Annotated in this window: 50 protein-coding genes and 1 pseudogene (1 of these 51 running past the window's edge); 32 read left to right on the top strand and 19 right to left on the bottom strand. The window is 72.0% G+C overall.

What is annotated here, in order from left to right:
* The 4 genes from nuoL to E0H26_RS23450 all read left to right on the top strand — a co-directional run.
* A protein-coding gene (nuoL, locus tag E0H26_RS23465) for an NADH-quinone oxidoreductase subunit L (protein ID WP_131307286.1) crosses the window boundary here: on the top strand, nt 1–629 show its end. 1,327 nt of this gene lie to the left of the window's left edge; the window shows 629 of its 1,956 coding nt (coding positions 1,328–1,956); its start codon lies off the left edge, out of view; the stop codon is at nt 627–629.
* A gap of 100 nt (nt 630–729) precedes the next feature.
* The gene (locus E0H26_RS23460; protein ID WP_131307284.1) at nt 730–2,262 is read left to right on the top strand and encodes an NADH-quinone oxidoreductase subunit M; all 1,533 of its coding nucleotides are present in this window, start codon (nt 730–732) and stop codon (nt 2,260–2,262) included.
* 109 nt (nt 2,263–2,371) lie between these two features.
* Complete coding sequence (gene nuoN, locus E0H26_RS23455) at nt 2,372–3,922, top strand: NADH-quinone oxidoreductase subunit NuoN (RefSeq protein WP_131307282.1); 1,551 nt, start codon at nt 2,372–2,374, stop codon at nt 3,920–3,922.
* A 107-nt stretch (nt 3,923–4,029) separates the two neighbouring features.
* Nucleotides 4,030–5,097: a polyprenyl synthetase family protein gene (locus tag E0H26_RS23450; RefSeq protein ID WP_131307386.1), complete on the top strand. Its 1,068-nt coding sequence runs from the start codon at nt 4,030–4,032 to the stop codon at nt 5,095–5,097.
* A gap of 28 nt (nt 5,098–5,125) precedes the next feature.
* Here E0H26_RS23450 and E0H26_RS23445 read toward each other — a convergent pair whose 3' ends face one another.
* A complete protein-coding gene (locus E0H26_RS23445; protein ID WP_131307280.1) occupies nt 5,126–6,328 on the bottom strand; it encodes an MFS transporter in 1,203 nt (400 codons plus the stop codon).
* A 154-nt stretch (nt 6,329–6,482) separates the two neighbouring features.
* On the opposite strand from E0H26_RS23445, the gene E0H26_RS23440 reads away from it, so the two are divergent.
* Nucleotides 6,483–7,265: an IclR family transcriptional regulator gene (locus E0H26_RS23440; RefSeq protein WP_131307278.1), complete on the top strand. Its 783-nt coding sequence runs from the start codon at nt 6,483–6,485 to the stop codon at nt 7,263–7,265.
* Between the two features lie 154 nt (nt 7,266–7,419).
* On the opposite strand, the gene E0H26_RS23435 is transcribed toward E0H26_RS23440, so the two are convergent.
* Nucleotides 7,420–9,537: a PhoX family protein gene (locus tag E0H26_RS23435; RefSeq protein ID WP_131307276.1), complete on the bottom strand. Its 2,118-nt coding sequence runs from the start codon at nt 9,535–9,537 to the stop codon at nt 7,420–7,422.
* Nucleotides 9,538–9,783: 246 nt separating this feature from the next.
* On the opposite strand from E0H26_RS23435, the gene E0H26_RS23430 reads away from it, so the two are divergent.
* Both E0H26_RS23430 and E0H26_RS23425 read left to right on the top strand, forming a co-directional pair.
* Nucleotides 9,784–10,278, top strand: a complete 495-nt coding sequence (locus tag E0H26_RS23430; RefSeq protein ID WP_232510732.1) for a sigma-70 family RNA polymerase sigma factor — start codon at nt 9,784–9,786, stop codon at nt 10,276–10,278.
* Nucleotides 10,275–10,967: an anti-sigma factor family protein gene (locus E0H26_RS23425; protein ID WP_131307275.1), complete on the top strand. Its 693-nt coding sequence runs from the start codon at nt 10,275–10,277 to the stop codon at nt 10,965–10,967. The genes E0H26_RS23430 and E0H26_RS23425 overlap by 4 nt, the downstream gene beginning before the upstream one ends.
* Before the next feature lie 20 nt (nt 10,968–10,987).
* Here the strand turns inward: E0H26_RS23425 and rarD are convergent, their stop codons facing one another.
* The 4 genes from rarD to eccE form a co-directional block, all read right to left on the bottom strand.
* Nucleotides 10,988–11,908 carry an EamA family transporter RarD gene (gene rarD / locus E0H26_RS23420; protein WP_131307273.1) on the bottom strand — a complete coding sequence of 307 codons (921 nt, stop codon included), beginning with the start codon at nt 11,906–11,908 and terminating at the stop codon, nt 10,988–10,990.
* Complete coding sequence (locus tag E0H26_RS23415; RefSeq protein ID WP_131307271.1) at nt 11,905–12,402, bottom strand: GNAT family N-acetyltransferase; 498 nt, start codon at nt 12,400–12,402, stop codon at nt 11,905–11,907. The genes rarD and E0H26_RS23415 overlap by 4 nt, the downstream gene beginning before the upstream one ends.
* 276 nt (nt 12,403–12,678) lie before the next feature.
* The gene (locus E0H26_RS23410) at nt 12,679–13,065 is read right to left on the bottom strand and encodes a phage holin family protein (protein WP_131307269.1); all 387 of its coding nucleotides are present in this window, start codon (nt 13,063–13,065) and stop codon (nt 12,679–12,681) included.
* Nucleotides 13,066–13,132: 67 nt separating this feature from the next.
* Complete coding sequence (gene eccE, locus E0H26_RS23405) at nt 13,133–14,953, bottom strand: type VII secretion protein EccE (RefSeq protein ID WP_131307267.1); 1,821 nt, start codon at nt 14,951–14,953, stop codon at nt 13,133–13,135.
* 243 nt (nt 14,954–15,196) lie between these two features.
* Here eccE and E0H26_RS23400 point away from each other — a divergent pair, with 243 nt between their 5' ends.
* Nucleotides 15,197–15,517 (top strand): WXG100 family type VII secretion target, encoded by a 321-nt coding sequence (locus tag E0H26_RS23400; RefSeq protein ID WP_131307265.1) that lies wholly within the window; start codon nt 15,197–15,199, stop codon nt 15,515–15,517.
* A 21-nt stretch (nt 15,518–15,538) separates the two neighbouring features.
* Entirely contained in the window at nt 15,539–15,832 is a 294-nt protein-coding gene (locus tag E0H26_RS23395; RefSeq protein ID WP_131307264.1) for a WXG100 family type VII secretion target, read from the top strand.
* 127 nt (nt 15,833–15,959) lie between these two features.
* Here E0H26_RS23395 and mycP read toward each other — a convergent pair whose 3' ends face one another.
* Entirely contained in the window at nt 15,960–17,210 is a 1,251-nt protein-coding gene (gene mycP, locus E0H26_RS23390) for a type VII secretion-associated serine protease mycosin (RefSeq protein ID WP_131307261.1), read from the bottom strand.
* 154 nt (nt 17,211–17,364) lie between these two features.
* On the opposite strand from mycP, the gene E0H26_RS23385 reads away from it, so the two are divergent.
* Both E0H26_RS23385 and E0H26_RS23380 read left to right on the top strand, forming a co-directional pair.
* The gene (locus tag E0H26_RS23385; RefSeq protein WP_240742331.1) at nt 17,365–20,286 is read left to right on the top strand and encodes an SseB family protein; all 2,922 of its coding nucleotides are present in this window, start codon (nt 17,365–17,367) and stop codon (nt 20,284–20,286) included.
* Nucleotides 20,283–20,648, top strand: coding sequence for a hypothetical protein (locus E0H26_RS23380; RefSeq protein WP_131307259.1), 366 nt, complete (start codon nt 20,283–20,285; stop codon nt 20,646–20,648). Before E0H26_RS23385 ends, E0H26_RS23380 begins: the two co-directional genes overlap by 4 nt.
* Here E0H26_RS23380 and E0H26_RS23375 read toward each other — a convergent pair whose 3' ends face one another.
* The 4 genes and pseudogenes from E0H26_RS23375 to acs form a co-directional block, all read right to left on the bottom strand.
* Complete coding sequence (locus E0H26_RS23375) at nt 20,649–21,581, bottom strand: alpha/beta fold hydrolase (protein ID WP_131307257.1); 933 nt, start codon at nt 21,579–21,581, stop codon at nt 20,649–20,651.
* Nucleotides 21,582–21,637: 56 nt separating this feature from the next.
* Nucleotides 21,638–22,117, bottom strand: coding sequence for a hypothetical protein (locus E0H26_RS23370; RefSeq protein ID WP_131307255.1), 480 nt, complete (start codon nt 22,115–22,117; stop codon nt 21,638–21,640).
* Between the two features lie 147 nt (nt 22,118–22,264).
* Entirely contained in the window at nt 22,265–24,670 is a 2,406-nt protein-coding gene (locus E0H26_RS23365; protein WP_131307380.1) for an immune inhibitor A domain-containing protein, read from the bottom strand.
* Between the two features lie 263 nt (nt 24,671–24,933).
* Nucleotides 24,934–26,928, bottom strand: a pseudogene (gene acs / locus E0H26_RS23360) (acetate--CoA ligase).
* 272 nt (nt 26,929–27,200) lie between these two features.
* Here acs and E0H26_RS23355 point away from each other — a divergent pair.
* Nucleotides 27,201–27,947, top strand: a complete 747-nt coding sequence (locus E0H26_RS23355; protein ID WP_131307253.1) for a Fic family protein — start codon at nt 27,201–27,203, stop codon at nt 27,945–27,947.
* Between the two features lie 54 nt (nt 27,948–28,001).
* Here E0H26_RS23355 and E0H26_RS23350 read toward each other — a convergent pair whose 3' ends face one another.
* From E0H26_RS23350 to E0H26_RS30110, 3 genes are all read right to left on the bottom strand, one after another.
* Nucleotides 28,002–28,808 (bottom strand): HAD family hydrolase, encoded by an 807-nt coding sequence (locus E0H26_RS23350; protein WP_131307251.1) that lies wholly within the window; start codon nt 28,806–28,808, stop codon nt 28,002–28,004.
* A gap of 349 nt (nt 28,809–29,157) precedes the next feature.
* Complete coding sequence (locus E0H26_RS30115; protein ID WP_240742330.1) at nt 29,158–29,391, bottom strand: VHL beta domain-containing protein; 234 nt, start codon at nt 29,389–29,391, stop codon at nt 29,158–29,160.
* 142 nt (nt 29,392–29,533) lie between these two features.
* Nucleotides 29,534–29,725: a hypothetical protein gene (locus E0H26_RS30110; protein ID WP_240742329.1), complete on the bottom strand. Its 192-nt coding sequence runs from the start codon at nt 29,723–29,725 to the stop codon at nt 29,534–29,536.
* 623 nt (nt 29,726–30,348) lie between these two features.
* Between E0H26_RS30110 and ssd the strand changes: the two genes are divergently transcribed.
* From ssd to E0H26_RS23310, 7 genes are read left to right on the top strand one after another with little or no spacing between them, the layout of a single operon-like run.
* The gene (gene ssd, locus E0H26_RS23340; RefSeq protein ID WP_131307249.1) at nt 30,349–31,446 is read left to right on the top strand and encodes a septum site-determining protein Ssd; all 1,098 of its coding nucleotides are present in this window, start codon (nt 30,349–30,351) and stop codon (nt 31,444–31,446) included.
* Nucleotides 31,443–32,696: a TadA family conjugal transfer-associated ATPase gene (locus tag E0H26_RS23335; protein WP_131307247.1), complete on the top strand. Its 1,254-nt coding sequence runs from the start codon at nt 31,443–31,445 to the stop codon at nt 32,694–32,696. The genes ssd and E0H26_RS23335 overlap by 4 nt, the downstream gene beginning before the upstream one ends.
* Entirely contained in the window at nt 32,693–33,964 is a 1,272-nt protein-coding gene (locus E0H26_RS30490; protein ID WP_338106229.1) for a hypothetical protein, read from the top strand. The genes E0H26_RS23335 and E0H26_RS30490 overlap by 4 nt, the downstream gene beginning before the upstream one ends.
* Entirely contained in the window at nt 33,964–34,755 is a 792-nt protein-coding gene (locus E0H26_RS23325) for a type II secretion system F family protein (protein WP_131307245.1), read from the top strand. Before E0H26_RS30490 ends, E0H26_RS23325 begins: the two co-directional genes overlap by 1 nt.
* Nucleotides 34,756–34,787: 32 nt before the next feature.
* A complete protein-coding gene (locus E0H26_RS23320; protein ID WP_206025330.1) occupies nt 34,788–34,946 on the top strand; it encodes a DUF4244 domain-containing protein in 159 nt (52 codons plus the stop codon).
* Nucleotides 34,947–34,993: 47 nt separating this feature from the next.
* Entirely contained in the window at nt 34,994–35,311 is a 318-nt protein-coding gene (locus E0H26_RS23315; RefSeq protein ID WP_476703380.1) for a TadE family type IV pilus minor pilin, read from the top strand.
* Nucleotides 35,308–35,721 (top strand): Rv3654c family TadE-like protein, encoded by a 414-nt coding sequence (locus E0H26_RS23310; RefSeq protein WP_131307239.1) that lies wholly within the window; start codon nt 35,308–35,310, stop codon nt 35,719–35,721. The genes E0H26_RS23315 and E0H26_RS23310 overlap by 4 nt, the downstream gene beginning before the upstream one ends.
* A 192-nt stretch (nt 35,722–35,913) precedes the next feature.
* On the opposite strand, the gene E0H26_RS23305 is transcribed toward E0H26_RS23310, so the two are convergent.
* The 3 genes from E0H26_RS23305 to E0H26_RS23295 form a co-directional block, all read right to left on the bottom strand.
* Nucleotides 35,914–36,489: an LURP-one-related family protein gene (locus tag E0H26_RS23305; RefSeq protein WP_131307237.1), complete on the bottom strand. Its 576-nt coding sequence runs from the start codon at nt 36,487–36,489 to the stop codon at nt 35,914–35,916.
* An 84-nt stretch (nt 36,490–36,573) separates the two neighbouring features.
* Complete coding sequence (locus E0H26_RS23300; RefSeq protein WP_131307235.1) at nt 36,574–36,780, bottom strand: hypothetical protein; 207 nt, start codon at nt 36,778–36,780, stop codon at nt 36,574–36,576.
* A gap of 114 nt (nt 36,781–36,894) precedes the next feature.
* Entirely contained in the window at nt 36,895–39,393 is a 2,499-nt protein-coding gene (locus E0H26_RS23295) for a DEAD/DEAH box helicase (protein WP_420812866.1), read from the bottom strand.
* A gap of 133 nt (nt 39,394–39,526) precedes the next feature.
* Between E0H26_RS23295 and E0H26_RS23290 the strand changes: the two genes are divergently transcribed.
* From E0H26_RS23290 to topA, 6 genes are all read left to right on the top strand, one after another.
* Complete coding sequence (locus E0H26_RS23290; RefSeq protein WP_131307231.1) at nt 39,527–39,868, top strand: STAS domain-containing protein; 342 nt, start codon at nt 39,527–39,529, stop codon at nt 39,866–39,868.
* Complete coding sequence (locus E0H26_RS23285; RefSeq protein ID WP_131307229.1) at nt 39,868–40,302, top strand: ATP-binding protein; 435 nt, start codon at nt 39,868–39,870, stop codon at nt 40,300–40,302. Before E0H26_RS23290 ends, E0H26_RS23285 begins: the two co-directional genes overlap by 1 nt.
* A gap of 319 nt (nt 40,303–40,621) precedes the next feature.
* Nucleotides 40,622–43,006 (top strand): sodium-translocating pyrophosphatase, encoded by a 2,385-nt coding sequence (locus E0H26_RS23280; protein ID WP_131307227.1) that lies wholly within the window; start codon nt 40,622–40,624, stop codon nt 43,004–43,006.
* Nucleotides 43,007–43,125: 119 nt separating this feature from the next.
* On the top strand, nt 43,126–43,668 hold the full coding sequence (locus tag E0H26_RS23275; RefSeq protein WP_131307225.1) for a hypothetical protein: 543 nt from the start codon (nt 43,126–43,128) through the stop codon (nt 43,666–43,668).
* Nucleotides 43,659–44,405 carry a hypothetical protein gene (locus E0H26_RS23270; protein WP_131307223.1) on the top strand — a complete coding sequence of 249 codons (747 nt, stop codon included), beginning with the start codon at nt 43,659–43,661 and terminating at the stop codon, nt 44,403–44,405. Before E0H26_RS23275 ends, E0H26_RS23270 begins: the two co-directional genes overlap by 10 nt.
* 335 nt (nt 44,406–44,740) lie before the next feature.
* A complete protein-coding gene (gene topA / locus E0H26_RS23265; protein ID WP_131307221.1) occupies nt 44,741–47,581 on the top strand; it encodes a type I DNA topoisomerase in 2,841 nt (946 codons plus the stop codon).
* 68 nt (nt 47,582–47,649) lie between these two features.
* Here topA and E0H26_RS23260 read toward each other — a convergent pair whose 3' ends face one another.
* Complete coding sequence (locus E0H26_RS23260) at nt 47,650–48,966, bottom strand: D-arabinono-1,4-lactone oxidase (RefSeq protein WP_131307219.1); 1,317 nt, start codon at nt 48,964–48,966, stop codon at nt 47,650–47,652.
* A 222-nt stretch (nt 48,967–49,188) separates the two neighbouring features.
* Here E0H26_RS23260 and E0H26_RS23255 point away from each other — a divergent pair, with 222 nt between their 5' ends.
* Nucleotides 49,189–49,833 (top strand): TetR/AcrR family transcriptional regulator, encoded by a 645-nt coding sequence (locus tag E0H26_RS23255; RefSeq protein WP_131307377.1) that lies wholly within the window; start codon nt 49,189–49,191, stop codon nt 49,831–49,833.
* Nucleotides 49,834–49,941: 108 nt separating this feature from the next.
* Here E0H26_RS23255 and E0H26_RS23250 read toward each other — a convergent pair whose 3' ends face one another.
* Nucleotides 49,942–51,150, bottom strand: a complete 1,209-nt coding sequence (locus tag E0H26_RS23250) for an amino acid deaminase/aldolase (RefSeq protein ID WP_131307217.1) — start codon at nt 51,148–51,150, stop codon at nt 49,942–49,944.
* A 313-nt stretch (nt 51,151–51,463) separates the two neighbouring features.
* Here E0H26_RS23250 and tmk point away from each other — a divergent pair, with 313 nt between their 5' ends.
* From tmk to E0H26_RS23220, 6 genes are all read left to right on the top strand, one after another.
* Nucleotides 51,464–53,557: a dTMP kinase gene (gene tmk / locus E0H26_RS23245; protein WP_131307375.1), complete on the top strand. Its 2,094-nt coding sequence runs from the start codon at nt 51,464–51,466 to the stop codon at nt 53,555–53,557.
* A complete protein-coding gene (locus tag E0H26_RS23240; RefSeq protein ID WP_131307215.1) occupies nt 53,557–54,837 on the top strand; it encodes a DNA polymerase III subunit delta' in 1,281 nt (426 codons plus the stop codon). The genes tmk and E0H26_RS23240 overlap by 1 nt, the downstream gene beginning before the upstream one ends.
* A 152-nt stretch (nt 54,838–54,989) precedes the next feature.
* A complete protein-coding gene (locus tag E0H26_RS23235; RefSeq protein WP_131307213.1) occupies nt 54,990–55,319 on the top strand; it encodes a YbaB/EbfC family nucleoid-associated protein in 330 nt (109 codons plus the stop codon).
* Nucleotide 55,320: 1 nt separating this feature from the next.
* Nucleotides 55,321–55,626 (top strand): hypothetical protein, encoded by a 306-nt coding sequence (locus E0H26_RS23230; protein WP_131307211.1) that lies wholly within the window; start codon nt 55,321–55,323, stop codon nt 55,624–55,626.
* Nucleotides 55,626–56,330, top strand: a complete 705-nt coding sequence (locus E0H26_RS23225; protein ID WP_131307209.1) for a hypothetical protein — start codon at nt 55,626–55,628, stop codon at nt 56,328–56,330. The genes E0H26_RS23230 and E0H26_RS23225 overlap by 1 nt, the downstream gene beginning before the upstream one ends.
* 186 nt (nt 56,331–56,516) lie before the next feature.
* Nucleotides 56,517–57,356: a PSP1 domain-containing protein gene (locus E0H26_RS23220; protein ID WP_131307373.1), complete on the top strand. Its 840-nt coding sequence runs from the start codon at nt 56,517–56,519 to the stop codon at nt 57,354–57,356.
* Nucleotides 57,357–57,671 lie beyond the last annotated feature (315 nt).

Raw genomic sequence — 57,671 nt, 5'->3', positions numbered from 1 at the left:
TACTCGGTGCCGGGCTCACCGCGTTCTACATGACCCGGCTCTTCGTGCTCACCTTCCACGGTCCGAAGCGCTGGACCACGGACATCGAGCACCCGCACGAGTCCCCGCCGCTGATGACCATCCCGCTGATCCTGCTGGCCGTCGGCTCGCTGGGTGGCGGTGCACTGCTGGCCACCTCCGTACCGGACTGGCTGACCGCCACCGCCGGCCTCGCCGCCACCGAGGAACACCACACGGTCCTGCCGCACCTGGCGATCTTCTTCCTGGCGCAGGGCGTCACCGTGCTCGGCGCGGTGCTCGGCTGGTACCTGTTCCGCAACGGCACCGCAATCGAGCCGCAGCCGGCCGGCGTGGTGGTCACCGCCGCCCGGAAGAACCTCTACAGCGACACGGTCAACGAGGCGGTGTTCGAGAAGCCGGGCATCTTCCTCACCCGGGCACTGGTCTACCTGGACAACCGGGGCATCGACGGGCTGGTCAACGGTCTGGCTGCCGGTGTCGGCGGCGGCTCCGGTCGACTTCGGCGGTTGCAGACCGGCTTCGTCCGGTCGTACGCCACCTCGATCCTGACCGGCGCGTTGCTGGTGGTGGCCGCTTTCCTGGCCGTACAGGCGGGGTGGTTGGCGTGATCGACCTTCCGGGGTCGGGGAACCGCGCGGCTTTCCCGACACTCTCCCAGGCGGCCGTCGCCGGCGGACCGCGCATCGACCACGGAGGTAAGGCCGCATAATGTCCGACTTCCCGTTCCTCTCGGTGCTCACCGTGGCGCCGCTGGTCGGCGCAGTGGTGGTCGCCCTCCTGCCGCGCAGTCGGCCGACGCTGGCCAAGCAGGTCGCGTTCGGCTGGTCACTGCTGGTGCTTGCCCTGTCGGTGGTCATGTGGGTGACCTGGCAGGTCGACGGCCAGCGCTTCCAGTTCCACGAGTCCTACCCGTGGATTCCCAACTGGGGCGTCAACTTCACCTTCGCCGCCGACGGCATCGCGCTGGTCATGCTGATGCTGATCGCGGTGCTGGTGCCGCTGGTGATCCTGGCCTCCTGGCACGACGCGGAGTCCTCGAAGCGCTCGGTGCCGGCCTACTTCGCGCTGCTGCTCGTCCTCGAATGCACGATGATCGGCGTCTTCGCCGCCGCCGACATCTTCCTGTTCTACGTGTTCTTCGAGGTCATGCTGGTGCCGATGTACTTCCTGATCGGCAGCTACGGCGGCCACCAGCGGCAGTACGCGGCGGTCAAGTTCTTCCTCTACTCGCTGGTCGGCGGTCTGTTCATGCTGGCCGCGGTGATCGGCCTCTGGGTGGTCGGCGGCAAGACCTTCGACTGGGTGGCGCTGTCCGAGGTGGACATCTCCACCGGCGCGGAGCGCTGGCTGTTCCTCGGCTTCTTCATCGCCTTCGCGATCAAGGCGCCGTTCTTCCCCTTCCACACCTGGCTGCCGGATGCCGGTGGTGCGGCGCCCGCCGGTGCCGCCGCGCTGCTCGTCGGTGTGCTGGACAAGGTGGGTACCTTCGGCATCCTGCGTTACTGCCTGCCGCTGTTCCCGGAGGCGGCCCAGTGGTTCGCGCCGTGGGCGTTGGCCATCGCGGTGATCGGCATCATCTACGCCGCGCTGCTGGCGGTCGGCCAGAACGACCTCAAGCGGCTGGTGTCGTACACGTCGATCGCCCACTTCGGCTTCATCGGCGTGGGTATCTTCGCCTTCACCACCCAGGCCGGTACGGGTGCGGTGCTCTACATGGTCAACCACGGGCTGGCCACCGGCCTGCTCTTCCTGGTGGTGGGCATGCTGATCGCCCGCCGGGGCTCGGCGCTGGTCAGCGACTTCGGTGGTGCCGGCAAGCTGGTCCCGGTGCTGGCCGGGGTGCTCTTCTTCGCCGGTCTCGCCTCGCTGGCGCTGCCCGGTACCGCGCCGTTCGTCTCCGAGTTCCTGGTGCTGATCGGCACGTTCACGGTGAACAAGCCGGTCGCGGTGATCGCCACGCTGGGCATCATCCTGGCGGCGGCGTACGTGCTCTGGATGGTGCAGCGCACCACGCAGGGCACGCTCAACCCGGCGCTCACCGAGATCGACGGGATGAAGCGGGACCTCAACCTCCGCGAGAAGTTCGTGGTGGCGCCGCTGATCGCGCTGATCGTGCTGCTCGGCTTCTATCCCAAGCCGGTCACGGACGTGATCAACCCCGCCATCCAGGCGACCATGGAGGACGTCGGCCGGACCGACCCGGCTCCGTCGGTAGACACCGTGCAGGAGGCTGGCCGGTGAGCGCGAGGAGTGAGCTTGCGAGCCCCGCAGTCGCGAACGAAAGGCTGGTACCGGTGAGCGCGAGGAGTGAGCTTGCGAGCCCCGCAGTCGCGAACGGAAGGTTGGTCCGGTGAACGAGTTTGAACTGCCGCCGATCGACTACGCGGCACTCGCACCGATCCTGATCATGATGGGTGCGGCGGTGGTCGGGGTGCTGGTCGAGGCGTTCGTGCCTCGCCGCCTGCGGCACCCCATCCAGTTGCCGCTGGCGTTGCTGGCGGTGCTCGCGGCGCTGACCATGGTGGTGCTCAACCTCGACAAGCGGCTGATCACCATCGGGGTGATCGCCATCGACGGGCCGACGCTGTTCCTCCAGGGCGCGATCCTGGTCCTGTCGGCGGTGGCGTTGCTGCTGATCGGTGAGCGGGCGATCGAGCGGGGTGGTGCGTTCGTCGCCCAGGCCGCCATCACCGCCGACTCTCCGGACGACCGCCGGCAGGCGGAGCGCGCCGGCGGTGCCGGTGAGGTCTATCCGCTGGTCACCTTCGCGGTCGGCGGCATGCTGGTGTTCGTCTCGGCGAACGACCTGCTGACCATGTTCATCGCCCTTGAGGTCTTCTCACTGCCGCTCTACCTGCTCTGCGCGCTGGCCCGCCGCCGGCGGCTGCTGAGCCAGGAGGCGGCGATGAAGTACTTCCTGCTCGGCGCGTACGCCTCGGCCTTCTTCCTGTTCGGCCTGGCGCTGATCTACGGCTTCACCGGGGGCCTCGGCGACCGTCCGGCCGGCGTCGACTTCGCCACCATCCACTCGGCGGTGGCCAACTCGACGCAGAGCCCGGTGCTGCTCTTCGCCGGCATGGCGCTGGTGTCGATCGGTCTGCTGTTCAAGGCGGCTGCGGCGCCGTTCCACGTCTGGACGCCCGATGTCTACCAGGGTGCGCCGACGCCGGTGACCGGTTTCATGGCGGCCTGCACGAAGGTGGCCGCGTTCGGTGCCCTGCTGCGGGTGTTCCACGTCGCCTTCGAGGGTGCGCGCTGGGACTTCACCCCGGTGCTCGGTGTGGTGGCGGTGCTCACCATGCTGATCGGCGCGGTGTTCGCGGTGACCCAGACCGACATCAAGCGGCTGTTGGCGTACTCGTCCATCGCCAACGCCGGCTACCTGCTGGTCGGCGTGCTGGCACCGGGCCGCGACGGGCTCTCCGGCACCATGTTCTACCTCGTCGCGTACGGCTTCGCGGTGCTGGCCGCGTTCGCGGTGGTGACCCTGGTGCGGGACGCCGACGGCGAGGCCACCCACCTGTCCCGGTGGGCCGGGCTGGGCCGGCGTTCGCCGCTGTACGCCTCGGTGTTCACCTTCATCCTGCTGGCCTTCGCCGGTATCCCGCTGACCAGCGGCTTCACCAGCAAGTTCGCGGTCTTCGCGCCGGCCCTGGACGGCGGGCAGGCGTGGCTGGTGATCGCCGGCGTGCTGACCAGCATGGTGTTGGCCTTCCCGTACCTGCGGGTCGTGGTGATGATGTGGCTGTCCGAGCCGGGCGACGCGACTCCGACGGTCACCGTGCCCGGTGGGCTGACTTCGGCGGCCCTGGTGATCGGAGTGATCGCCACCCTGGTGCTCGGTGTCGCACCGGCACCACTGCTGGACCTGGCCAATGGTGCTGCCGACTTCGTGCGGTAGCAACAGCCTCTGCCTGCGAGGGCCGGCCCGCGACTGTGGGCCGGCCCTCGCCGCGTATCCCCGGTCCGGTGCAGGTAGAGGCCGTGTGGCATGGTGGAGTCGTGGTGATTAGGGGTGGCGAGCGTTCAGGTGTCACCGGCTCCGGTGGCCGCCGGGACCGGCTTGGCGCGGGTCAGTTCGGCGCGCTCGGCCTTCATCTCGCCGACTCCGGCACGGAGGAGTCCGTGCTGGGTGTGCTGGGGGCCGTCGAGGCTGAGCTGCGGGAGACCGTTGCCAGCGCCGATCCCTTCGTGACCGAGGCTGCCCGGCATCTGACGGAGGCCGGCGGCAAGCGCTTCCGGCCGCTGCTGGTGGCGCTGGGCGCCCAGTTCGGTGACCCGGGTCGGGCCGAGATCGTGTCGGCTGCGGTGGTGGTGGAGCTGACCCACCTGGCCACGCTGTACCACGACGACGTGATGGACGAGGCGCCGGTGCGCCGGGGTGCCCCGAGCGCCAACTCCCGCTGGACCAACTCGGTGGCCATCCTGGTCGGTGACTACCTCTTCGCGCGGGCCGCGGACGTCGCCGCCGAGCTGGGCCCCGAGGCGGTACGCCTTCAGGCGCGCACCTTCGCCCGGCTGGTGCACGGTCAGATCGCCGAGACCGTCGGGCCTCGGGCCGACGACGACCCGGTGGCCCACTACCTGCGGGTGATCGCGGAGAAGACCGGTTCGCTGATCGCCACCAGCGCCCACTTCGGTGCCCTGTTCAGTGGGGCCTCGCCGGAGCAGGTGGCGGCGTTGGCCGGTTACGGCGAGACCATCGGGGTGGCGTTCCAGCTCTCCGACGACCTGCTCGACATCGCCAGCGAGTCCGCCGAGTCGGGCAAGACGCCCGGCACCGACCTGCGCGAGGGCGTACCGACTCTGCCGGTCCTCTATGCCCGTGCGGCGGACGACACCGACGTCGCCTCGGTCCGGCTGCGGGAGATCCTGGCCACCGGGCCGCTGACCGACGACGCCCTGCACGCCGAGGCGCTCGGCCTGCTACGCGAGTCTCCGGCGCTCAAGCGCGCCCGTGAGACCGTGCGCAGCTACGCCGAGGACGCGCGCAGCCAACTCGCCCCGCTGCCGGACACTCCCTCCCGCCGGGCGCTCGAATCGCTCTGCGACCACATCGCCGACCGCACCAGCTGAGCGCGCTCCAGACGCCGGGCTGATCGGGTCAGCGCCCGCCCACCGGATGCGCAACGCGGTGGGCGGCGAGTAGCCGGGTGGCGGTGAGCATGAGGGCGGCGGCGGCGAGCATGGCGGCGGCTGCGGTGAGCCACATCGTGGGGTAGCCGGCCGCGGCGGCCAGTGGGCCGAGGGTGAGCGGGCCGAGGCAGCCGCCGGCGTACACCCCGGTCTGGGTGATCGAGGTGGCGGCGGCCGGTGCCTGCGGGTGTAGTTGGACCACCGCGAAGTTCATCAGGCCGGGCCACGACCAGCCCAGGCCGAAGCCGAGCAGTACGCCGACCATCAGCGGACCCGAGCCGGCCATCGCGAGCAGGCCCAGCCCGATCGCCCCCGCGGCCAGCATGCCGGCGATCACGGTGACGTGCCCGCCGGAGCGCCGGTCGGCCAGCCAGCCGAAGCCGATCCGGGCCGCGATGCAGGCCGCGCTGCCGAGGGTCAGGGTCAGCCCGGCCAGTGCCGGTGCGAGTCCCCGGTCGACGGAGGCGTCCACCACGAAGGTGCCCAGCGCGTTCGCGGCCCCGGCGGCGAGTGTCGCGGCGACGCCGACCACCACCAGCGCCAGCGTCCCGCTGCCGGCCCGGCCCGTCGGCCGGCGGGCCGGTTGGGGACCCTGCGCGGGTACGGCCAGCAGTGTGGCCAGTGCGGCACCGGCGGCGGCCACGAACGCCCAGCGCCAGCCGACGGTGAGGGCGAGGGTGGGCACCGCCGCGCCGGCCAGCAGCGTGGAGATCGGGATGGCGGCCTGCTTGATGCCGAACGACAGGCCCTGCCGCCGGACCGGCACATGCCGGGCGAGCAGCACGTTGCTGGACAGTTGGCCGAGCGCGTTCGCCGTGCCGGCCACCGCGAGCAGGCCGAGTAGCACCGGGTAGGACCGGGCCAGCACCGCCACGGCGAGCAGGCAGCCGGCGGAGATCAGGATGCCGATGCGGGCCACCACGGCGCCGCCCCACCGCTCGACCAGGGCCCCCGAGGGTACGGAGGCGAGCGCGCCGATCCCGAAGTAGACCGCCACGACCAGCCCGAGGCCGGCGGGTGAGAAGTCCAACTCCTCGCGCATCTGTACGGCGAGACCACCGACCAGGAAGACCGGTAGGACGCAGCTGATGGTGACGGCGACGGCCACGGCGCTGGCGCGGACCGGCCTGGTGCCGGCCACCGGGTCGAGGGGCGGGGCGGAGTTGGTCATGGTGAGATCAACCTATTCGAGCCACGGCATCGCGACTCAAAGTGCGGCCGAGATCACGTCACGTATGCCGTGTCCCCGGAGCATCCAGCCGAACAGGCATTTCGTCTCGGGCCGGTTTTTCATATGGTGTAAGTCCCTGGTGGCGGAGGTGGTTGTGCGTGACCCCCTGGCGGAGCCTTCGGATCTGATCCGGAGCGTCTCCCGCGCACTTCGAGTGCTCGAGTCGGTCGGTCGTGCCCCGCGTGGGCTGACGGTGAAACAGATCGCCCGACGTTGTGAGCTGACAGTGGCCACCACGTACCACCTGGTCCGCACTCTCGCGTACGAGGGCTACGTGATCCGCCGGGAGGATGGCACGTACATCGTCGGGCTGGAGGTGGCCGACCGCTATCGCGAGCTGGTCGCCGCGTTCCGGGGCTCCCCGGCGGTCGGCGAGACGCTGCGCCGGGTCGCGCTGGAGACCGGCTGGAGCCACTACCTCGGCCGGTTCGTGGGTGGACAGGTGGCCGTCACCGCCGTGGCGGAGGGACACCGTTCGCCCTATCTGGAGGATCTCGTGCCGGGGTTCGACGAGGGCGCGCACGCGACCGCTCTCGGCAAGGCCCTGCTCGCCACGCTCACCGCCGAACAACGCCACCGCTACCTGCGCGAGTACGGCATGCGCCCGTTCACCAGCGCCACCCTGGGTACCCCTGAGGCGTTCGAGGCCGATCTGGCTGCCGGTGAGCGCCGTGGCATGCAACTGGAGCTGGGCCAGTTCCGGCAGGGTGTGGCGTGTGCGGCGGTGCTGATCAGCCCGGACAAGGACATGGAACGACGGACGGTGCTGGCCTGCGCGTTGCCGGCCAGCGAGATGATGACCTCCGCCCGGGTGGTCCGGACGAAACTGCTCGCCGCCGCCCGCGCGATCGCCGACAGCCTCGCCACCGAGAGCTGACACCGCCGAGCGGCGTGGTGGCGCCGCTGAGGCCGCCGAGCGGCGTGGTGGCGACGTCGGCGGCGCCTGAGGTTCAGCGGCTCAGCGAGACGGCCCCCTTCCTGGTGGGAAGAGGGCCGTCGTGGGGCGCCCGGCGCGGGCGCCGGAGCTCCGGTCAGCTGCCGACCGGTCCGCCGTCCAGCCGCCAGGTGACCACCACGCCGGGCTTGGCGTAGTCGCCGTCCGGCCAGGTGGAGGCCGGGTTCTCGACCGTGGCACCGGTGATCTCGCCCGGGTGCTGCACGGCGACGAAAAGCGAGCGGTTGTCGCCGGTGATGAACGGGCCACAGGTCTCCGCGCCGTACGGGACGGTCAGGAACTGCTTGAGGTGACCGCGTTCCGGTCCCTCCGTCGCCGTGGCGAACAGCCCGTCGTTGCTGCCCAGCGCGTTGCCGTCGGTGGAGATCCAGAGGTTGCCGGTGGCGTCGAAGGCCACGTTGTCCGGGCAGGAGATCGGCGAGACCTTCGTCTTGTCGTACCCGGCGAAGTAGGTGGCCGGGTCCGCCGGATCGCCACAGACGATCGGCAGCGACCAGGCGAACGTCTCGGCGGTGTTGTCCCCCCGGTCCTCGACCAGCTCCAGGATCTGGCCGTGCCGGTTGGCGGTACGCGGGTTGGCCTCGTCCGGCTTCGGGTTGCTGCCGACCCCACGGTTGGAGTTGTTGGTCAGCGCCACGTACACCTTGCCGGTGTGCAGGCTCGGCTCCACGTCCTCCGGACGGTCCATCTTGGTCGCGCCGACCTTGTCCCCGGCGAACCGGGTGAAGGTGAGCACCTCGGCGGCGGTCATCCCGTCCACGTACGACCGGTTGCCGCTGACCAGCTTGATCCAGCGGCCCTTGCCGTCGAACGCACCGTCGCTGGGCAGCTTGCCGGAGCCGTCGATCTCGTCGGCGCTGGTCTGGCCGAGCTGGGCGACGTAGAGGGTGCCGGACTCCAGCAGGGTCAGGTTGTGCTTGCGGGCGACCCAGGAGTCACCCTTCATGAACTTCTTGTCGGAGACGAACTTGTAGAGGTAGTCGAAGCGCTCGTCGTCGCCCATGTAGGCGACCACGTGCCCGCTGCGGGCCACGATGACGTTGGCGCCCTCGTGCTTGAACCGGCCCAGCGCGGTGTGCTTGCGCGGGCGGCTGTCCGGGTCGTACGGGTCGATCTCCACGATCCAGCCGTGCCGGTTGGCCTCGTTGGGGTGCTTACCGAGGTCGAACCGGTCGGCGGCGCGGTCCCACTTGCGGCTGCCACTCGGGTAGCGGGCGGTGGTGCTGATGCCGTAGCGCGTCAGTCGGGGCTTGTCCGCCTCGGGCGCGGCGTCGCCGCCGACGAAGTACTGGTTGAAGTTCTCCTCGCCGGAGAGCACGGTGCCCCACGGCGTCACCCCACCGGCGCAGTTGTTCAGCGTACCGATGACCGTGCGGCCCTTCGGGTCTGCGGCGGTCTTCACGAAGGACGAGCCGGCGGCCGGACCGGTCAGCTCGAAGGTGCTGCTCAGCGCGTCGACCCGCCGGTTGTACGGGCGGCGACCCGAGCCGACCACCCGCCACTGCCCGGTGCCGGCCACCCGCTCGATCTCCACCACGGACATGCCGTGCGCGGCCATCGCCACCTTCACCTGCTCGACGCTGAGCGCGTCCTGGCTGGTGAACCCGGGGAACATCAGGTCCTCGTTGGTGTACTCGTGGTTGACCACGAGCAGCGCCCGCTTGCCGCCCTTGTCCAACGGCAGCACCCCGACGTAGTCGTTGTTGTAGCCGAACTGCTTGGCCTGCGCGGCGGCGGTCTGCTTACCCAGGTTGAAGGCGGGCGCACCCGGCACCACCGGGTCACCCCAGCGGATCACCACCGCGTGGTCGTAGCCGTTGGGCACCACGAAGGTGTCCAACGTGTTCGGCGGGATGGGCTTGAAGGTCAGCGCGCCGTTGCCGACGCCCTTGCCGCCAGCGGGGAACGTGGTGGCCTCGGGGAGCACCGGCGAGTTCGGCGCCGCCGAGGCGGCGGCGCCGGTGCCGGCCAGCGCGCCGCCGAAGCCGAGCACCATCGCGCCGACCGCACCGGCGCGGACCACACCGCGCCGGGAGACCTCGGCGTTCACCAGATCACCGAAGTAGGTGTTGTCGGAGGTGTTGGGAACCGGGTGGTCGCAGGCGTTACCGCAGCGGTACAGGCAGGTCATGGCGTCACGGCTGCCGTGGCGGGGAGTGCCCAGCAGCGGCAGCAGCCGGGGACGGTCGCTCATGGGGAGGAGCCTCCTGGGAGTCGGTGCACACCGGTGCAGCTCACCGGCGCGTACTCGCCGGACGCTAGGGGGACGCGGTGAGCGCGGGTCGGCCGCGATGTGAACCAGCGATGAACTCCGCTCTGGGAATCCCAGGTTTGAGCTGGGACTGAACCGTTTGGCGTGACCGCACGTATCACCGGTCGTAACGCCGAGCCCGCTCGCGCCGAGAGCGAGGAGAGGACCATCAGCGACCACGACGCCCACCTGCTGCGTGCTCTGCATGACGAGCATGCCGACGCGCTGTACGCGCACGCGTTGCGGCTGGTCAACGGCGACCGCCAGCGCGCCGAGGACCTGGTGCAGGAGACGTTGCTCCGGGCCTGGCGCCACCCGGAGTCGCTCGACCCCCGGCGCGGCTCGGTGCGGGCCTGGCTTTTCACCACCGCGCGGAATCTGGCCATCGACGCCTGGCGGCGCCGGTCGACCCGGGTCGGTGAGATCTACACCGACGAACTGCCCGAACCGCCGGAGGTGGTCGACGAGACCGAACGTGCCGTCGAGGCGTGGACGGTCGCCGAGGCCCTCAACCGGCTCAGCCCGTCCCACCGCGACGTGTTGGTCGAGTGCTTCTACCAGGGGCGATCGGTCTCCGAGGCGGCGTCCCGGCTCGGCGTTCCGCCGGGGACGGTGAAGTCCCGAACCCACTACGCTCTGCGGTCACTACGGTTGGTCCTTGCCGAGATGGGGGTGACTGGATGAGCCGGTGCGACTTCGCGTACGACGATGGCGCGTACGTGCTGGGTGCCCTCTCGCCCGCCGATCGGGTGGCGTACGAACGCCATCTCGTCGACTGCCCCGCCTGCCAACAGTCCGTCTCGGAGATCGCCGTGCTGCCCGGCCTGCTCGGCCGGTTGGATCCGGCCAGCCTGGAGCAGTTCCTGCCGCCGCCGGAGAACCCCCGGGTGCCCGAGCTGCTCAGCGCCGCGCGGGAGCGTCGGCGCCGCGAGCGGCAGGCGAACCGCCTTCGGTACGCGGTCATCGGTCTGGCCGCCGCCGCGTTCGCCCTCGTCGTCGGCTTCGGCACGGCCACGATGCTGCCCGTGCAGGACACGAACGTGCCGGTCGCCCAGGTGCGGATGGTGGAGATGCGCCCGGTGGCGGGGTCCGTGCCGCTGCACGCCGAAATCGGGCTCACCGGCACCAACTGGGGCACCGAGGTCACCATGAACTGTGGCTACGACGAGCGGACCGGCTACGGCAAGGCCATCGCGTTCCGGCTGGTGGCGCATGCGGCCGACGGGTCACAGGAGCAGCTCGCCTCGTGGCTGGCCGCCCCCGGTGACGACCTGAGCATCAGCGGCGCGACCCGGTTCACCAACGCCGAACTGGTCCGGCTGGAACTTCTCCGGGCCGACGGCACCGTCGTCCTCGCCTACGACGTGCCCTGAGCGGCGTCGACCAGCGGGGGTCAGCTGGCGGCGGCCGGCGACACCGCCGTCGGTGGCTGGCGGCGGGTGCGCCGGGCCTGGCGGAGCCCGTCGGCGGTGAAGACGATCAGGGCGAGCCAGACCAGGGCGAAGCCGGCCAGGCGGGCCGGCGGCATCGGCTCGTGGAAGATCAGCACCCCGCAGCCGAGTTGCAGGATCGGGGCCACGTACTGGAGCATGCCCAGCCCGGTCAGGGGCAGCCGGTTGGCGGCCCCGGCGAAGAGCAGCAGCGGGATGGCGGTCAGCGCGCCGGCCAGCACCAGCAGCCCGGTGTGCGCCGTCGAAACCTGCCCGAACGTGGCGTCACCGGTGACCGAGAGCCAGCCGAGGAAGGCCAACGCGGGCAACGCCAGCACGGCCGACTCGACGAACAGACCCTCCGCCGCTGGTAGGCCGAGCCGCTTCTTCACCAGGCTGTACCCGCCGAAGGTGAACGCCAGGGCCAGGGCGAGGTACGGCAGGCGTCCGTAGTCGATGGTGAGTACCGCCACGGCCAGCGCACCGACACCCAGCGCCAGCCACTGCGCCGGACGCAACCGCTCACCCAGCACCACCACCCCGAGCAGCACCACCACCAGCGGGTTGATGAAGTACCCGAGGGCGGTCTCCACCACCCGGTCGGAGTTGACACCGTAGATGTAGGTGAACCAGTTGACCGCGATCAGCGCGGCGGCCGTGGCGATTCCCGCCAGAGCGCGTGGTCGACGCGACAGTGCCCGCAGGAAACCGAGGTTGCGCATCGCGACGAGCAGGAGTGCGACGAACGCCACGGACCAGACCACGCGGTGGGCGAGGATCTCCAGCGGGCTGGCCGGGCGCAACAGCTTGAAGTAGAGCGGGAAGAAGCCCCACAGCAGGTAGGCGGCGAGCCCGTAGAGGTATCCGAGGCGGAGCGGCGTCACGGCTCCACGGTAAGGGCCGGATCGGCCAACTGATCCTTGCCGGTGAGCGGGCTCACTCCCAGGTCACGGCGGTCGAACTCCATCCACTGCTCGGCGGTCACCGGAGTGAAGCCGATCTTCTGGTAGACCCCGTGTGCGTCGAGGGTGGCGAGCAGGATCCGGCGTACGCCCAGCGTGGTGAGGTGGTCGCGGACCGCGCCGGCCAACCAGGTGCCCAACCCGCGCCCGCGCTCGGTCCGGTCGACGTACACGTCGCACAGGTAGCCGAAGGTGGCCTGGTCGGTGATCACCCGCCCGACGGCGACCTGCCGGCCGTCGACCGGCCGGTAGACGCCGAACCCGATCGAGCCGGCGAACGCCCGGGTCACCGTCTCGCGGTCCCGTCCCAGCGCCCAGTAGGCGTCCGTGCAGAGCCAGTGGTGCACCCGGTCCAGATCCAGCCGGTCAGGATCGGTGCTGATCGTGTAGCCGTCGTCGCGGGTCAGCGTGAACACCCCCGCGACGTTAGTCCGTGCACCGGCCGGGGTCGGTAGCCGGATCCGGCAATCTGGCCCCCGTCCGTGCTGGCCCTCGTCTGTGCTGGCCCCCGTCTGTGCTGGCCCCCGTCTGTGCTGGCCCCCGTCCGTGCTGGCCGTGGTGCCGGACGGATGGCGTGCCCGGACGGTGCGGCGCCCGGGTGATACCAAGCCGGCAGGTGCCGCTCGGCGACGAGCGACACCTGCCGGGGTCGTTTCCTGGTGGCTGGCCGCGCGGTGACGGCCGGCGTTTGGTCAGTCGCGGTCGAGAACGGCGCCGAGGATCCAGGTGACGATGCCGACGAAGAGCGCACCCAGTACGGCGGCCGGCCAGAAGCCGTCCACGTCGAAGGGCAGCCCGACCTGGTCGGCGATCCAGCCGGTCAGCAGGAAGAGCAGGCCGTTGACCACCAGTGCGATCAAACCGAGGGTGAGCAGGTAGAAGCCGCACCCCACGGTCTTGATGATCGGCTGGAGGACCCCGTTCACCACGCCGAAGATGACCGCCACGAGAATCAGCGTCAGCACCGTCTCGCTGACCGATTCGGTGTCGAGAGAGATGCCGGGGATGACCAGAGTCGCCAGCCAGAAGGCCACCGCCGTGGCGCCGACCCGGATCAGTAGACCTTTCAGAAAACCCATGGCGGGCATGGTGCCATGGTCGGCCCACCGGCGGAACCCGCGAGATCATCGGCGGGCCGCACCGAGCTCAGTCGCGGGACGGCCGACCGACGAGTTGCGCCTCCATCGGAGTGCCGGCGAGCACCGCCCAGCGTAGGGCGCGACGGTTCACCACGGCCACCATGTCGTGCCGGATCCGGGTCAGCCATCCGGCGGAGCCGCCGAGGCCCAGCGCGGCACCGGCGATCGCCGCTTCCGCGTCGCTCAACGGCTGGAGCACCGCAAGATCGGCCCGGCCGAGGGCGTCCGCGTCGGCCGAGGTCAACTCGTCGCGTACCAGCAGTGTGGTGTGCCAGGCGGCGCCCGGCCGTGGACCGCCGGTGGGCGGCGGCGCGTCCAGCACCACCAGCACCGGTGACAGCGGCGTGCCCGGCTCGGCCTCCATTGGTCGGCCGGGCGGCACCAGCGGGATCGTCTCGCCCGGCGGGCCGACGCCACGTACGAACGGCTGCCAGGCCAGTGGGCGGGTGGTCTGGACGACGACTCGACTGCCGAGCGCCATCGCCCGCATGGTCATCAGCTGCGCGGCGCGTACCCCGCCGACGATCATCACGCGGGTGCTCTCCGGCCGGAACAGCCGGACGGTGACCGGTTCGCCGTGCCGGTTCGCGCCCACCACCAGACCGGCGGAGCCGTACGGCAGCTCCAGCCCCGCCCCGTCGCCGGTGGCGGCCGGAACAGGTGGGGCCAGGGGCAGGGTCCCGGCGAGGCCGGACAGGTGGGCCCCGTCGAGCCGCTGCACCGTGCCACCGGCCGCCGTGACGAGCCCGCGCAGCGCCCTGGCGGCGGCGGACAGCTCCGCCGGAGTCGGCGCGCTGATCCGTACGGTCAGGCCGGCCGTCGCGGCCCGGCCCGACTCGGCGTGCAGCGACACCGTGGTCGCGGCCGCCGGCAGCGTCAACAGTCGCGGCACCAACTGGCGTCCGGCCTCCGACGGCGGCCACCGTCGAAGCCGGAAGGTGGTCTGGAGCAGCCCACCGGACCGGACGGCCTGCCACGACTCCCGCACCGGCCGCCCGTCGTGGTGAGCGAGCTCGGCGAGCACCCGCAGCGCAGCCTGCTCGCCCAGCGGGCGTACCGGCAGCGGTCCCAGCCGCCGGACGATCCGGCGTACGGCACTGGCGAGGGCGCGCCGTAACGCCTCCTCCGACCAGCCCTCCGCCCGGGTCACCCGTACTGCCAGCACCGCCCGCTCCCAGCCCACCAGCCGCCCCTCGGTGAGTTGGCGGTACGAGGTGGCCGCCAGCCCGCCGCCGGCACCGATCGCCGGAGCCGGCGCGGCGGAGAGCACGAGTTGGACGCGTACGGGCGGCGCCTGGCCGGGGTCGGCCGACAGCAGCGAGGCGGGCGACGGCAACTGCTGTCCGCCGTCGCCGAGCAGGTCGGCCCGGTCGCCGAGCTCCAGTAGCGCCACCACGCCACCCGGGTCGTCCAGCATCGCGGCTGGTGACCCGGCGAGCTCGACCGGGCAGAGCACGGTGTTCGGCGCCACCAGGTCCAGCAGTGCCGCCGGTCCGGCGTCCGGCGCGATCAGCCGTGGGCGGGTGAGGTAGCCCAGACCGGTACCCAGCCACTCGTACAGCCACCGTTGGCGCACCCGGCACCAGGAGAGGATCAGCAGCGCCGCCGCCAGCAGGGTGGCAGCCAACATCGCGGGCGTACCCCGGCCCAGCGCGGCGACGAGGGTGGCCAGGGCGACCTGGGCGGCTACGAACTGCCCGGCGGGTGGTCGGTGAACCCACCATCGGTCGCCGCGCCCGGAGGCCGCTGCCGCAGGTGGGATGCGCTGCTCAGGCGCGGCTGAGTCGCTGGCCGGCGGGCGCTGGAGCGCGGTCGAGACGCCGGTCATCGGCACCGCCCTTCCTCAGTCGATCACCCGCTGCGACCGCGCTGCCGCCCATCGTAGTGAGCCGCGTGGACTCGCGTTGTCCACAGGGGAGCCGGACGGGGTAGCACAACAGCGACGGTCCCGCTACCGTCAGCGACGAAACTTCAATGGTCCGATCCCACGTCACGTACGCCCTCCGGTGTCGTGGGTTTTGCGTTCCGTTCGCCGGGCCAGCCACGACCGAGCAGACGAGGAGACGTCGGGGTGTCCCAGACCCAGGCACAGGCCGCGGTGATGCAGCAGACCGCGGGGAAGTTCGAGCAGGCGGACCAGTCGTTGCAGTCGATGCTCAGCGGACTGTTGGCTCAGCTGGAGATCCTCCAGCAGGCCTGGCGTGGGGCCGGCGGCCGGTCGTTCGAGCAGGTGAAACAGCAGTGGGCGCAGGACCAGGCGAGTCTGCAACGGGCACTGCGCGAGACCGCAGGAGCGATCCGCACCGCTGGGGTGCACTACGACGCATCGGACGCCGAGGCGGCCGGCCGGGTGTCCGCGACCAACCGCGGCGGCATTCAGCTGCCGCTCTAGACCACCATTCAGGGGGAACAGATGGAACACGGCGTGCTGGTCGTCAACTTCGCCGCGCTGCAACAGGCCAGCGCGGACATCCAGCGGGCGCTGAACACGCTCGATTCACAGTTGGGCCAACTGGAGCAGGACGCCGCCCCGCTGGTGGCCAGTTGGTCCGGCGAGGCGCAGCAGGCGTACGAGCAGCGGCAGGCCCGGTGGCGCAACGCCTCGCAGGACCTCCAGGCCATGCTGCGCGACATCAAGCTGGCGGTGGACGAGTCCGCAGCCGACTACCTCGACACCGAGAAGAAGAACGTCGGCCTGTTCCGGTGACCGTGGGGCGACGTCGACCGCGCTGCGGGCGGCGTCGCCCCGCTCGGCGTGACCGCGCTGGCCTGCTTGCGACCGGTCCGGCCCGTCCTGGCCACGGCGGTCGGCGTCAGCCCGGGATCCCGGCCGGTCAGCCGGGGTCGGCGGGACGCCAGCGCCGCCGGGCGCCCCGGGGCACGATCAGGGCTGCCAGCGCCACACCGGCCACCACCAGCCCACCGACGGTGGCCAGCAGTACGGCGCGCTCGCGTGCGGCGGCCCGCCGGTCCTGCTGGGCCAAGAGTGCCGGATCGGGTCGGTCGTCGGCCAGGCTGACCATCGGGGCGGGGCGGGTGACCGGGCCGCTCGCGGTCTCGGTGACCGCCCGATACGGGTTCAACACCCCGGAGCCGTACCCGTGGCCAGGAGCCGGGTCGGCGGTGGCCAGCAGCCGGCCGACCACCTCCTCGGCGCTCAGTTCGGGGCGGTACTCGCGCACCAACGCCGCCGTGGCGGCCACGAACGGCGCGGCGTAACTGGTCCCCTCGGCCCGATGGTGGCCCTGCCCCGGGGCGGCGATCAGCACGTCCGTTCCGGGGGCGACCAGGTCTACATAGGAGCCCACCTGGGAGAAGTCGGCCCGGAGGCCGTCCGCGCCGATCGCGCCGACCCCGAGCACCCCCTCGTACGCCGCCGGGTACGGGCGCGGATCGCCGCTGCCGTGCAGGTTGCCGACGGCGGCGACCACGATCACGTTCCGCGCGAGCGCGTAGCCGACCGCACTACGTACCGCCGGATGGTCGGCGTAGAGGACGACGGAGAGGTTCACCACGTCGGCGTCGTTGTCCACCGCCCAGCGGATCGCCCGGGCGAAGTCCTCGGGGGCGACCGTGCGGCCCGTGCCCCGACCGTCCACGACCTGCTGCTCGCTCACCCGCACCGGCAGAATCCGGGCCTTCGGTGCCAGTCCGCGCAGGCCGAGATCGTCCCGGGCGGTGGCGGCGATGAGGCTTGCCACGCCGGTTCCGTGGCCCACACAGTCCCGGGTCCCGTCGCCGCCGGCATCGAGCAGGTCGGTGCCGGTGAGCACGCGGCCGGCGAGTTGGGGATGAGACCGGTCCACCCCCGAGTCGACCACCGCCACGGTCACCCCGGATCCGGTCGCCAACGACTGCAACCGCTCCGGGGCGTACCGCTGCTGTGGCCAGGGAACCGCGGACACCGGCCGGGCCGGTGCGGGTGGCGTGGCGCAGCCGGGCGCCCTGCTCGCCGTGACCGGCCCGACCGACGAGAGAAGCGCGCCCGAAATGCCCGCCGTAGTGGGGTTCGCGGCCGTCGTGGGACCGGTCAACAGGATGGCGGCGAGAGCCGCGAGAACCGGACGCGGACCGTACCGGGACATCGACCGCCTCCGTATCGTGTCGACACCGGAACGGGATGTTATCGCCCTGGGGCGAAACGGGGCGGATCCCGGCCAGCCTTGTCATTGTGATCTTGAACTGACCTTGTAGGTTGTAACCGACACCTATGGCCTGTGCCGGGAGGAGGGGGTGGCCGTGACCGACTGGGAGCCGGCCACCGAGGCCGAGGCGGCGATGCGGGACGCGCTGCGCGGCAGTGACCAGCAGCTTTACTTCCGCATCCTGTCCAGCGTCGAGCTGCTGTTGCCGATCTCCGTGCCGGCAGTGCCGGGGCAGGCGCCGGTGGGTTGGGGCACCTGGACCACGGGCGGTCGAACCCACGTCCTGGCCTTCACGTCCGTCGAGGCGATGCGGGTCTGTCTGGGCGAGCACGGCGGGTCCACCCGCCGCATCGGCTACGCCGAACTGGCCGCCGGCTGGCCGAACCACGAGTGGTGGCTGGCGGTGGACCCGGGCCTGCCCATCGAGGGTTACCTGCCCGCCTGGTATGTCGCCCAACTGTCCCGTGGTGACGTCCGGCTACCTGGCCGCACCGTGGGTGCCCGCGCCAGGCTGGAACGGGTCGAGGCACTGAACCGTCTCCGCGAGTCCAGCCAGGGCATGGCCCCTCCACCCGCAGCCACGGTGCCGACGGCCCCGGCCCAGCGGCCCGCCCCGCTTCGCCCGGACCGACCGGCGGCACCTCCGCCGGTGGTCCCCACGGCCTTCCAGCTTCCCGACGTGCCCGTGGCCGCACCCGGCACGGTCACCGGGGTACGCGGCCAACCGCCCGCGGGCCATCCGGAACCAGGCCGATTCACCCCGGCGGCCGTCGAACAACGACCCGCTCTCGACGACAGTCGGCCGCCCGGGCTGGGCGGCGCGCGGCCGGGTGCTGTCGGTGGCCCGCTGCCGGACAGCCAGAACGACATGCCACCCCGCCAGCCCAGGCCGGCCAGCGGGGAGCCGCCGGTCGGCCCGGTCCGCAGCCGGCCGGTCACCGTCGAGCGGCCCGGGACGCGGACCAACGGTCAGCCGGCCGACCCGGGCGCCGACCAGACGCGGCGGTCCTTCTTCGAACCGGCCTCCGGCCGGCCCGCACCCCGCAGCGACCGTCTGGCCGAGCGGGCCACCCCGCCGTCCCGATTCGCCCGGGGCGGGCAGCCCTTTCCCCGTCGAGGGCCCGCCGCCGACCCAGCCGCCGACGGCAACTCCCGGGCCTTCGTCTTCACCGACGACGCGCAGAACGGCGGTGCCGCCCGGCCCGACGTGAACGGCGAGGCGACTCAGCCGCCGGCTGTTGGCCCGTCGCAGGATCCGACCCGGCCGTTGCGGGTAACCACGCCGAACGGGCCGACCAACTTCGGACCGGCAGCCGCGCCCGCCGCGGTACCAGAGGTCCCGCCCACCGCGGACAGCGCGAACGTCACCCAGACGTTGCCCCCTCGGCAGTCCCCGGAGCGGGGCGAGGATCTCGCCCCGTCGGCAGCGGAGCCGGTATCCGGCCCGCCCGCGCCACGGCGCGGGTTCACGCCGATCGTCATCGAGGGCACCATCATCGAGGCCCGGGACCTGACTGCGGCACCGCCCACCCAGCAGCACCCGGGGCCCGAGCCGCGACAGCGCCCGGCGCCCGAAGCCGGCAGCGGACCAGCGCGGCCGGCAGCCGGATCCACGACGACCGACCTGCCGGGACGCCTGGCCGATCCGGAACCGACGGCGCCGATCTTCCTGACCGGGTCGGAGCCGACGAGCCCGATTTTCCCGGTCGGGTCGGAGCCGACGACCCCGATCTTCCCGGTGGAGGCGGAGCCGACGGCGCCGATCTTTGCTGCGGAGGCGGAGCCGACGGCGCGGATTGCCACCGTGGAGCCCGAGGCGACCGTAGCGATGCCCACGCCGGCCCCGGAGCCGACAATCCGTACCGATGCGGTGGGCCTGGTCCCCGGGGAGCCGGCTACGAGCGAGCCCTCGCTGTTCGCCCCGTCGCCGTCGGGCGGCGCCACCGACGGGCCGGCGCTCGTGGATCCCGCGACGCCGACGCCGGAGGCGTCGGATGCGCGGGCCGCGTCGATGCCAGGGGCGGAGCCCACCCCGGCGGCGACCCCGTTCGAGCCGGCCAACGAGGTGGAGGAGGACCTGCTCGCCGCCGTCGGCGCCGCGAACACCGACACGTTCCTGTCGACGCTGCTGCTGGCTCGGGTCCTCATGCCGGTCGCCGCCGACTCCGCGCCCGGCAGCCGACCCGGTGACCCCGGGTACGTCTGGCCGACGGTGGAACTGGACGGCCAGACCTTCGTGGTGGTCTACACCTCGCCGCAGCGCCTCGCCGACCACGCCGACCCGGCCGCCGAGACGATGAAGGTGCGCTTCGTCCAGCTGATCCGCTGCTGGCCCGACCTGTCCTGGTCGTTCGCGGTGAACCCCGGCACCCCGGTCGGCGCGAAGCTGCCCGGCGAACAGATCGTCGGGCTGGCCAACTGGGCGGCCGAGTTGGGGCTCGGTGACGATTCCGAGCAGGAGCCGGAACCGAGCGTCGACAAGCCCGCGTCGACCAGCAGCCCACAGCAGGCGGCAGCCGCGGCCGACCCGACCCGACCGATCGTGATGCAGAAGGCGATCGCACCCAGTCAACTGGGCTACTACCTGGAACGTGGCTACGACCGGGTCTCCGGATTCGTGCACCGGGCCACCGAACTGGCGCACCTCACCACCCCGGCGCAGCTGTACCACGCGCTCGGTCTCAGCCACCCGGAGTCGCCGTTCGCGGCGGACGCCGAGGAGATCTACGTGCTGCGGTGGCCGGCGTACCGGCCGAGCCTGTACCGCATCCCCTACGGCGGGCAGAACGAAGCCGCCATGCGGGCCATGGAGGGCTGGGTCATCGAACGTCCCCCGTTCCGCGGCAACGGCTTCGCGCCCGGTGAGAGCAGGGAGGTGCTGGCCGAGTTCAAGGTGGACAGCGTCCGGCTCCCGCACGGCGCGCAACTGCTGCGCCTCGGTGCGGACGGCACGCAGCGGCTGGTCGCCGTGCTCGACGCCGACACGCTCGCCTGGCGTGAGGTCGGAGAGCCGTGAGCCGGGACGGATACGTGGCCCGCTGGCGGGGGCGGGAATACCAGGCCAGCCCGGACGCTGGCGACATCCGGCTGTACCAGCCGGAGCCGGGCGAGGGCTTCGCCGAGGTACGACCAGGCCGACACGTCCGGGTGGTGCCAGCCGCCGAGATCGAAGAACTGGCCTACGTGCGTACGACGTGCACCTGGAAGGGGCAGCCGTTCATCGTGCTCGGGGAGCACGATGGCTGGCTCCGGGTCGAGTACACGGGTGGCCGCTGGCCGGTGGCTCAGGCGATGCGGCTGGAAGCCTTCGACTTCGGCGTCTATCAGGGATGGGCGCCCGTCGGGGAGGTCACCGACCTGCGCGAGCAGCGGGTCTGATCACGACTTCGCCCAGCGCAGGATCTCGCCCAGCACCAACTCCGACGCCTCCAGGTGCGGGAAGTGGCCGACCTGGTCGAGCAGCCGCCACTCGTACGGCCCGCTGACGTAGCGGCCCGAGCCCTGGGCGGTACGCGGCAACGAGGCGGTGTCCAACGCGCCGTGCAGGTGCAGGGTCGGTGCGACCAGCGGACGTTGCATCAACTTGACGAACCGGTAGCCGTGCAGCCGCAGCACCGACCGGAACGCCCAGCGGTAGCCCTCCAGCGCGCAGAACGCCGCCTGCGGGATCCGCATGGCCTCCCGGTAGCGCCGCGCGTACTCGGCGAAGTCCGGGCCGGTGACCCAGCGGGGGCCACCCCAGCGGCGCAGGATCTCCTCCACCGCCCGCCCGTCGTCCTTGGTGAGGACATGCTCGTAGCGGGGCATCTGGAACCGCAGCGCGGGTGTGGAGGCGGCGAACTGCCCACGCGGGTCGGCGAAGATGGCCGCCCGCAGCCGCAGCGGGTGCGGTGCACCGAGCACCACCAGCCGGCGCACCAGAGCGGGATGGAACGACGCCACCGTCCAGGCGATCATGCCGCCGGCCCCGGTGCCCACCACCGTCGCCGAGCGTTCACCCAGCGCCCGGATCATTCCGGCGACGTCGGCGGCGAGGGTGTACCCGTCGTACCCCCGGGGCGGTTTGTCGCTGGCGCCGTAGCCGCGCAGGTCGACGGCGACCGCGCGGAAGCCGGCGTCGGCGACCGCCGGAAGCATCCGGTGCCAGGCCCACCAGTGCTCGGGAAAGCCGTGCAGGAAGAGCACCATCGGCCCGGTGCCCGCCTCGACGACGTGGAACCGACTGCCGTTGGCGCCGACGAACCGGTGCGTCCACGGCCCTTCGGTGAGGACGCAGGACTCGTCGACGGCATCGCCACGCTGCTCGGTCATGACCGACAGCCTATGACCCCGGCACCGTTCGGTCGGCCGCACGGCGGTGGCGACGGTCAGTCGACCGCGCTGATCGTCAGGATGCTGGCCCGGATGCCGGGGCCGCAGTCGACACCCGTGGTCGCCGGGCCGGTGGTCACCCGTACCCAGGTGCCGGTGGCGAAGGTTCCCATGTCGACGCCGTGCAGCGCGTACTCCCGGCCGTCGTCGGTGACCAGCGTGTAGCACGGGCCGCTGCCGCCGTGGCTGAGCCGGCCGGCCAGCACGTTGGCTCTGCGCAACTCGGTGGGTTGGCTCGGGGGCGCGGTCGGCCGCCCGATCAGGGGCGGGTCGGTGGGGGAGAGCGGGGTGCGTCCGGCGGGCGGCTGCCCGCCGGGACCCGCGCCCGGGGTGTCCCCGGCGTCGGGGCCGGGGGTGGCGGCGGTGGGGTTCTGGTCGGTGGGCACGGTGCCTCCTGACCGATCGGCGCAGCCGGTCAACGCCAGCAGGGCGGCGAGGAACGCTGCCGGTACGCGGGTGCGAAGGGTGGTGGGCACCGGGGTACGACGCGGCCGCCGGAGCAGGGGTTCCCTGCGGACGAGGGCCGACGCTCAGGTGGCGGTCCGGCCGGCGACGGCGGCCCGAAAAGGACGATGCCCCGGGCAGGTGACCTGCCCGGGGCATCGGGTTACCACGTCAGCGGCTCAGGAGAAACGGACCGTGGTGTAGATGCCGTTCTGCTTCATCACCCTGATCTTGGTGCCGGTGGCCGGGAGCTTGACGCCGTGGTTCGGCAGCTCCGGGAACCAGTACTGCTTGGTGTCGTCGAACAGCGGCTGCGCCGCCTGACCGCGGATGTACTGCGGCTGGCTGTTGAGGTGCAGCGTGAACGAGTCCGCCTTCTTCAGGCTGAACGGCGCGTCGTAGACCTGGATCCGGGCCCGCCACGGCTGGCCGGTGAGGTTGTAGATCGGCCGTGGCCGGGAGTCGATGATCAGGTTCCGGCCCTCGCCCGGGTGCGCGAACGTGTCGTTGTCCGCCCACCGGGTGTTCCAGTACGAGATCAGCAGACCCTCCTGGTACGCGTAGTGGTCCACGAAGTCCGGCTTGGTGTTGGCGTACCCGAAGAAGTACGGGCCGGTCTTGAGGTACTTGTCGTACGAGATGTACTGCCGGGTCCCCGCGATGTAGTAGTTCGCGAAGCTGCGGGTGTAGCTCTCCTCGACCACCTCGAAGCCGCCGGCCAGCGTCCAGCCGGCCGCGCCGTCCTCGGCCCCGTCGGTGAAGACGGTCTGGCCGTCGGCGGTCAGCGTGACCGCGTCACCGAAGAAACCACCCTCGGAGACCGCACCGTCGGTCTGGTACCGCAGCCGGAAGCCGACCTGGTTGCCGGCGACCGCGTCCAGCGGGATCGTGATGTCCACCCACTCGTCGCCGGAGCTGCCGTCCAGCGCGAACCGGCCCGGCGAGATCTCCTTCAGCGGCTGGCCGTCGGCCGTACCGGGCTGCGGCGTCCAGGTCTGTCCACCGTCGACCGAGGTCTCGAAGAACAGGTAGTCGTACTCGGCCTCGATGCTGTAGCGGCCCTTCATGGACAGCGTCGCCGACGACTTACCGGTCAGGTCGAACGTCCGGGTCAGGGTGCTGTTCAGGTCGTCCGCGTTGCCGGAGAAGAACTGCTTGCTGCCCTCGAACGGCGCGCCGTTGTCGAAGGTGTACTCCCGCTCGGGGAGCACCACCACGGCGGCCTGGGCCTCCTTGGTGTTGTACTCCTGCGGGCCGAGCACCAGGGTCCGCTTGTCGCCGGCCCGGATCACCTCGTAGTCGAGCCAGCCGAGCTGGAGCTTGTTCCAGGCGCCCAGGTCGCCGCCGCGCTCACCGATGCCACCGTCGTTCTTGGCACCGAGCCGGCTCTGCGCCATCAACGTCCAGTGCTCGTTGTTGTTGTCGCCGCCGCTGATGACGTTGTAGTCGTCCGGCAGGCCGAGGTCGTGGGCGTATTCGTGGTAGAAGACGCTGCGACCGCCGTTCTCCGGCTGGATGGTGTAGTCGCCGATCCAGACGCCGGTGTCGCCGATCTGGGTGCCGCCGGCCGGGAAGTTCGGCGGGCCGGTGCGCCCCTGGTCAGAGGCGTACGCGTACCAGCGGTGGCTCCAGATGGCGTCCTCGCCGTAGATCGGGTCACCGTCGGCCATGTCGCCACCGGCGTGCACGATCTGGAAGTGGTCGATGTAGCCGTCCGGCTCGTTGAAGTCGCCGTCACCGTCGTGGTCGTAGCGGTCCCACCGGTCCATCGCCCGTACGTCGGCGGCGATCTCCTCGTCGCTGCGGCCGGCGGCCTTCTGGCCGGCCACCCACTGGTTCGCGGCGTCACGAACCAGCGCCCAGACGTTGGAGCAGACGATTCCGTCACACGGGTAGCCGTTGGAGCGGCCGTACCGGGCCTGGTTGTAGTTCACCTTGACCCAGTTGGTGACCACGCCGTCGACGCTGTAGCGGCCCGAGGACTGCGCCTCGTAGTACTGCTTCACCGACTCGTCGCCCGGACCGGTGCCGAAGTAGAGCTTGCGGAAGTGGTCGGCGTCGTAGTCCGGCTGCCACACGGTGGAGTTGTCGACCCGCCGGTCCGGCTCCGGGATCTCGTTGTGCAGCGGCCCGTCGAACCGGGCCGGGCCGGGGACGCTCGGATCGGTGTCCTGGTCGGGGTAGTTCGGGTGCCGCTCGTTGCCGAACTCGGCGAGGATGACGAAGATCTGGTCGGTCTTCTCCCGGGAGAGCTCGACGTACTGCTTCTCGGTGGGGCCCTTGCCGCCCTTGTTGGTCTTGGCGTTGCGGCCGGCCTTGCCACCACGGATGGCTCGGTCACCGACCTTGACCACCGTGCTGCCGTTGATCCGCTCCGCCTTGGCGCGGCCCGAGAGCACCTCGCTCAGGCCCTCCTGACGCAGGGCGCGACGCTTCTCCTCCAGCGGGTTCGGCAGGTCGTGTTCGGCATGGGCGGGCTCGGCGATCGACGGTGCGGCCGTCGGCGGCTCCGCGATCGGCGCGGCGGCGGCCGATGCTCCGACCGTCAAACCTGTCGCCGTCAACGAAAGCCCGAGCAGACCCACTGCGACTTTCCGCACGTGGTACCTCCGGATTGAGGGAACCGGCCCTTCGGGGGTTGCGGGCCGGTGAAGACGCCCCGATCGAAAAGGGGCCACTGGTGAATTTAGGCACCAGTGGGGCTGGTGGGAAGAGGGCGCGCGTCGATTTGTTGCGGCGATTTGTTGAGAGGCATTTTCACTGTCACATCCGGGCGTCGGTCGGGCGGACACGACGATGGGTGGCGGCCCGCGCTGGACCCGCCACCCATCCGGTCGTACGCCTGCCGTCAGTCCTCGTCGGACTTGCCGCCACCCATGCCGGAGGCGATCAACTCCATCACCGACGAGTCCTGCAACGTCGTGACGTCACCCAGCGAACGGTTCTCCGCCACGTCCCGCAGCAGCCGGCGCATGATCTTGCCCGACCGGGTCTTCGGCAACTCGGGTACCAGCATGATCTGCCGGGGCTTGGCGATCGGACCGAGCGTCTTCGCCACATGGTTACGCAGGTCGGCGATGAGCTGCTCGCCCGCCTCGCCGGCGGTCTCGGTGCTGCCCCGGGGAATGGCGAACGCGACGATCGCCTGGCCGGTGGTCGGATCGGTGGCACCCACCACCGCCGCCTCGGCCACCGCCGGGTGCGAAACCAGCGCCGACTCCACCTCGGTGGTCGAGATGTTGTGCCCCGACACCAGCATCACGTCGTCCACCCGGCCGAGCAGCCAGATGTGCCCGTCGTCGTCCTTCTTCGCCCCGTCACCGGCGAAGTAGATCCACTCGTCGCCGGCGTTGCCGCTCGCGCCCGCACCGAAGCGGGACCAGTACGTCTCGATGAACCGGTTGTCGTCGCCCCAGATGGTGCGCAGCATCGACGGCCACGGGTCGCGCAGCACCAGGTAACCGCCACCACCGTTGGGCACCGACTGGCCCTGGTCGTCCACCACGTCGGCGCTGATGCCGGGCAGCGCAGTCATCGCCGAACCCGGCTTGGCGGCGGTGACCCCGGGCAGCGGCGAGATCATCATGCTGCCGGTCTCGGTCTGCCACCAGGTGTCCACGATCGGCAGCTCGCCCCGGCCGACGTGCTGCCGGTACCACATCCACGCCTCGGGGTTGATCGGCTCACCGACGCTGCCGAGCAGCCGGAGCGTGGAGAGGCTGTACTCGGCCGGGATCTCGTCGCCCCACTTCATCATGGTGCGGATCAGCGTCGGCGCGGTGTAGAGAATGGTGACGCCGTACTTGTCGACGATCTCCCAGAACCGGCCCTTGTGCGGGGTGTCCGGGGTGCCCTCGTACATCACCTGCGTGACGCCGTTGGAGAGCGGACCGTACACGATGTAGGAGTGGCCGGTCACCTAGCCGATGTCGGCGGTGCACCAGTAGACGTCGCTCGCCGGCTTCAGGTCGAAGACCGCGTGCGAGGTGTACGACGCCTGGGTCAGGTAGCCGCCGGTGGTGTGCAGGATGCCCTTCGGACGGGCCGTGGTGCCGCTGGTGTAGAGGATGAACAGCGGATGCTCGGCGTCGAACGCCTCGGCGGTGTGCTCGGTCGACGCCTGCTCCACCGTCTCGTGCCACCAGTGGTCCCGCTCCGACCAGCCGACCTGCTCGCCGGTGCGGCGGACCACCAGGACGTGCTCAACCGACGGGCAGTTCGCCACCGCCTCGTCGACGATCGGCTTCAGCGCGGACGGCTTGCCCCGCCGGTAGCCGCCGTCGGCGGTGATCACGACCTTGGCCGTGGCGTCCTGGATCCGGTTGGTCAGCGACTCGGCGGAGAACCCACCGAACACCACGCTGTGCGTGGCGCCGATCCGGGCGCAGGCCAGCATCGCGACCGCCGCCTCGGGCACCATCGGCAGGTAGATCGCCACCCGGTCACCGGCGACCACCCCGAGGTCGGTGAGGGCGTTCGCCGCCTGGCAGGTCATCCGGTGCAGGTCGGCGTAGGTGATGGTGCGGGTGTCGCCCGGCTCGCCCTCCCAGTGGATCGCCACCTTGTCGCCCCGGCCCGCCTCGACATGCCGGTCGAGGCAGTTGTACGCCACGTTCAACTGCCCGCCGACGAACCACTTGGCGAACGGCGGATTCGACCAGTCCAGCACCTGGTCCCACTGCTTCGCCCAGTCCAGCCGGCCGGCCTGACGCTCCCAGAAGGCCAACCGGTCGGCGTCGGCCTCGGCGTACGCGTCAGCGGTGACGTTGGCGTCGGCGGCGAGTTCGGCCGGCGGCGGGAACTGGCGCGTCTCGTTCAGCAAGTTGGCCAATGCCTCGCTCATACCAGCACTCTCCTCGTCATCGGGGGTGACCTGCGTCTCTCCCGGGCAGGTTAGCCGGGGCGGACGACCGAGGCGACCGGACCCGGCCGCCCCCGTCGCCCAACGGCCGCTCCCACGCGCCGAGGTGCAAGGAAGGGCACCTTATTAACGCCTCCGGTAGAGGAAGGGCCCCTTATTAACGCCGACAGGAAGCGCCGGACGAGCGGGTGGCCCCCGTCGCGTTGCCGGTGACTCCGGCGCGGCCCGGCCAGCGGGCTCGCTAGCGTGACGGGGTGACGACCGACCCGCTCGCACCGCTGCTCGCGCTCGCCGACATCGCCGACGCCGTCGAACAGGCCCGAACCCGCTTCGACTCCGCGCAAGGTCACCGCGCCCTGCGCCGGCACGGTGGCCAGGTCGCCGCCGAGGTGAGCCTGCGGTCCGCGGTCGCCAGCGCCGCACTCGAAGGCCGCAGCCACGAACGTGAGGCGGTCCGGGCCGGCACCGTGACCGAACCGGTGCTCCAGGGAGCGCTGCGAGTCGCCGGAGCACTACCTGGGCTGAGTGACCACTGGTCCAGGGCGCCCCGGCAGGCACTGGCGAAACTGCACGTGCTCGCCGGCCGGGACGTGGTCGACGCCGCCGAGCTGGGCCGGCCGGTCGACGATCCGGTGGTCGCCGCCCGGTTGGACGCGCTGGTCGGGCTGATCACCGGCGGAACGAAGGTGCCACCACTGGTGCTGGCCGCCGTCGTACACGGGGAACTGCTCAACCTGCGCCCGTTCGCCGGCCCCTCCGGCGTGGTGGCCCGGGGCGCGGCCCGCCTGGTGCTGCTCTCCAGCGGATTCGACCCGCGTGGCCTGCTCGCCATCGACGTCGGCCATCACGAGCGGGAACCGGAGTACGTCGGCGCGGCCGGCGCCTTCGCCACCGGCACCCCGGACGGGCTGCGGTCCTGGCTGCGCCACTACATGTCGGCCGTCGAGGTGGGCGCCGATCAACTGACCGAGATCGGGGCCGAAGTCCTGGCCGCCGGCTGAAAGTGTCGGCTGCCGGCGGCGGTCAGGGACGCAGGCCCCGGCGATCCCTGCGGTTCAGGCCGGCGTGGTCGAGGCGCGGGTGCGGCGATGCCGGCCGTACCAGGCGATGCCGATCGCCACCCCGACGCCCACCCCGAGCGCGGCGGCGGCGACCGGAACGGCCGGCCGCTCCCGCAGCCGGCGGCCCAGCGGGACCGGGTGCCGGAACTCCAGCACCGGCCAGGCGTTCTCCACGGCCAGCTTGCGCAACTGCCGATCCGGGTTGACCACCGTCGGATGGCCCACGCACTCCAGCAACGGCCGATCACTGTACGAGTCGGAATAGGCGTACGAGTCGGCCAGGTCGTATCCGCGCTCGGCGGCGAGTTCGCTGACCGCCTCCACCTTGCTGGGCCCGGCCGCGTAGAACTCGACCTCGCCGCTGTACCGGCCGTCCACCACGCCCATCCGGGTGGCGATCACGTCGGTGACGCCGAGCAGCACCCCGATCGGGCGCACCATCTCCTCACCGGAAGCGGACACCAGCACCACATCCCGGCCGGCGGCCTGGTGCTCCTCGATCAGAGCGGCGGCCTCGGCGTACACGTAAGGGTTGATCAGCTCGTGCAGTGTCTCGGCGACGATCTGGCGAACCTGTTCCACCGGCCAGCCCTTACAGAGGGTGGCCAGGTAGTCCCGGGTTCGCGCCATGGTCTGCTCGTCGGTGCCGCCCAGCCGGAACATCAGCTGCGCGTACGCCGACTTGACCACGTCACGCCGTGTGATCAGGCCGTCCCGGTAGAACGGCCGACCGAACGCCAAGGCGCTCGACTTGGCGATGACGGTCTTGTCGAGATCGAAGAAAGCGGCACTTCGGCCCACGGCGCGAAAGTCTAGCCCGATGGTCTATGGTCGGCGGGTGCCCGGGGGTCGAACACCCCTCGGACCTGCGGGCCGGCCTCCATCACGCCTGCGAAGAGTGACCGCGGTCACACTCTCCGAACCGGAATTCGCAGGGAGTGGAGGCTACACCACTCGACGTACACAGGTTCACTCAGGCAGACTTGTCCGCAAGGCGAGTATTCATATCTCGTACCACCGGCAGACTCTCGGCGGTTGCACCCCCCGTAACCGCTGAGCAGGTTCGGCTCGACCCCCCCGGAGCCGAACCTCCGACGACCCCCGTCTCCCCCCGACGGGGGTCGTCCCTTTGGTCGAGGCGCCGTTCCGGCTAGCGGATCACGGCTTTGCCGGGCGTGGCGGTCGGCTCGAAGCAGACCAGCGTCCGACCGCGGCGATCGGTCACCACCCACGGATGCCCGACGAACGTGTGCTGCCGGTACGACGCGGACGGCTGGAGCACCGCGTAGTGCCGTCTGCGGCCCTGGTAGTCCAGCCAGTACACGATCACGGGCCGGGACCTGAGGTTGACGAACTCGATGCTGGTCTCCGGGCCACCGCCCACCGACCGCAGACCCGGCTCGCGCGACGCTGGCAGCGGCGCCAGTTCTCGCGGTTCGGCCGGCCGAGGGCTCGGAGTCGGGCTTGCCGTTCGGCTCGGCGCCGCACTCGGCCGCGCGCTCGGTGCGGCCGGGCTGGTGGTGGTTCTACCGGGACTGGCGGTGCTTGCCGGCGCGGTCGTGGTCGCCGCCGCCGAGGGCGGTCGGGCCGGCGAGGACACCCGGCTGGGCGCCGTCGGCCGGGTCGAGGAGACTCCCGCCACGGACGACGAGGCCGCTGGTACGGACGGATCCGGGAACTGCCCGGGTGGGTTGGCGGCGGGGGGTGAGCCGATCCAACCGGCCGGCCCTTCGGGCGCCGCGGCCGGCGGCGGTTGGGTCGCCGGCCAGAGTGCGGTCAGCATCAGGCCGAGCACGGCGGCGCCGACGCCCGCCAACATCAGCCGGTGTGACCGGCGGCCGGGGGCGTGGTGCGCTGGCTCGGCCGAAGTGACGACGGGTTCACGCAGGGGTGGTGGGGGCGCTGCGGGCGGCGGGCCGGCGGGAAGCTCGGGGGCCGCCGGTAGCGCGAGCCGGAAGGGTCTTGTCGGGGCTGGGGGCAGGGCTGGCGGCATGCCGTCCGAGGTCGGATCGGGCAGCCACGGACCGATCCGGAGCCGTGGCTCGATGCGTGCGTGGTCGTGATCTGGTGACTGAGTCATGACCCCGATCCGGGGAGAAGTGCCGTTCCGCCGACGGCGCCGGATGTCGATTATGCGTGGTGTGTGTCACCTTCCGCCATGGGGCTGACTGACCAAAGTGGACGTCGATACGGCCCGTGCACATAGCAGATCAACGAGCGTGGTGGGCGTTGTCCACAGGAGGCTTGGTTATCCACAGGGCGGAGCGTCGGGGCGGCGTGCGTCGCGCCATCGGAGGCAGGGTTCGGCGCAGCGAACCCGTGCCGACCGTTGGAGGCCGCGATGCCGTCCCGTACCTCCGTTCCACCGCACCGGAGACCGCCGCTGGTGGTCACTGCCGACGGTGACCTGCTCGACGATCTGCTCCGGCTCGCCGCCGCCGGCGGAGTCGAGGTGGAGGTGGCCGCTGATCCAGCGGCCGCGCGTACCCGATGGCAGCCGGCTCCGCTGGTGGTGGTCGGCGCCGACCAGGCCCAGCCCTGCCTGCGGGCGCGACTGCCCCGGCGGTCCCGGCTGGTGCTCGTTGGCCGAGCCGGCGACCTCGACTCCGGGTGGCAGGTCGCCGACCTGCTCGGCGCCGAACATGTGGCGATGCTGCCGGCGGCCGAGCCGTGGCTGGTCGACCGGTTCGCCGAGTGTGGTGTCGACGGTGCGGCGCAGGCGCGGGTCGTCGCCGTGGTGGGTGGTCGTGGCGGGGGCGGGGCAAGCATCCTGGCCGCCGGGCTCGCGGTCACCGCCGCTCGCGGTCGGCTGCGTACCCTCCTGCTCGACGCCGACCCGCTCGGCGGTGGCCTGGATCTGGTGCTCGGCTGGGAGCAACTGGAAGGGCTGCGCTGGCCGGCACTGTCCGGAGCCGACGGGCGGGTCGACGGGCCGGCGCTGGTGCGTGCCCTGCCCAGCCGGGGTGACCTCGTGGTCCTCTCCTGGGACCGGGGCGACCTGGTGGCCGTACCGGCCGAGGCGATGGCGTCCACCCTGGACGCTGCTCGGCGTGGTCGCGACTTCGTGGTGGTCGACCTGCCCCGACAGTTCGACGACGCGGCCGTCACCGCGTTGCAGGCCGCCGACCGCGTCTTCGTGGTGGTGCCGGCCGAACTGCGGGCGACGGCGGCCGCCGCCCGGGTGGTCGCGGTGGCCGCACCGCACTGTCAGGACCTGTCGGTCATCGTCCGAGGGCCGGCTCCCGGGCGACTCCGGGCAGCGGAGGTGGCCAGGGCACTCGGCCTGCCGCTGGCCGGGACGCTGCGTCCAGAGCCGGGGCTGTGCCGTGGCCTTGAGCGGGGCGAGGCGCCGGCGGCCGGGGGACGCGGCCCGCTCGCGGAACTCTGCCAGCGGATCGTCACCGACCTGACGGGTCGACCCGTGGCGGGTGTCGCGTGACCGGGCCGACCCTGGTGGCGCGGGTTCGGCAGCGGATCGCCGCCGCCGCTACGCCGGTCACTCCGGCGACGATCGTCTCGGCGGTACGCGCCGAGGCCGACACCGCCATCCTCGGCGACACCGCCCTGCTGCGTATGGCCGACCAGGTGCGCGACGACCTGGTCGGAGCGGGTCCGCTCGCCCCGCTGCTCGCGGATCCGGCCGTGACCGACGTGCTGGTCAACGGCACCCGGGTGTGGGTCGACCGTGGGCAGGGGCTGTGCCAGGTCCCGGTGCCGGTGGGCACCGTGGACGACGTCCGCCGGCTCGCCCAACGGCTCACCGCTGGCGCCGGTCGTCGGCTCGACGACGGCTCACCCTGCGCCGACGCCCGGCTGGCTGACGGGACCCGGCTGCACGCCGTGCTGCCGCCGGTGGCGACCGAAGGCCCCTATCTGTCGCTGCGTACCTTCCGCCAGCGGCCGTTCACCCTGGACGAGTTGGTCACGCAGGGAGCTGTGCCCCGGCCGGCCGCTTCGGTGCTCGCCGCCGTGGTGGCGGCCCGGCTCGCCTACCTGGTGATCGGTGGCACCGGATCCGGCAAGACCACGCTGTTGAACACGCTGCTCGGGCTGGTGCCGACCACCGAGCGGATCGTGCTGGTCGAGGATGCTGCGGAGCTGCGTCCCGTGCATCCGCACGTGGTGGGGTTGCAGGCCCGGACGGCCAATGTGGAGGGGCGGGGCGCGATCGGCCTGAGCGAGCTGGTCCGGCAGGCGTTGCGGATGCGACCGGACCGGCTGGTGGTCGGTGAGTGTCGCGGTGGTGAGGTGGTGGATCTCCTCGCCGCACTCAACACAGGTCACGACGGCGGAGCCGGGACGCTGCACGCCAACGCACCATCGGACGTGCCGGCCCGGCTGGAGGCGCTCGGCCTGCTCGGCGGGTTGCCCCGCCCGGCGTTGCACGCCCAACTGGCGGCGGCCCTCCAGGTGGTGTTCCAGATCCGGCGTACCCCGCGGGGGCGGATGCTGGAGTCGATCTGTCTGCTGCTGCCCGGCGGGCCGGAGCGGCTGGTCAGGGCAGTTCCGGCGTGGGTTCGGGGGCGCGGTCCGGGCCCGGCGGGACCGGCACTCGGCGCCCTGATCCGCAGTCGGGACGTGCCGGTGCCGCCGATCCTGAACGAATCCTGGGCCGGGTCAGCGGGGCCGGGCGAACAATCCAGCCCGAGCGCGCCGCAGGACGACTCGACGCGTGGAGTGCCGGCATGAGCGGCCCGTACTGGTGGGCGCTGGCGCTGGCGGGGCTGACCTGCATCGCCGCGTGGTCCGTCCGCCGGCTGGTCGCCCGAGCACCGTCGGGCCGGACGGACGACGACGACCCGCTGGTCGGCTGGGTCGTCGCCCTGCGCGAGTCGGGCGACGCAGTGGTGGTGCCACCATCCGTGCACCGAGCGGCCGGGCGGGGATGTGCCGTGGGCCAGCGGGCCGGTGTCCGGATACCCTCGGCGACCACCGGACCGTCGGCCACGACCCGGCCGCCGGAGTGGCGAGGAAGCCGCCGCCCACCGGTCGCCGGCAGCGGCTCACCAGCTCGGTCAGCCGAAACGGTCACCGTGACCGGTGCCGTCCCGTCCGGGCGGCGGGCCGCCCCCCGGCTGGCAACCGGCCGTACGCCGGGCGCCCCGAGCGGTTCCGACGTGCGGCGTACCGACCCGGCGACGGGTGGGACCGAGTTCGGCTTGCGGCCGGTGCCCAGCCGGCGATCCCGGTGGTCGGGGTGGCCACGGCGCAATCTGGTGCTGGGCGTGCTGGTGGCCGCCGGGATCGCCGGGCTGCTCGCCGGGCCGGTAGCGGCACTCGCTTGCGCCGGGTACGGCGGGTTGGGCGTACGCGCGTTGTCCCGACATGACGCGGCGGCCCTGCGTACCCGGACGCGTCGGGAGCGGCTGGACCAACTGTGCGCACTCGCTGCGGACCTCAGGGCCGGACTACCGGTGCCGGTGGCTGCGCAGGCGTTGGGACTCGTCCGCCCGGTGCCGTCGGCCCCTCCTGATCTGACGGACCCGACCGGGTCAGCCAAGCGATCGAGCGGGACCGTCGGCACGGCTCAGGCCGCGTTGCCCGCGACTACGGAGTTCGGGGAGAGCGCCCCGTCGGGCGATCTGCCGGTGCCGGCCCACCCTGCCGTCCTGCCGGACCGTCCGGGGCAGTTGGCCCAAGCGGCGGTGCGGCTCGCCGATCGTACGGGCGCACCGCTGGCCGATCTGATCGAGCGGATCGAAGCCGATGCCCGCTCGATCGACCGGGGACGTGCTGCCGCTGCCGCCCAGGCGGCAGGTGCCCGGGCGACCGCCTGGCTGCTGGCCGCCCTGCCGTTGGGCGGCATCGGCCTGGGCTACGGGATCGGGGTCGACCCGCTTCAGGTCCTGCTGCACACCCCGATCGGTGCTGGTTGTGCAGCCGCGGCCATCGCCCTGCAGGTGGTCGGCCTGCTCTGGGCGGACCGCCTCGGCACGGTGCCGGACGGAGGAAGTTGATGTCCGGTATCTCCCTGGCGGCGGGTTGTCTCGCCTGCGCGGTGTTGCTCGGCGCGGTAGCCGTCGGCCGGCGGCGTCCCCGACGGCGGCTACGCCGGTTGGCCGACCCGGGACCGGCAACCAGCGCCCGGACTCGCGGTCGCGGTGCCAGCGGTGCTCCCGCCGGTACGCCCACCGGCCGTCGAGCCACCGGCCGTCGACTGGACAGCATCCGCCTTGCCGCGGCGCTGGCCGGGGTGGCCGTGGCGGTGCTGGTCGAGGGCGGGCCCGGCCTGGTGACCGCGCTGCTCACCGCAGTACTGCTGGACCGCCTGCTCCGGCGGATCGAGCATCCGGCCGACCGGAACCGGCGACTCCGGGCCGCCGCCGACCTGCCGCTCGCCGCCGACCTGATGGCGGCGGCACTGCGGGCCGGCGCACCGGTGGAGCCCTCGGTGATCGCGGTGGCCGATGCGCTCGACGGTCCACTGGCCGAGCAACTCCGCCGGGTCGGCCGGACGCTGCAACTCGGTGGGTTGCCACAGGAGGCGTGGGCACACCTGTCGGCGGTGCCGGGCGGGCAGCGGATCGGCACCGCCGCCGTTCGCTCGGCCAGCAGCGGTGCGGCCCTGGCCGGCGCCCTTACCCGGCTCGCCGACGACCTGCGCGCCGACCGGGTCACCACCATCGAGGCAGCCGCTCGCAGGGCCGGTGTGTTGATCGTGCTGCCCCTGGGCCTGTGCTTTCTGCCGGCCTTCATTCTCGCCGGCCTGGTGCCGGTGATCGTCGCCGTACTCGGCGATGTGCTGTGAACCCATCGAGAAAGGACGAACGCGTGCGCAAAATGCTCACCCGCCTTCGCGGGGATGCCGGAATGAACACCGCGGAGTACGCCGTCGGCACCCTCGCGGCGGTGGCCTTCGGTGGCATCCTGCTCAAGGTCCTGACCTCCGACAGCGTGCAGTCGGCCTTGGCGGCTGTCATCGATCGGGCGCTGAAGTGACCGGGCGCCGGCAGGCTGGCCGCGACCGGGGTTCGTTCACCGCCGAGATGGCGGCCGGTCTGCCGGCGCTGCTGCTGTTCCTGCTCACCGGTCTGACCGCCGTCAACGCGGTCAGCACCAAGGCGGCCTGTCTGGACGCGGCGCGGGAGGCGGCGTTGACCGCCGCCCGGGGCGGCGACGGCGTCGCGGCCGGCAACCGGCAGGCGCCGTCGGGCGCCGAGGTCGACGTCGTCGTGGCAGAAGAGTGGGTCCAGGCCACCGTGCGCGCCCCGGTCCGCGCCCTCGGTACGAACCTGCCCGCCATCACCGTCACCGGGGTCGCCGTCGCGGCCGTCGAACCGGGCGCGCCGGAGCCGCTGCCGTGAGGGCTACCAAGCATCGGCGTGGCGCCCCGACCGTCGGCTGGTCGGCGTGGCGGTGCCGGGCCGGCGGTCGGGACCGGGGTGGGGCGACCCTCTGCCTGCTGGCGGTGGGCCTCGTGTTCGCCGTGGGTGGGCTCTTCGCCGCCGAGGTCGGTGCGGCCCGGATGGCCCGTCAGCAGGCGCGGGTCGCGGCTGACTTCGGTGCCCTGGCGGGGGCGGGCCGGGCGTTGCAGGAGGAGTCGGCGGCGTGTGCCCGGGCTGACGAGATCGTCGTGGCCAACGGCGCCCGGTTGGTGCGGTGCCGGCTCGACGGGCTCGATGTCCTGGTCACCGCCGAAGTGGCCGTGGACTCGCTGCCCGGAATCACCCGTCGCGCCACGGCCACCGCCCGCGCCGGGCCGATTCGCGGATGACGGTCACCGCCCGAGCCGGGCCGATTCGCGCCATGGCCACCGCCCGAGCCGGGCCGATTCGCGCCACGGCCACCGCCCGAGCCGGGCCGATTCGCGGATGACGGTCACCTCGCAGCCGGACGCCCGAGGGCTGGCTCGTTCGACAGGGTCGAGTGAGCCAGCCCGCAACCCGCTCGGGCATGCGCAGGGTGGTCAGCGGCTCTGGAGGGCGTCCAGGGCGACCGCCATGGCGATCACGAGACGACGGTCGATCTGCGGATTCTGGATCTCGACGACGTAGCGGTCGCGCAGGCCCCATTTCTTGACCACCGAGAAGACCGGCTGGCCACCGGCGACGAAGTCGAAGTGGTACGGCAGCCAGGACAGCGAGTCGATGAAGCGGCGCAGCAGAGCCACCGGCATGCTGCGCTCCTGGCCGGTGACGTGCATGCCGTCCTGCTCGACGTGCCAGGTCGACCGGAGCAGCGACTGCGCGAAGTCCTTCCGGAACAGGCCGATCGGGTTGCCGGCGTGGTCGGTGACGTCGTACGTGGCAGCGAGGTCGAGGCGCTGCCGGGCCTTGAACCCGAGCAGCGGGTGCTGCTTCGAGTCGTCGGTGTAGATCGTGACCTGTTCCTTGAAGGCGAGCCGCTTCTGCTGAGCGAACGCCAGCAGACCGCCTTCGGTGCCGTCCGGGGCCACGCTGTGCACCTCGTACTGGTTGACCATGAACCGTACGCGCTGGCGGATGTGGAACTGGTGCTGCGACTGCAGGCTGTCGAGCTGCATGAATTCTCCTCAACTCTGGTGCGCCGGAGTGTCGCACAACGCGGCAACGGTCGCCGTCGGTGAGCTGCGGGGGGCGGTCCGGGGTCAGCGGACGCCGTCGACGGTCGACCGGTGTGCCCAGTTGACGAGTAGTTGCTGGATGGCGCGGAGCCGTTCGTTGATCTGCTCCAGCCGCTCGGCCTGAGCCAGCGTGGCGAGCGCGGTGGCCAGGGCGATCTGCTGATCGGTGCTGAGCTTTTCCTGGTCGATGGTGTAGAGCAGGTCGACGGTCTCGGCGATGGTGTCGGCCACGGCCCCTCCTCACGGGTGCGGACGAAACAGCGAACGGCGAGCGCAACCCGGACAGTCATCGATGGAAGCGCTCCCACCGTTCTTGCCCGTACGCCTCCGATTTCATGCCTGGCCTCACTGTGGCAGGTTGTCCAGCACCACGTCGAGCACCCGGACGGCACCCGGCTTGGACAGCGGGTTGTTGCCGTTACCGCACTTGGGTGACTGCACACAGGAGGGGCAGCCGGACTCGCACCCGCACTCGCTGATGGCGTCGCGGGTGGCCTTCAGCCAGGCGGCGGCCGTGCCGTACGCCCGCTCCGCGAAGCCCGCCCCGCCCGGATGGCCGTCGTAGACGAATACCGTCGGCGCCTCGGTGTCCGGATGCATCGCCGTGGACAGTCCACCGATGTCCCAGCGGTCACAGGTGGCCAGCAGCGGCAGCAGCCCGATCGCGGCGTGCTCGGCGGCGTGCAGGGCCCCCGGCCCGTCGGCGGGCTCCACCCCGGCGGCGACCAGCGACTCCGGCGAGAGGGTGAACCAGACCGCGACGGTACGCAGCTCGCGGGCCGGCAGGTCCAGCGGCCGAGTGTCGATCACCTCGCCGGTGGCGATCCGCCGACGCTGGTACGACACCACCTGGCTGGTCACGTCCACCTCGCCGAGGAACAGCCCGACCGGTCCGGCGTCGACGTACGAGCGCACCGACACCACCGAGAGCGAGGTGACGTCCCGCGCGTGGGTGGACCAGTCCGGCTCCTCGGGATGGACCAGCGCGCACCCGTCGTCGAGGTCGAGCGTGTCGACCACGTAGGACACTCCCTGATGCAGGTAGACCGCGCCGGGGTGCAGCAGGAAGTGCGACGAGCCGCCGTCGACGGTACCGAGCAACCGGCCGGTGGCGGCTTCCACCACGCAGACCGGGGCGCCGCCCTCGCCACGCAGGTCCACCTCGGGTCGTTCCCGGTGCCGCCAGTACCAGCCGGTCGGCCGCTGCCGCAGCGCTCCCGCCTCGACCAGCGCCTCCACCGTCTCCTTCGCGCTGTCGCCGAAGAGTTCCAGGTCGGCCACGGTCAGCGGGGCCTCGGACGCGGCGCAGGCCAACTGGGGCCCGAGCACGTACGGGTTGGCCGGGTCGAGCACGGTGGCCTCCACCGGTGCTCCGAAGAGTGCGTCCGGATGGTGCACCAGATAGGTGTCCAGCGGGTCGTCCCGCGCGACCAGCACCGCGAGGGCCTCCTGCCCGGAGCGGCCGGCCCGGCCGGCCTGCTGCCACAGCGACGCCCGGGTGCCGGGGTATCCACAGATCAGCACCGCGTCGAGTCCGACCAGGTCGACGCCGAGTTCCAGGGCGTTCGTCGAGGCCAGGCCGAGCAGGTCGCCGTGCAGCAGGGCCCGTTCCAGTTCCCGCCGCTCCTCCCGCAGGTAGCCGGCGCGGTAGGCGGCCACCCGGGCGCCGAGCCCGGGCACCGCCTCGTCGAGGCTGCGCCGTGCGCTGGTCGCCACCACCTCGGCGCCCCGGCGGGAGCGGACGAAGGCCAGCGTGCGTACCCCGGCGGCGACGATGTCCGCGAGCAGGTCGGCGGTCTCCCGCAGCGCCGACCGGCGGACCTGGGTGAGGTCGGCCAGCTCCGGTACGGCCTCGGCACCGGGTGCGAGGGCGTCCGGTGTGGCGTCGGATAGCGGGTGCGTCGGGCGGGACGGGTGGGCGCCGGGTCGCGGTACGTCAGGATCGCGGCGCGGCGCGGGTGCGGGTGCCGGCCGGTCGGCGGGGAGCAGCGGCGGTTCCCAGAGCGCGAAGGTCAACCCGGCTCGCGGTGAGGTGTCCTCGGTGACGGCGACGACCGGCAGGCCGATCAGTCGACCGGCCGTCGCGGCCGGGTCGCCCGAGGTCGCCGAGGCCAGGACGAACGTGGGACCGGCCGGGTCGCCGTACCGTGCGCACTGCCGGCGCAGCCGGCGCAGTACGTGGGCGACGTGCGAGCCGAAGACGCCCCGGTAGACGTGGCACTCGTCGACCACCACGTACCTGAGCCGGCGCAGGAATCCCGACCACTGCGCGTGGCCGGGCAGGATGCCGTGGTGCAGCATGTCCGGGTTGGTCAGCACGAAGCGGGAGTGCCGGCGGATCCACTCCCGCTCGGCGCGTGGGGTGTCACCGTCGTAGCAGGCCGGGCGTACGCCCTCGATGTCGAGTTCGGCGACGGCGCGTAACTGGTCGGCGGCGAGCGCCTTGGTCGGAGCCAGGTAGAGCACGGTGGCGCGGGGGTCGGCGAGCAGGGTGGCCAGCGCGGGCAACTGGTACGCCAGTGACTTGCCGGAGGCGGTGCCGGTGGCGACCACCACGTGCCGCCGGTCGTGGGCCAGATCGGCGGCTTCGGCCTGGTGCTGCCAGGGCGCGGTCACCCCCCGCCGGGCGTACGCCGAGCGCAGCTCCTCCGGAGCCCACCGTGGCCACGGTGCCGGTGTCCCGGCCCGGGGTGGCACCCGTTCGACGTGGGTGACCGGGTCGGTGGTGTGCCGCTGCCGCAACCGGTGTAGCAGGTCGCCCGGCGCGGCGACCGGAGCCGGGGCGGGGCCCGGTTCGCGGCCCCGGCCGGCGGATACGCTGGCTGCCGAGGTCACGTCCTGCACTCTCGCACTGGTGTTCGGAATTGGGAAATCGGCGTGCCGGGTGAGGTGGGACCAGCCCCGGTGAGTCGTCGGCCGGCTTCGGGGGTAGTGGTTAGATGCCCAGAGAGCTTACGGCCGCGTCGAGGGAGGACCGATGGAGCTGTCGCTGGCGACCCGTACCGTGGGGGAGCACACGGTGCTCGAGGTCGGCGGTGAGGTGGACGTCTACACCGCCCCCCGGCTGCGCGAACGGCTGCTCGAACTGATCGACTCCGGTGCCCGGCACGTGGTGGTCGACCTGGGCCGAGTGGACTTCCTCGACTCCACCGGGCTGGGTGTGCTGGTCGGCGCGCTCAAGCGGCTGCGGACGGCCGATGGCACCTTCGCCCTGGTCTGTGACAAGGAACCGTTGCTCAAGATCTTCCGGATCACCGCGCTGGATCAGGTATTCCCGCTACATCCCACGGTCGAAGCGGCGACCGGCGCTGGCGCGTGATGGCCACGGTCCGGCTCTCCTTCTCGCCAGCGCCGGTGCACGTGCGTACCGCCCGCCTGGTCGGGGTGGCGGTGGCCCGCCGGGCGGGAGTCCGCGAGGATCTGCTCGACGAGGTACGCCTGGCCATCGGTGAGGCGTGCACCCGTGCCGTCGCCCTGCACCGCCAGTACGGCCTGACCGCCCCGGTGCTGGTGGAGATGTCCGACTCCGGAACGTACGCGGTGCGCGTGGTCGACCGGGCGCCGATCGAGGCGGGTCTCGGTCTCGCGGCGCTCGACGCCGACCAGTTGGCCAACGAGTCGCTCAACGAGGACGACCTCACCACCGGCGTGGGTTTCGCCCTGCTCGCCGGTTTCGTGGAGGACCTTCAGGTCCGTCCGGTCGACGACGGCATCGGCACCGAGGTCCGGATGGTCTGGCCGCTGGCCCGCTGACCCACCAGTTAGCTCGCCGCCGCCTTCCCTGACCAGGGAATGCGGCGGCTTTGCCATGGACCCGTCCCTATATCAGATTTCGGTTCATAACACAGCGACGAAGATCATCGCGACATGGCGCCACCTCGGTGTGACCTCGAACACTGCGGAGGGCTACAGTACGCGGGTTGTCAGCAAGTGATCCACCAGGCAGCCAGCGCAGATGGGCGTCGGTCGTTGGGTTCGCCGGGGTGGATGGAGCGCGCTTGCGAATTCGCATCCAGGCACCGGTCGGTGCGTCTCCACCGACCGGTGCGTTGTTTGGCACAGGAGGACACAGATGTCCGACAGCACCTTGGCCGCCGAGGGCGGCGGGGCGATCTCCCTTACCGGAGCCAATGTCACGTACGTCGTCATCGCCGCGGTGATCGCGCTGGTCGCGCTCGCCTTCGCCGCCGGGTTGACGAAGACCGTGCTGGCTGCCGGCAAGGGCACCGACAAAATGCAGGAGATCTCCGGGGCCGTTCAGGAGGGCGCCTCGGCCTACCTGCGCCGGCAGTTCCGGACCCTGGCGATCTTCGTTGCGATCGCCGTGGTCCTGCTGTTCCTGCTGCCGGTGCACCAGACCGACGGCAGCGAGATCGCGGTGAAGATCGGGCGCTCGCTCTTCTTCGTGGTCGGGGCGCTGTTCAGCGCCTTCATCGGCGGCGCCGGCATGTGGCTGGCCACCCGCGCCAACCTGCGCGTGGCCGCCGCCGCCCGGGAGCGCGAGGGCGGCCGGGAATCGGCCATGAAGATCGCCTTCCGGACCGGCGGCGTGGTCGGCTTCCTCACCGTCGGGCTCGGCCTCTTCGGCGCCGCGCTGGTCGTACTGATCTTCCGGGGCGACGCGCCGACCGTGCTGGAGGGCTTCGGCTTCGGCGCCGCGCTGCTGGCCATGTTCATGCGGGTCGGCGGCGGCATCTTCACCAAGGCCGCCGACGTCGGCGCCGACCTGGTCGGCAAGGTCGAGAAGGGCATCCCCGAGGACGACCCGCGCAACGCCGCCACCATCGCCGACAACGTCGGCGACAACGTCGGCGACTGCGCCGGCATGGCCGCCGACCTCTTCGAGTCGTACGCGGTCACCCTGGTCGCCGCGCTGATCCTGGGCCGGGCCGCGTTCGGCTCCGACGGCCTGGTGCTCCCGCTGATCATCTCCACGATCGGTGTGCTGGTCGCCATCATCGGCGTCTTCATCACCCGGCTGCGCGCCTCCGACCGCAACGGTCTGACCGCGATCAACCGGGCCTTCTACCTGTCCGCGGTGATCTCCGCCGTGCTGGTCGCGGTGGCCACGGTCGCCTACCTCCAGCCGTCCTGGGCCGCGCAGCTCGGCGACGGCTGGCGGGAGACGCTCGGCGTCGAGGGCGGGGACCCGCCGTTCGGCCCACGCGGCGTGGTCATCGGCGCCGTCGTCATCGGCATCGTGCTCGCCGCCGCCATCCAGGCGCTGACCGGCTACTTCACCGAGACGAACCGCCGACCGGTGCAGGACATCGGCAAGAGCTCGCAGACCGGCCCGGCCACCGTCATCCTCGCCGGCATCAGCGTCGGCCTGGAGTCGGCGGTCTACTCGGCGCTGCTCATCGCCGCCGGTGTCTTCGGCGCCTTCCTGCTGGGCGGCGGCTCGATCACCCTGTCGCTGTTCGCCGTGGCGCTGGCCGGTATCGGTCTGCTCACCACCGTCGGCGTGATCGTCGCGATGGACACCTTCGGCCCGATCTCCGACAACGCCCAGGGCGTGGCCGAGATGTCCGGCGACATCGACGAGCACGGCGCTCGTACCCTCACCGAGTTGGACGCCGTGGGTAACACCACCAAGGCGATCACCAAGGGCATCGCGATCGCCACGGCGGTGCTGGCCGCGACCGCGCTGTTCGGCTCGTACACCGACACGCTGCGCCTCGCGTACGCCGACGCCGGGGTGACCGACGTCAGTGCCGAGATCCTCAACGCGCTGAACGTGGCGAACCCGCAGAACCTGGTCGGTCTGATCATCGGTGCGGCGGTGGTGTTCCTCTTCTCCGGCCTGGCCATCAACGCGGTCTCCCGCTCGGCCGGCGCCGTGGTGATGGAGGTCCGCCGGCAGTTCCGTGAGCTGCCCGGGATCATGGACTACTCCCAGCGCCCGGAGTACGGCAAGGTCGTCGACATCTGCACCCGGGACGCGCAGCGGGAACTGCTGACCCCCGGCCTGCTGGCGATCATGGCGCCGATCGCGGTCGGCTTCGGCCTCGGGCCCGGCGCGCTGGCCTCGTACCTGGCCGGGGCGATCGGGGCGGGCACGCTGATGGCGGTCTTCCTGGCCAACTCCGGCGGTGCCTGGGACAACAGCAAGAAGATGGTCGAGGACGGCGCGTACGGCGGCAAGGGCTCCGAGGCGCACGCCGCGACCGTCATCGGTGACACCGTCGGTGACCCGTTCAAGGACACCGCCGGCCCGGCCATCAACCCGCTGTTGAAGGTGATGAACCTGGTCTCCCTGCTGATCGCGCCGGCCGTGGTGGCGTGGAGCATCGGCGACGACCGCAACGTCGGCCTGCGGGTCACCATCGCGGTGGTGGCGACGCTGGTCGTCGTCGGGGCGGTGGTGTTCAGCAAGCGCAAGAGCATCGCGCTGGACGAGGACTCCGACAGCGGATCCGGCACCGCGGACCCGCGCCCGGAGGCGATCAAGGCCTGAGCGAGGTACGGCAGTTTCCGGTCCCCGGGCAGCGGCGCCGCCGCCCGGGGACCGGTCGCCGCTGTAGCCGGCCCGCCTGACCGGTGCCGACCAGGAGAGGAAGCCGTACGCTGCAACGCATGCGTACGTGCCGGGCGGACGCCGCCAGCAAGCTGACGGTGGTCCTGGCTACGTTGGTCCTGCTGGCCGGGTGCGGATCCAGCGGTCCCAGCCCGCGGGCGTGGGCCGCGTCGGTGTGTTCGGCACTGACCCCCTGGCGGGCGGAGATCAGCAAGCTGACCAGCAGCACCAATCAGCAGATGACCGCGCAGACCACCCCCGCACAGGCCAAGGAGAACCTGGTCCGGCTCTTCGGCGGGGCCGAACAGGCCAGCGAGGAAGCCCGGCGCAAGGTGGAGCAGGCGGGAGTGCCCACGGTCGAGGGCGGCGCGGAGGTGTCCGCCGGCTTCCGGGCCTCCCTCGCGTCGATGCGCGACGCCTACGGCCGGGCCCGGGCCACCATCGACGGGCTGAGTACGGGTGAGGCCAGCGTCTTCTACGACGGTGTACAGGCGACCGTGGAGACGTTGAAGCAGGACTACGACGCGAGCGCGTTGGACACCAGCCAGCTGAACTCGGAGGAGTTGAAGCGGGCCTTCGACGAGGTTCCCGAATGCCATTGAGCGGCTCCGGTGAGACATCGGCGGCGCAACCGCTGCCGGTGTCCTTCCCGGTGCCCGATCCGGCGTCGACGACAGCGCGGCGGGTCGGCCGGCGAGCCGGCGCACGCCCGGTCGGGCCGGACCTCGTTCCGGGCGGGGACGCCGAACCGGCGGTGGGGGACCGGCAACTGGTCTTCTTCGGGGCGGAAACCGCCGAACCCTCGGTCGCCGACCTCGCCGGGCTGCTCGCCGGGCCGGGCGAGGTGCACCGGATGGGCGGCACCGCCCGGCTGTCGGTGGTGGTGGACGCCGGGTGGCGGGTACACGTGCTCCTCGCCGAGCTGGCCCAGCGCGGCGTCCGGGCCACCTGGACGCGCACCGAGGATCAGCGGTACGCCGTGCGGACCGCGTACACCCGGACGTTGGTGCCGCTCGCGGCGGCGTGGTCGCGTGGCCCGGCGCAGCAGCCGCCGGCCGGCTTCCAACTCGACGGCCGGCGACTGCGGCTCTGGCTCGCCGCGTCCGGCGCGGTCGACCCGCCGGACTTCCTGCTGCGCCTCGGGGGCGCCGATCCGGGTGGCTGGACGGTGGTCGGCGCGGCCCTGGTCGCGGCCGGGCTGGCCGGCGAACTGGTCGAGCCGGGCGCGGGCGGTCCCGCGTACCGGATCGCCGGGCGGCGCCGGGTGCTGCGACTGGCGGAACTGGTCGGCGAACGGCCGCCCGCCGTGCCGCCCGACGCCTGGCCGGTCCGCGACTGACCGACCTGCCCGACGCTTGGCCGGTCCGTGATCGACCGGGCGCCGGCTGTCCGATCTGGGACAGCCGGGAGTCGGCGCACACCGGGAGAATCGGTCGGGTCTGACCTCCACCGAGGGGCTGCCATGGTCACAGTGGCACGCTTTACGCCCTACCCAGGGTGTACGGTGACGCCGTTCGGCGTGACCATAGATCGTTCCGGGCGGATTGCCGCCCGCGAAACCCGAAACACGGACGGCGCGTTACGTTGGACATCCGGACCGCCGGGTATCGAGGGTCGAGCGTGTCCCGAACCGGTCAGGGCGTGGCCACGAGTGGGAATGAGGTCGAAACCGAAGTGCCGAGCAACGCTGGAACCACCCGTCTGGTCATCGTCGAGTCTCCGGCGAAGGCCAAGACGATCTCGGGCTACCTCGGCCCGGGGTACGTCGTGGAGGCCAGCTTCGGGCACGTCCGCGACCTGCCGCGCAACGCCGCCGACGTGCCGGCCCGCTACAAGGGCGAGCCCTGGGCCCGGCTCGGCGTCGACGTCGACAACGGCTTCCACGCCCTCTACGTGGTCTCCGCCGACCGCAAGCAGCAGATCAGCAAGCTGACCAAGCTGGCCAAGGAGGTCGACGAGATCTTCCTCGCCACGGACGAGGACCGCGAGGGCGAGGCGATCGCCTGGCACCTGGTGGAGACGCTCAAGCCCAAGGTGCCGGTCCGGCGGATGGTCTTCCACGAGATCACCAAGCCGGCGATCCAGGCGGCGGTGGCCAACCCCCGGGAGATCGACCGGGACCTGGTCGACGCCCAGGAGGCCCGGCGCATCCTCGACCGGCTCTACGGCTACGAGGTCTCCCCGGTGCTGTGGAAGAAGGTCATGCCGAAGCTGTCGGCGGGCCGGGTGCAGTCCGTGGCGACCCGGATCGTGGTGGAGCGGGAACGGCAGCGGATGGCGTTCCGCACCGCGGAATACTGGGACATCCTGGCCACCCTGGCGGTGGCGAAGCCGGGCGAGGGGCCGCGTACGTTCAACGCCACCCTGGTCGCGCTGAACGGTGACCGGATCGCCACCGGTAAGGACTTCGAGCCGACCACCGGCCGGGTGCGGGCCGGGGCGGGCGTCATCCACCTCGACTCCAGCGGTGCCCGGGGGCTGGCCGCCCGCCTCGAAGGGCGGCCGTTCACCGTCACCCGGGTCGAGGAGAAGCCGTACCGGCGTCGCCCGTACGCGCCGTTCATCACCTCCACCCTCCAGCAGGAGGCGGCCCGCAAGCTGCGGTTCTCGTCGCAGCAGACGATGCGCACCGCGCAGCGCCTCTACGAGAACGGCTACATCACCTACATGCGTACCGACTCGGTGAACCTGTCGGAGACCGCCATCGCGGCGGCCCGCCGGCAGATCGTCGAGCTGTACGGCGAGCGCAGCGTGCCGCCGGAGCCGCGCCGCTACACCGGCAAGGTGAAGAACGCCCAGGAGGCGCACGAGGCGATCCGCCCGGCGGGGGACAACTTCCGCACCCCCGGCGACGTGGCCAAGGAGTTGTCGGCCGAGGAGTTCAAGCTCTACGAGCTGATCTGGCGGCGCACCATCGCCTCGCAGATGACCGACGCGGTGGGCTCCAGCGTTTCGGTGCGGATCCGGGCCACCACCGCAGGTGGCGAGGAAGCCGACTTCGGCGCCACCGGCAAGACCATCACCGACCCGGGCTTCCTGCGGGCGTACGTCGAGTCCAGCGACGACGAGAACGCCGAGGCCGAGGACGCCGAGCGTCGGCTGCCCAACCTGGTGAAGGACCAGCCGCTGACCGCCGACCAGTTGGCGGCCCAGGGCCACCACACCCAGCCGCCCGCCCGCTACACCGAGGCGTCGCTGGTCAAGGCCCTCGAAGAGCTGGGCATCGGTCGCCCGTCCACGTACGCGTCGATCATGCAGACCATCCAGGACCGTGGCTACGTGGTGAAGCGCGGGCAGGCGATGATCCCGTCGTTCCTGGCGTTCGCGGTGATCGGGCTGATGGAGCGGCACTACCCGCGCCTGATCGACTACGACTTCACCGCCAGCATGGAGAACGAGCTGGACGAGATCGCCGGTGGCGATCACGCGGCGGTGGACTTCCTCACCGCGTTCTACTTCGGCACCACCAACGGCGCCGGTGACCAGGACATCGCCCGTTCCGGCGGGCTGAAGAAGCTGGTCACCGAGAACCTCAGCGACATCGACGCGCGCAGCGTCAACTCGATCCCGCTCTTCACCGACGACGAGGGCCGTGAGGTGGTGGTGCGGGTCGGCCGGTTCGGGCCGTACCTGCAGCGGGCGCTGCCCGGCGAGCAGCCCGCGCCGAAGGCGGAGGGCGAGGAGGGCGGCACCCCGGGCGACCGGGCGCCGATCCCCGAGGGCCTGGCGCCGGACGAGCTGACCCCGGAGAAGGTGCACGAGCTGTTCCTCGGCGGCGGTGGCGAGCGCAAGCTCGGCGACGACCCGTCCACCGGGGAGCCGATCCTGCTCAAGTCCGGCCGCTTCGGCCCGTACGTGGCCAGCGGGGAACGCAAGTCGTCCCTGCTGCGCTCGCAGTCGCCGGATTCGCTCACCCTCGACGAGGCGCTCAAACTGCTCAGCCTGCCCCGCGTGATCGGGGTGGCTCCGGACGGTGCCGAGGTGGTCGCCAACAACGGCCGCTACGGCCCGTACGTCAAGCGTGGTGACGAGTTCCGCTCGCTGGACTCGGAAGACAAGATGTTCACCGTCACGCTGGACGAGGCGCTGGCGCTGCTGGCCGCCCCGAAGACCCGCCAGCGGCGCGCTGCCGCCCCGCCGCTGCGCGAGATGGGCGCCGACCCGCTGACCGAGAAGCCGCTGGTCATCAAGGACGGCCGGTTCGGCCCGTACGTCACCGACGGGGAGACCAACGCCTCCCTGCGGCGGGGCCAGACCCCGGAGGCACTGACCCTGGAGGAAGCCTCCGAGATGCTCGCCGAGAAGCGAGCGAAGGGCCCCGCCCCCAAGAAGGCCGCGAAGAAGACCACCGCGAAGAAGACCACCGCCAAAAAGACCGCCACCAAGGCCACCGCCACCAAGGCCACCGCCACCAAGGCCACCGCCACCAAGGCCACCGCAGCCAAGTCCACCAAGGCCACGACCGCGAAGAAGGCCACTCCCGCCAAGAAGGCCGCTCCCACTCGCGCTGACTGACCGCTCGCCCGGATCTTGGTGCGAATGTGCCCCTCCAGGGGCGGCTTCGCACCAAGATCCAGGGTGGGTTAGCCGAGGAGGGTGGTTAGGTGGGGGGTGGTTAGGGTTTGGTGGGGGTCGAGGTGGCTGCGGAGGTGGTGGAAGGCTTGCCAGCGGGGGTAGGCGGGAGCCAGCGAGGCGGCGTCGCGCCAGTGGAGTTTGCCCCAGTGAGGGCGCCCGCCCAACTCCGTCGCCACCTCCTCGAAGGCCCGGAAGTACGGCTCGTACGGCACGCCGATGTACTGGTGCAGGGCGACGTACGCCGATTCGCGCCCGTACGAGTGCGACAGCCAGATGTCGTCGGCGGCGGTGAAGCGCACCTCGACCGGGAAGAGCACCCGAAACGGCAGCCGGTCGATGATCTGACGGAGTGCGTCGAGCGCTTCGGGCAGGGCTTCGCGCGGTAGCGCGTACTCCATCTCCAGGAAGCGGACCCGGCGGGGGCTGCAGAAGACCGCGTCGGAGCGGCCGGTGTAGACGCGTTCGCTGAGCGCCCGGGCGGAAAAGGCGCTGATCGGTGGCACCAGGGCCGGCACCGCGCGGCCGAGCCGGCAGGCTCCGGCGAAGACGGTGTTGGCCAGGAAGTCGTCGTCGAGCCAGCCGCGCCAGCGGGGCAGTGGACGGTCGTCGGTGGGCACCCGGTCGTTGAGCTTGAGTTGGACCCGGCTGGTGTATGGGAACCAGAAGAATTCGACGTGGTCGTGCCCGCCGACCAGGCCATCCAGGTCGGCCAGGACGGTGTCCAGCGCCGCCGGGCGCTCGTCTGCCCGCAGCACGAAGGCGTCCACGCAGCGCAGGGTCACGTCGACCAGGATGCCGAGCGCGCCGAGTGAGATCCGGGCCGCGTCGAACACGTCGGGGTGCTCCTCGGCGGAGCAGTGCAGCACCTCGCCGGCCCCGGTGACCAGGGTCAACGCCGCGACGAAGGTGGCCAGGTTGCCGTACGCCGCGCCGGTGCCGTGGGTGCCGGTGGAGATCGCCCCGGCCACCGTCTGCGCGTCGATGTCGCCGAGGTTGGGCAGGGCCAGCTGGTGACCGGCGAGTAGGGCATTGAGCTGCCGCAGAGTCATCCCGGCCGGTACCGTGACGAGACGCTGATCGACGTCCACGCGGACGTCGATGGCGAGTCGGGACAGTTCCATCCGTCGACCGTGGCCGACCGCCACGGGAGTGAAGGAGTGGCCGCTGCCGACCGGGCGGATCCGCTCACCGGCCTCGGCGGCGGCGCGGACCTGCTCGACGACCTCGCTGATGCTGGAGGGGCGTAGCACGGTGGTCGCGGCGCTGTGCTGGTTGCCGGCCCAGTTGGACCAGGCGAAGGCGCCGGCGGGTGCGGTTCCGGGCATCGGCACTCCTCACAGTGAATATGAACCGAATTCATATCAGGAACGTTGTCCCTGGTAAACACCGCAATCGAGATCCGCTCGTTGTACCGGTAGTCACGGACTCGTGACGTGTAGATATGTTCATCCGTCGAGAGGGGGTGGCGAGTGTCCACTTCAGCCGCCACGACCGGGCCGCTGCGCCGTGTACCAGTGCAGGGTCGTAGTGTCGCGCGGGTCCAGCGGATGCTGGACGCCTGCGCCGAGCTCGTCGACGAGGTGGGGTACGAGGGGCTGACCACCACCCTGCTCGCCGAGCGGGCCGAGGTGGCGATCGGGTCGGTCTACCAGTTCTTTCCGGACAAACGGGCGATCGTGCAGGCGCTGACCCTGCGCACGATGGAGTCGTATCTCCAGCGGCTCGACGAGCGCTTCGCCTCGGACGACCTGACCCACTGGTGGGACGGGGTCGACGCGGGCATCGACGAGTACATCAGCATGCACCGCACCGTTCCCGGCTTCCGTACCCTGCACTTCGGCGACGTGGTCGACCTGCATCTGCTCGATGAGCAGCGGGACAACAACGGGGTGATCGCCGACCAGCTGGCGCGGGTGCTCACCGAACGCTTCGGGCTGGCCGACGTACCCGACCTGCGCTTCCACCTGGAGATCGCGGTGGAGGTGGCGGACGCCCTGATCAAGCTCGCGTTCCGCCGCAAGCCGGACGGCGACGACCGGGTACTGGCCGAGGCGAAGGCGCTCATCCGCGACTACCTGCACCGACAGGTGGACTTTCGCGGCGACGCCGGTCACCGGCCGGTCGTGCAGCCGGCGAAGCCGGCGGACGACCAGATCGTGGATGCCACGGAACCGGCGGCGCAGCCCGCCTGACCGTCGCCCGGCGCGGCCCTGCGGACACCCCGCTGCGCCCGCCGAACCTTCGCAGCGCACGGCCCACGGCTGGCGAGTGGAACCTCGCCCAGCCACGGTGGGCGGTGTTCACAGGAAGGCACGGCCCTCGCCCCGGTAGGTCGGCACGGTGGCCACCACCTCGTCCCCGTCCACCAGGTGCAGTTCGTTGACGCGCTCGCACAGCTCGCCGGACTTCGCGTGACGGAACCAGACCCGGTCGCCGATGCGCAGTGTGCCGGCCGTGCTGCCGGCCAGTGGGGTCTGCACCTCGCCGGCACCCTCGGCGCCGATCAGTTTGAGTCCGGCGGGCAGCCACGGTCGGGGCAGCCGGCTGTTGGCGGCCGAGCCGGAGGCGATCCAGCCGCCGCCGAGCACGGTGGCCAGCCCGGGTGCCGGTCGGCGGACCACCGCACAGGCGAAGAAGGCCGCCGGGGTGGGGCGCCAGCTGCGGTATCCGTCGAACAGCGTCGGCCCGTACAGACCCGATCCCGCGGTGACCTCGGTGACCGCGGGATCGGCGCTGGTCGCGGCCACGCTGCCGGTGCCACCACCGTTGACGAACTCCAGGTCGGCGTGGTCGCGTACGGCGGCCACCGCCGCGCCTCGGCGAGCCAGCAGGTCGCGGTACGACCCGCGCTGGGCCAGCCGGATCGCGGCGCCGAGCGCCGTCTGCCCGGGCGGTGCGTCGCCGATGCCGGCGATCTGTGCCTCGTACGACATCAGGCCGACCAGCCGGAAGCCCGGCCGGGCGGCGACGGTGGCGGCCAGCCGGCCGGCGGCCTGGGCGCTGTGCACCGGGGAGCGGCGTACGCCGACGTGCACCCGGCCGCCCAGCAACCGCCACGAGGCGTCCAGGTCGAGGCAGACCCGCAGCTCGGGCCGGTGGCCGGGGGACCGCACGGTGTCGCAGAAGTCCAGTTGGTCGGGGTCGTCGACCATCAGGGTGATGGCTGCGGCGAGGGCCGGATCGGCCACCAGTTCGGCCAGCGCGCCCCGGTCGACGGTGGGGTACGCCACCAGCGCGTCGGCCGTGACCTCGCGGCGGACCAGCCAGATCGCCTCGGGCAGCGTGAACGCCAGCACCCCGTGCCAGCCGGGGCGGGCCAGCGTACGGGCGATCAGCTCGCGGCTGCGCACGGACTTGCTGGCGACCCGCAGGGGCTTGCCGCCGGCCCGGCCGACGAGCGCGGCGGAGTTCGCGTCGAAGGCGGTGAGATCGACCACCGCGTACGGGGGATCGAGGTGCCCGGTCGCCCGGTCCAGCCGGTGGCGCAGATTCTCGCTGTCGGTGGCCACGTGTGCACGCTAACTGTGAAACGGTGAATGCGAAACACCCTCGCGTCCCGCCTGTTCGGGTTCGACCTGGCAACCGCGGCTTACGCTCGGCAGGCAAGCGAGGCGTGGCGGGGGTGGGTCCCCGCAGGTCTAGAGTGTTCCACCGGGGGTGCCCAGTGATGGGCCGGCACGTGGAGGTACGGCCATCGAAAGCCAGTTCAACGGCGAGTCGTCCGGCGTGTCGCCGTCCACGAACGAGTCGGCCGGTCCGGCCGGCCGCTCCGCCGGTCCGACCGGCCAGGCCGACCTGACCGGTTACCCCGCCATCCGCTCGGTGTTGCGCATCCGGCCCTTCCGCCGGCTCTGGATCGTGCTCGGCGTGGCCTCCTTCGGTGACTGGTTCGGCCTGCTCGCCACCAGCGTCTTCGCCGCCTCCCAGGTGGAGGGGAACACCGCCAAGGGCGCGGCCTTCGGCGGCGTGATCGCCATCCGGCTGCTGCCCGCGCTGCTGCTCGGCCCGGTCGCCGGGGTGCTCGCCGACCGGTTCGACCGGCGCTGGACGATGGTCATCTGCGACGTGCTGCGGTTCGTGCTGTTCGCGTCCATCCCGCTGTACGCGCTGAGCGGCGCCAGCGGCGCCCGGGTGGTCAGCTGGGCGGTGATCGCCACGTTCCTGATCGAGACCGTCACCCTGCTCTGGATCCCGGCCAAGGAAGCGGCGGTACCGAACCTCATCCCGCGCGCCCGCCTGGAGACGGCGAATCAGCTCACCCTCATCACCACGTACGGCCTCACCCCGGTCCTCGCCGCGGTGGTCGCCGCGTCGCTGGACGGGATCGTCCGGGCCGCCGTAGGCGACAATCCGGCCAACTGGGCCGAGCCCGCCCAACTCGCCCTCTGGTTCAACGCGTTCTCGCGGCTGGCCACCGCCCTGGTGGTGGCGCTCGGCATCAAGGAGATCAGCCAGGGACAGACCGGCGAGGAAGAGCGCACCGAGCAGAGCATGTTGCGCCAGTTCAACGAGGGCTGGCGGTTCATCGGGCAGACCCCGATGGTCCGTGGCCTGGTGCTGGGCATCTTCGGCGCCTTCGCCGGCGGCGGCATCGTGATCGGCACCGGCCGGTTCTTCGCCAACTCGCTGGGTGCCGGTGACGCCGCCTTCTCCCTGCTCTTCGGCGCGATCTTCGTTGGTCTGGCGGTCGGTATCGGGCTCGGCCCGATGATCGTGCGGGACATGTCCCGGCGCCGTTGGTTCGGCATGAGCATCGTGCTGGCCAGCGCCTCGGTGATGACCCTGGCCTTCGCCTTCCACCTGTCCATGGCCCTGGTCGGTGCGGTCCTGGTCGGCGTCGGCGCCGGGATGGCCTTCCTCTCCGGCATCACCCTGCTCGGCGGTGAGGTCGCCGACGAGGTACGCGGCCGGGTCTTCGCCGTCGTGCAGATCGGCACCCGGCTGGTGCTGATCCTGGCGATCGCGCTGGGCAGCCTGCTCGCCGGGGTCGGCGGCTCGCGGATGTTCCAGATCGCCGACCTCGGCATCTCGGTCTCCTCCACCCGGCTGCTGCTGCTCGCCGCCGGCCTGGCCGGGGTCTTCGCCGGGATCAGCGCGTTCGGCCAGATGGACGACAAGAAGGGCGTCCCGGTCCTGGCCGACCTGTGGGGATCGATCCGGGGTCGGCCGCTGATGCCGGCGGAGCCGTTCGTCTCGGCGGGACTCTTCGTGGTCTTCGAGGGCGGCGAAGGCGCCGGCAAGTCGACCCAGCTGGCCCAGCTCGCCGAGCGACTGCGGGCCGAGGGCCGGGACGTGGTGGTGACCCGCGAGCCGGGCGCGACCGACATCGGCGAACGGATCCGGGCACTGGTGCTGGAGACCACTACCGACGAGGCCCCCTCGCCGCGCGCCGAGGCCCTGCTCTACGCGGCCGACCGGGCGCACCACGTGGCCACCGTGGTCCGGCCCGCCCTGACCCAGGGCGCCGTGGTGATCAGCGACCGGTACGTCGACTCGTCCCTGGCGTACCAGGGTGCCGGTCGTACGCTGCCGGTGGACGAGCTTTCCTGGCTCTCGTCCTGGGCCACCGGTGGGCTCAAGCCCGACCTGGTGGTGCTGTTGGACGTCGACCCGCGTACCGGGCTGTCCCGGGTGGCCGAACGCAACCGGGCCGCCGACCGGCTGGAGGCCGAGTCGCTGGCCTTCCACGAGCGGGTCCGGTACGCCTTCCTCGACCTGGCCGCCGCCGACCCGAAGCGTTACCTGGTGCTCGACGCCGGCCACCCGGCCGAGCAGATCGCCGAGCGGGTCGCCCGTCGGGTGGCGGAACTGCTCGCCCCCGGCGGAGTCGACCACCCGGGACCGGCCAGCGGTCCGGACACCTCGGTGCAGCCCGAGTTATCCCCAACGGAGCTGGTGACGACGGAGCGAACTTGATGCCGGACGCCTTCGCCGACCTGGTCGGGCAGGACGAGGCGGTGGACACGCTGCGCCGGGCGGCGGCCGCCGCCGCCGCGGTGCTGCGCGCCAACCGGCCCGGCCCCCCCGATCAGCCGGAGCGTCCGGGTGACGGCGGCGGTGCGGCTGCGGTGACCGGCGACGGCGGCGGGGCGCCGGCCGGGCCCGATCCGGGTGCCGGGATGACCCACGCGTGGATCTTCACCGGGCCACCCGGCTCAGGGCGGTCGGTCGCGGCGCGGGCCTTCGCCGCCGCCCTGCAATGCGTGCACGGCACCGGGTGCGGAGAGTGCGCCGGTTGCCACACCACGCTGGCCGGCACCCACGCCGACGTACGACTGGTGGTGCCCGACGGGCTCTCCATCGGCGTCAACGAGATGCGGGCGCTGGTGCTGCGCGCGGCGAGCACGCCCTCCGGCGGTCGCTGGCAGGTCGTGATCATCGAGGACGCCGACCGGCTGACCGAGGCGGCCGGTAACGCGCTGCTCAAGGCGGTCGAGGAGCCACCACCCCGGACCGTCTTCATGCTCTGCACGCCCTCCACCCACCCGGACGACATCTCGGTGACGATCCGGTCGCGCTGCCGCGTCGTACCACTGGTGCAGCCGCCAGCCGAGGCGGTGGCCGAGGTGCTGGTCCGGCGGGACGGGATCGCGCCCGACGTGGCCCGGTGGGCGGCGGCGGCCACGCAGGGGCACGTCGGTCGGGCCCGGCGGCTGGCCAACGACCCGCAGGCCCGAGACCGGCGGGCGGCGGTGCTCGCGGTGCCGCGCCGGCTGACCAGCGTGGGTGCCGCGTTCGACGCGGCCTCCGCGCTGATCGAGGCGGCCGAGGCCGAAGCCGAGGCGGCGGTCGTGGAGATCGACGCCGCGGAGCGCGCCGCGCTGGAGACCGCCCTCGGGGCGGGTGGTACCGGCCGGGGTGCGGCCGGAGCCGCCCGGGGTTCCGCCGGTCAGCTCAAGGACCTGGAACGGCGGCAGAAGTCGCGGGCGACGCGGGCCCAGCGGGACGCGCTCGACCGGGCGCTCGTCGACCTGGCCGCCTTCTACCGGGACACGTTGACCATGGCGATCGGCGCACCGGTCGCACCGGTGCACACCGACACCACCGAGCTGGCTGATGCCGGTGCACGGAGCTGGCAGGCGGACGGGGCGCTACGGCGGTTGGAAGCCGTACTCGCCTGCCGTACCGCGATCGAGGCGAACGTCAAGCCCCGGATCGCCGTCGAAGCCATGATGCTCGCCCTCTGGAAGGGCTGATCGGCTCCGCCGAAAGTGAAACTTCGTACGTCTCGCCGGCCGGACCGTTGTCCACAGGCATCGACACGCACAATTCGCGTGCGGTACGGTCCGGGGTGCCGTGGTGACGGCGGCGGTACGCAGAGTGAGGGCAGTTGGGGAGGAGTCCGCTGATGCCGCGGGGCGAGATCGACGAGGCGTGGATCGAGGAGGCCGTCCGGCGCTACCGCCGGATCGAGTCGCTCCAGGCCGAGTTCGACCAGGCCGTGGCAACGGTCGAGGTCACCGTCCGGTCACCGGACGGCCTGGTGGAGGTGGTCGTGACCGCCAGCGGCCGGATCACCGACGTGCGGTTTCTCGGCCCGCTACACAACCGAGCGCCGCGTGACGTGGCCGGTTCGGTGCGGGCTGCGGTCGCCGCCGCCGCCGACGCCGCGCAGTGGGCCAGGGAGAAGCTGCACAACGAGACCTTCACCGCCTACCGGTCGCTGACGGGGGCCTGAGATGGACAGCCTGCGTGCCCTGGCCAGCCGGCTCGACGATGCCAGCGCGACCCTGACCGCGCTCTCCCGTTCGGTCACCGCCAGTGACCCCGCCCAGGTGGCCTTCGGTGCTGACGCCCCCGGACGGCCGGGTGAGATCGGGCGGGCACTGCACCGGCAGTGGGCGGCTGCGACCGGCGACCGGGCCCGGGAGGCGCACAGCGCCGCCGGCCACCTCGCGGCTGCGGCGGATGCGCTGCGCCAGGCCGCCAACCAGTACGCCGACACCGACGTCGGGGTGAGTCGCCGGCTGGTCGGGGAGGTCTGATGGATGCCCTGGATCGGCTCGCCGAGCCCGGGCTCGACCTGCTGCGCCGGGTTGACACCCTGCTCGCCTCCGGTGCTCCCGAGGGGCACCGGGTCTGGCCCCTGCTGCGGCGGATGCAGGTGCTGCCCGGCGAGGCGCTGCGTACCTTCCTCGACCTGCGTCCCGGGCCGCTGGCCGCTGCCGGGCAGGCGGTGCGCCGGCACGTCCACGGGTACGACCGGGCGTGCGCCGCGCTGACCGATCCGGTGCTCTGGTCCGGGGCGGCCGCCGCCGCGTACGGCCAGACCCGGACGGCGCTGCTGCGCCACCTCGACGAGGGCCCGGAGAGCCTGGTCGGGCGACTGGAGGCGACCGCCGGTTACGCCGACGCGTTCGCCGACTGGGTGGAGGGCAGCCGGCTGGCGGTGGCCCGAGCACTCGCCGACGTGATCGGCTCGGCCGAGGCGGTGGCAGTCGTCACCGCGACCTCGGTCACCCGACCGGCCAGCCATTCCGGGCCGTCGTCGCCCGGCGGGGCGGCCGCCGCCGAAATCGCCGCCCGGCTGCTGGCGGTGCTCTGCGTGGCCTACGACGGCGCGGAGAACCTGTTGCGGCAGTGGGGGCCGAGCCTGGCCGAGTCGCCCCTGCGCCTGCCCGCTGCCCACGCCCGCCCCGACGGCAACGACGGCCCGCCCGGCACCCGGACGACCCGTGTCGGATGGTAGGCGGGTGTTCCCGCGCCACCGCAGGTCCGGTGTCGCGCAACGCGGTCGACCCCGCCATCGTCCCGCCCGGGGCGGAGGATTCAGCGTCCGGCCTCAGCTGGTTGACGATGATGGATGGTCGCGCGGTGTGGTCGAACGCGACGCCGGACCGGCCGAATCCCGCCGAAGCGTCGTAGGGTGTTGAGCATGGGGATGCTCTGCGCGGTCAGTTTCCAGCGGTACGGGCGCCTCTACTACCTCGATCCGGGCGAGTTGCGCCCGCAGGTGGGCGACAAGGTGCTGGTGCCCACCGACGACGGACCCGAGGTGGCGGAGTGCGTGTGGGCGGCGCAGTGGGTCACCGAGGAGACGGCCGGCTTTCCCCGGCTCGCCGGGATGGCGCAGGAGGATGATCTGCGCCGGGACGAGAGCCTGCGCCGGCGTAAGGCCGAGGCGAAGGTCGCGGCGAAGCGGCTGATCCGCGAGCACGGCCTGCCGATGAAGGTGGTGGCGGTCGACCACGTGCTCGGCAACGGCGAGGGTGGCGGCGAGCGCAGCACCATCTACTTCACCGCCCCGCACCGGGTGGACTTCCGCTCCCTGGTCCGCGATCTCGGGGCGACCCTGCACTGCCGGGTGGAGTTGCGGCAACTCTCGGCGCGGGACTCGGCGCGGGTGCAGGGCGGCATCGGCTCCTGCGGGCGTGATCTGTGCTGCGCCACCTTCCTGAACGACTTCGAGCCGGTCACCATCCGGATGGCCAAGGACCAGGACCTCCCGCTCAACCCGCTGCGCATCTCGGGTGCCTGCGGCCGGCTGATGTGCTGCCTCAAGTACGAGCACCCGCTCTACCAACGTTTCCAGGAGTCCGCCCCGGAGGTCGGCGCCCGCGTCACCACCCCCAAGGGCGAGGGCCGCGTGGTCGGCCACAGCGTTCCCCGCGACGCCGTCACCGTCCGCCTGGACGCCGACGGCTCCCGCTGCTCCTGTTCCCGCGCCTCCGTCTGCGCCCCCCGCCAAGCCCACGACCAGCACTACACCCCCTAGGTTCCGTCTCGCGGATCTTGGTACGACACGGCCCCCATGAGGGCCGTTCCATACCAAGATCCGGCCGTCCTCGCCGCGCCTCGCCGCGCCTCCGCGATCTTGCACTTTTGGTCGCCACTTCGTCTATTCTCGCGGCTTTTGTCCCGACCGAAAGTGCAAGATCGCGTTGTCGGCGGGGGCGGGGGCGGGGGTGGGGTGGGGGTGGGGGGTTAGGGGAGGGTGTCTGTGGGTTCAGTGGTGGGGCGTGTCTGGTCGGTGTGGCGGGTCGCCCAGGCGGCATCCGGGCGGGGAGCGCGCTGGAGGCGCCCACGCCGT

Origin of the sequence: Micromonospora zingiberis, from assembly GCF_004331455.1 — a bacterium.
In the GTDB taxonomy this organism is placed as follows: domain Bacteria; phylum Actinomycetota; class Actinomycetes; order Mycobacteriales; family Micromonosporaceae; genus Micromonospora; species Micromonospora zingiberis.
This window is presented reverse-complemented; position numbering and strand designations above follow the sequence as displayed.

Coding starts and splice junctions, on each gene's coding strand:
- E0H26_RS23225 (WP_131307209.1), top strand. CDS start 55,626: ATGGATGCCCTGGATCGGCTCGCCGAGCCCGGGCTCGACCTGCTGCGC.
- E0H26_RS30490 (WP_338106229.1), top strand. CDS start 32,693: ATGAGCGGCCCGTACTGGTGGGCGCTGGCGCTGGCGGGGCTGACCTGC.
- E0H26_RS23255 (WP_131307377.1), top strand. CDS start 49,189: ATGCTGGACGCCTGCGCCGAGCTCGTCGACGAGGTGGGGTACGAGGGG.
- ssd (WP_131307249.1), top strand. CDS start 30,349: ATGCCGTCCCGTACCTCCGTTCCACCGCACCGGAGACCGCCGCTGGTG.
- eccE (WP_131307267.1), bottom strand. CDS start 14,953: ATGACCGGCGTCTCGACCGCGCTCCAGCGCCCGCCGGCCAGCGACTCA.
- E0H26_RS23285 (WP_131307229.1), top strand. CDS start 39,868: ATGGCCACGGTCCGGCTCTCCTTCTCGCCAGCGCCGGTGCACGTGCGT.
- mycP (WP_131307261.1), bottom strand. CDS start 17,210: ATGTCCCGGTACGGTCCGCGTCCGGTTCTCGCGGCTCTCGCCGCCATC.
- E0H26_RS23220 (WP_131307373.1), top strand. CDS start 56,517: ATGGGGATGCTCTGCGCGGTCAGTTTCCAGCGGTACGGGCGCCTCTAC.
- E0H26_RS23325 (WP_131307245.1), top strand. CDS start 33,964: ATGTCCGGTATCTCCCTGGCGGCGGGTTGTCTCGCCTGCGCGGTGTTG.
- E0H26_RS23375 (WP_131307257.1), bottom strand. CDS start 21,581: ATGACCGAGCAGCGTGGCGATGCCGTCGACGAGTCCTGCGTCCTCACC.
- E0H26_RS23460 (WP_131307284.1), top strand. CDS start 730: ATGTCCGACTTCCCGTTCCTCTCGGTGCTCACCGTGGCGCCGCTGGTC.
- E0H26_RS23410 (WP_131307269.1), bottom strand. CDS start 13,065: ATGGGTTTTCTGAAAGGTCTACTGATCCGGGTCGGCGCCACGGCGGTG.
- E0H26_RS23395 (WP_131307264.1), top strand. CDS start 15,539: ATGGAACACGGCGTGCTGGTCGTCAACTTCGCCGCGCTGCAACAGGCC.
- E0H26_RS23275 (WP_131307225.1), top strand. CDS start 43,126: ATGCGTACGTGCCGGGCGGACGCCGCCAGCAAGCTGACGGTGGTCCTG.
- E0H26_RS23435 (WP_131307276.1), bottom strand. CDS start 9,537: ATGAGCGACCGTCCCCGGCTGCTGCCGCTGCTGGGCACTCCCCGCCAC.
- E0H26_RS23280 (WP_131307227.1), top strand. CDS start 40,622: ATGTCCGACAGCACCTTGGCCGCCGAGGGCGGCGGGGCGATCTCCCTT.
- E0H26_RS23425 (WP_131307275.1), top strand. CDS start 10,275: ATGAGCCGGTGCGACTTCGCGTACGACGATGGCGCGTACGTGCTGGGT.
- E0H26_RS23305 (WP_131307237.1), bottom strand. CDS start 36,489: ATGCAGCTCGACAGCCTGCAGTCGCAGCACCAGTTCCACATCCGCCAG.
- E0H26_RS23290 (WP_131307231.1), top strand. CDS start 39,527: ATGGAGCTGTCGCTGGCGACCCGTACCGTGGGGGAGCACACGGTGCTC.
- E0H26_RS23240 (WP_131307215.1), top strand. CDS start 53,557: ATGCCGGACGCCTTCGCCGACCTGGTCGGGCAGGACGAGGCGGTGGAC.
- E0H26_RS23270 (WP_131307223.1), top strand. CDS start 43,659: ATGCCATTGAGCGGCTCCGGTGAGACATCGGCGGCGCAACCGCTGCCG.
- E0H26_RS23230 (WP_131307211.1), top strand. CDS start 55,321: ATGGACAGCCTGCGTGCCCTGGCCAGCCGGCTCGACGATGCCAGCGCG.
- E0H26_RS23260 (WP_131307219.1), bottom strand. CDS start 48,966: ATGCCCGGAACCGCACCCGCCGGCGCCTTCGCCTGGTCCAACTGGGCC.
- E0H26_RS23320 (WP_206025330.1), top strand. CDS start 34,788: ATGCTCACCCGCCTTCGCGGGGATGCCGGAATGAACACCGCGGAGTAC.
- E0H26_RS23445 (WP_131307280.1), bottom strand. CDS start 6,328: ATGACCAACTCCGCCCCGCCCCTCGACCCGGTGGCCGGCACCAGGCCG.
- E0H26_RS23315 (WP_476703380.1), top strand. CDS start 34,994: ATGGCGGCCGGTCTGCCGGCGCTGCTGCTGTTCCTGCTCACCGGTCTG.
- E0H26_RS23235 (WP_131307213.1), top strand. CDS start 54,990: ATGCCGCGGGGCGAGATCGACGAGGCGTGGATCGAGGAGGCCGTCCGG.